Source organism: Pseudacidovorax sp. 1753, assembly GCF_040544975.1.
In the GTDB taxonomy this organism is placed as follows: domain Bacteria; phylum Pseudomonadota; class Gammaproteobacteria; order Burkholderiales; family Burkholderiaceae_C; genus Xenophilus.
This window is the reverse complement of the sequence record NZ_JBEPKY010000018.1, coordinates 55,083-110,636: the sequence shown is the minus strand read 5'-3', so window position 1 is coordinate 110,636 and position 55,554 is coordinate 55,083. Positions and strand designations below refer to the sequence as shown.

Sequence of the window (55,554 nt, the reverse complement as noted above, 5' to 3'; positions counted from 1 at the left end):
GGCACGGCGCGCGCCCAGGTCCTCGAAGGTCCAGATGCCGGCCTCATGCGGCACTTCCCGGTTGAGGGCACGGCCGGTGACATGGCACCAGAAGGTCTCCCCGGCGCGCATGCCGTGCAGGCCGTCCACGCGCCGCATCATGCGGTTGTCGGCATAGCGGCCGCTGGCGTTGAGCGCCGGCAGCATGCGGCGGCCGATGCGTTCGTACTCGGCCACGCTGGGATACAGCAGCCGGAAGGACTGGCCGACGAGGGCTTCGCGCGTGGCACCGAACATCTCGCACAGCCGCGCGTTGCAGTCCACCATCATGCGCTGGCGAGACAGCACCATGCCCACCGGGGCATGCTCGAAGGCCAGCCGGTAGTCGATGGCCGGGGCGGCCAGGGCAGGGGCCTCGGGTGCGTCCATTACGAAATCCTACGTATGTCCGTACGTAGTATCGTTGCGGGGTTTTCCCTCCTGCATCCCCTCATTTCTTCTTCAAAGCGAGGACCCATGGCGAACAAGATCTATGCCTCCGCCAAGGAGGCGCTGGCCGGCGTCGTTGCCGACGGCCAGACGCTGGCAGTCGGTGGCTTCGGCCTGTGCGGCATTCCCGAGGCGCTGATCGATGCGCTCAAGGAAAGCGGCGTCAAGGACCTGACCTGCATCTCCAACAACGCCGGCGTCGACGGCTTCGGCCTGGGCAAGCTGCTGGAGACGCGGCAGGTCAAGAAGATGGTCGCCAGCTACGTCGGCGAGAACAAGGAGTTCGAGCGCCAGTACCTGGCCGGCGAGCTGGAGCTGGAATTCACGCCCCAGGGCACGCTGGCCGAGAAGCTGCGTGCGGGCGGCGCCGGCATCCCCGCCTTCTTCACCAAGACCGGTGTCGGCACGCTGGTGGCCGAGGGCAAGGAGCTGCGCGAGTTCGATGGCGAGACCTACGTCATGGAGCGCTCGCTGGTGCCCGACGTGGCGCTGGTCAAGGCCGACGTGGCCGACAAGTCCGGCAACCTGCGTTTCCGACTGACGGCCCGCAACTTCAACCCGGCCGCCGCGATGGCCGGCAAGGTCTGCATCGTCGAGGTCGAGAAGATCGTCGAGGTGGGCGAACTGGCACCGGACGACATCCACCTGCCCGGCATCTACGTGCACCGCATCGTGCTCAATGCCACGCCCGAGAAGCGCATCGAGAAGCGCACCGTCAGCGCCGCCGCGCCCGTCGATGCCGCCGCCGCCAAGGTCGAGGCCCAGGCCGTGATCGCGCAGGCGGCCGCCGGCACGGAAGTGCCCGCCACCGTCAAGAACAACGCCAGCAAGTAAAAGAGGAGTTCCCCATGCCCTGGACCCAAGACCAGATGGCCGCTCGCGCGGCCAAGGAGCTGGAAGACGGCTTCTACGTCAATCTCGGCATCGGCATCCCGACGCTGGTGGCCAACTTCGTCGGCGACAAGGAAGTCTGGCTGCAGAGCGAGAACGGCATGCTCGGCATCGGGCCCTTCCCAACGGAAGACCAGGTGGACGCCGACCTCATCAACGCCGGCAAGCAGACCGTGACCACGCTGCCGGGCTCGTCCATCTTCGGCAGCCACGAGAGCTTCGCCATGATCCGCGGCGGCAAGATCAACCTGTCGATCCTGGGCGCCATGCAGGTCAGCGAGAAGGGCGATCTGGCCAACTGGATGATCCCCGGCAAGATGGTCAAGGGCATGGGCGGCGCCATGGACCTGGTGGCCGGTGTCAAGCGCGTGATCGTGTTGATGGAGCACGTGGCCCGCAAGAAGGACGGCACGGAAGATCTGAAGATCCTGCCGCAATGCACACTCCCGCTGACGGGCGTGGGGGTGGTGGACCGTATCATTACCGACCTGGCTGTGCTCGACGTCACTCCCGAAGGGTTGAAGGTGGTCGAGCTGGCCGATGGCGTCAGCTTCGACGCCGTGCAAGCCAAGACGGGAGTCAAGCTCCTGCAGTGAAAGTCAATCGATGAGTGAATGGACCGGCGCCGGTGTGCAGGCGCCCAAGGTGGCCCTGTACTGGGACTTCGAAAACCTGCACGCGGTCCTGACCGACCAGCAGAACGGCCAGGACTACTACCGCGAACACCGGCTCACGGTCCAGATGCCCGTGGCGGAAGTCGATGCCATCGTCGACTACGCCGCCTCGCTGGGCGATGTCATCATCAACCGCGCGTACGCCAACTGGCAGTTCTTCTCGCGCTACCGCGATGCCTTGAACGGCGCCGGCATCGACCTGATCCAGCTCTTCCCGCGCGGCGCCAACATGAAGAACAGCGCCGACATCCGCATGGCGCTGGACGCTTTGTCCGACCTGCACACGCACCCCCACATCACGCACGTCGTGGTGGTCTCGTGCGACAGCGACTTCATCAGCCTGGCCCAGAAGGTCAAGCAGGCCGGCCGTTTCATCGGCGGCGTGGGGGTCGAGGGCAACAGCAACCGCTACTGGGTGGCGAGCTGCAACGAGTTCAAGTTTTATGGCGCGCTGCTCAAGCTGCGTCAGGCCAGCGAGGCGGTGGCGGCCTCGGTACTGGCCATGGAAGGGCAGGGCGAGGGCGGCGAGCCGGGCGAGCCCGCCGATAGCGGCCCCACGGTGCTGACCGTGGAGCTCGCGCGGGAGGCGCTGGTCAAGGCCGTGACCCAGATCATCGCCCGCCAGGGCGAGAACCGCGTGCACTGTGGCGCGCTCAAGTCCTTGATGAAGCGCATGATGCCGGCCTTCGACGAAGGCATGCTGGGCTGCCGCAGCTTCAAGGCCTTTCTGCAACGCTTTCCGGACATCGTCGAGTTCCTGGACGACGAGGGGGGCGGGCACATCGCCCTGACGCCGCAGGCGCTGGCGCACGAGTCGGCGGCCGAGGCCGACCGCGACGTCGACGCCTGAGCGAGTCCTTCCCGGGTTTTCCTGCGCCGTTCCCGGCCTGCTTTCGCAGTTGCCGAGGCCCTCGACCGGCCCGGGTGCTGATAGCATCCGGCGCTGTCTCACGCGTCCGCCGCCATGACGTCTTCCGACGATTTCCAAACCATGTTCGATCTTGCGCCAGTCTCGCTCTGGCTCGAGGACTACAGCGGACTCAAGCAGCTTTTCGATCAGTGGCGCAGCGAGGGCGTGATCGACCTCGTCGAATATCTCCAGGCCGACCCGTCGCGCCGGGCGGCCTGCATGGCCAGCATCCGCGTGCTGCAGGTCAACCAGAAGACGTTGAGCCTGTTCGCTGCCGCCAGCCAGGATGAACTGGTCTCGCGCCTGCCGGAAATCTTCCGGGACGACATGTCCGACCGGGTGATCCACGAACTCGCGCAGTTCTGGGACGGACGCACCGAGATCGAGAACCAGACGGTCAACTATGCCCTCGACGGTCGGCGGCTGGACGTCACGGTACGCATCCGCATCCTGCCTGGCCATGAGGACGACTGGTCGCGTGCCCTGATCTCGCTGGACGACATCACCGCACGCGTGCGGGCCGAGAAGCTGCGCGAGGCCAGCGAACGCTACGCACGCGGCCTGTTCGAGCGCTCGCCCGTGTCGCTGTGGGTGGAGGATTTCAGCGGCGTCAAGCGCCTGCTCGACGGGGTGCGGGCGCAGGGCATCCGCGACTTCGGTACCTTCCTCAAGGTGCACCCCGAGTTCGTCGGCCGCTGCGTGCAGGAGATCCGCGTGCTCGACGTCAACGAGGAGACGCTACGCATGCTGGGCGCGCCCGACAAGGCCACGCTGCTGCGCAACCTGCCCAAGGTGTTCCGCGGAGAGATGCACGACTCCTTCGCCGAGCAGCTGCGCGACCTCTGGGACGGCAAGACGCTGCAGCAGCGCGAGGTGGTCAACTACACGCTGGGCGGCGAGCCGGTCTACATCTACATGCAGTTCTCCATCCTGCCCGACCGGCAGGACAACTGGGACCTGGTGCTGCTCTCGCTGGTCGACATCACCGCGCGCCGCCGCGCCGAGGCCTACCTTGAATACCTGGGCACGCACGATGTGCTCACGCAACTGCGCAACCGCACCTTCTACACCGAGGAACTGTTGCGCCTGACGCGCAAGGGCCCCTGGCCCGTGTCCATCCTTGCGCTCGACATGAACGGCCTCAAGCAGGTCAACGACCAGGTCGGCCATGCCGCCGGCGACGCCCTGCTGCGCCGCGCGGGCGAGGTGCTGGCCAAGCTGGTGGACGCGCCCGCGTGCGTGGCCCGGGTGGGCGGCGACGAATTCATCGTGCTGATGCCCGACACCGACGAGCGCGGCGTGCGCAGCGTGCGCGAGCACCTGACCACCCTGGTGGACCTCAACAACCAGTTCTACGGCGGCCCCTCCGGTCACCTGCTGAGCTTCGCCATGGGCGCCGCCACCTGCCAGGCGGGCGAGTCGCTCGAGAACGCGCTGCAGGCCGCCGACCGCGCCATGTACGAGGACAAGGCCCGCCATTACGAATCGGAGGGCCCGGCGCAGCGCCGGCCCCTCTGAGGCGCCTGCCGGACGCCGTCGCCGCCCTCTGCGCTGAACACCGGCCCTTCTTCCCCCACACCATGCCCCACCGTCTTCCCCGGCCGGCGGTCTGCCACTTTCGCACCGTGGCGGGGGAGCTTCGCTGGGCGGATGCCGCGGCCCAGGCGCTGACCTGCGGCGCGGCCGAACCCGGCATCAAGGCCAAGACCCTGCTGGCCGCCGGCGAGCGCGGCTTCGAGGAGGCCGAGGTGCCTGCCAAGGGGCCCGGCCCGGCCTGCTGGGTGGGCCTTCGCACGCCCAAGGGCCGCGTGCAGGTCGAATTGCGCGGCGAACGCGCGGAGGACGGCAGCGTACTGTGGACAGCCAGCCGCGGCCCGGGCACCGAGGTGCTGCACCGCCTGGATCCGCTGACCCGCCTGCCGGGCCGCCTGCCATCGCTGCCCGAGCTGTCGGCCGAGCGCAGCGTGCCGCTGGCCCGACTGGCCGTCATCTACCTCGACCTGGACCGCTTCCGGGAGATCAATGGGCGCTTCGGCCCCTCTGGCGGCGACGCCGTCCTGCTGGAGGTCGTGCACAGGCTGGAACTGGGGTTGCCCGAAGACGCGGCGCTGGCCCGGGTGGGCGGCGACGAGTTCGCGGCCGTGCTGCCCAACGCGGGCTGGCCGGAATGCCAGGGCATCCTCGAGTACTGCCTCGGCCGGCTGGGCGACGACTTCCAGGTCCACGGCCAGCCGCTGACCGTGGGGGCCAGCGTCGGCGTGGCGCTGCGCGAGCAGGAAGGCCCGTCCATCGAGGTGCTGCTGCGCCAGGCCCGCCAGGCCGCCTTCGGTGCCAAGCGGGCCGGGGGCGGGCAGGTCAACTTCTTCGACGCGCAGGAGCATGCGCACGAGCAGCGTCTGGCCCAGCAGCGCCAGCGCATCGCCGAGGGGCTGGACGCGGGCGAGTTCTTCCTCGTCTTCCAGCCCAAGGTCGACATGCAGCGCGGCACCATCGTGGGCATGGAGGCGCTCAGCCGCTGGAACCACGCGCAGCGCGGCGTGCTGATGCCGGCCGAGTTCGTGCCCACCATCGAGGATCACGAACTGTCGGAGCAGCTGGGCGAATGGGCCATCGGCGCCGCCATCGAGGCGGTGCGGCAGTGGGCCGCGCAGGGTCGCCGGCTGTCGGTCAGCGTCAACATCAGCGCCGGGCTGCTGATGCGGGCGGATGTGGTGCGGCGGCTGTCCGCGCTGCTGGAGCGCTTTCCCGAGCGACATGCCGGCGCCCTGGTGCTGGAGATCCTGGAGACCAGCGCCATCCGCGACATCGACCTGGCCGCCAGCTTCATCGAGTCCTGCCGCCAGCTGGGCGTGGACGTGGTGATGGATGACTTCGGCACCGGCTATTCCTCGCTGACCTACCTGCGGCGGCTGCCGGTCAGCGGTCTCAAGCTGGACCAGTCCTTCGTGCGCAACGTGCTCACCGACCCGCAGGACCGCGCCATCCTGCAGGGCGTGATCTCGCTGGCCCGCGCCCTCGGTCTGGAGGTCACCGCCGAGGGTGTGGAAACCCGCGAGCACGGCGAGGCGCTGCTGGCCCTGGGCTGCCACCTGGCGCAGGGCTTCGGCATTGCTCGGCCCATGCCGGCAGCGGAGGTCTTCGGCTGGATCGACGCCTACGAAAGACAGCCGCTGTGGAAGCCGCCGTCGGACAATGCGCCCGCCATGAACAAAGCGCTCCCGCCGTGACGACCGTCCGCCGCCTGATGCCTCGCCTGGGCAGGAAGACGCCGGCCCGTGGGCAGGCCGCCATGCCGGCCTTCGACGACGTGGCATGGCGCCTGCGCGCCAGCGTGGTTGCCGTGGTAGCCCTGCTGGCCGTGGCGGCCAGCGTGGCCATCTGGCTGGCCGTCTCGCACCTGGCGCAGCGCATCGCGCGCGTGAGCGACGAAGACCATCAGCGCGCCAGCACGCGTGCCACGGCCGAGGCCATGTCCAGCCTGCAGCACCAGCGCGAAGCCGCGCTGGCCGGCACGGCGCGCATGCTCCAGCCCGCGGCCAGCGACGAGGAGCGCGCACAGCGCTTCACCGTGCTCGCGTCGAGCCTGGGCACCGTCTTCTCCGCCTCCTTCCTGATCGATGCGCTCGGCCAGCCGCTGGCACGTGCCGATGAGCATGGCGTCCAGGTCATGCCGGCCATCGGCCCCATGGACGACCGGTCCTACTTCCAGGAGGTGATGCGCACCCACAAGCCTGTGCTGTCGCAGCCCATCGCCGGGCGCAACACGGGCCGCGTGTCCATCGTGATGGCGCTGCCGGTGATGGATGGGCAGCGCGTGGTCGCGGTGGTGGCGGGTGTGCTGCGCCTGGACAGCGGCGACGTCGGCCGCATGGCCGTGGGACGGCTGCCCGGGGCCGTGCGCGTGGTCACGGACGACCAGGGCCAGATCCTGAGCCACGACGGTGGCCTGGCCCTGCAGCGCCTGCCGCTGTCGCGGGAGGCGCGCTTCGCGGAGGCCTTCGAGGCCTGGCGGGCGCAGGGCAGCCCGCGCCTTACCGAAGGCTTCGTCACCGTGGCCGGTGGACAGGTGGTGGCGGCCGTGCCCGTGTCGGAGACGCCGTGGCTCATCTGGCAGGCCCGGCCGGTCTCGGGCCTGCAGGGGGCGCTTGACGACGAACTCGAGCACACGCTGCAATGGACCCTCGGCGCCGTACTGCTGGCCGGCCTGTTGAGTTGCGCGTGGATCGTCTGGCGCCTGCGGCCGCTGGGCCGCCTGGTGCGGCGCGTGCAGCGGCTCACCGCGCCCATGGCCGATGCGCAGCCGGGCATGGGGTGGCCGGGCGGTGCGGGCGAACTGGGCCAGTTGTCCACCCTGCTTCGGCTGTGGGCCACCGAACAGGCCGGGCTGGCCCATGCCCACGCCGAGATCCAGACACGCCTGCGCGCCGTGCTCGCCGCCGCGCCCGTGGGCGTGGCCTTCGTGCGCGAGGGCGTGGTCGAACTGGCCAGCGCCGAATGCTGCCGGTTGTTCGGCAATGACGCGCCGCAGATGCTGGGACGCGCCGCCCACGAGCTGTTCGAGGAAGCCGATGGCTTCCAGCGCTTCCTGCAGGCCGCGCGCGGCGCCGCCGCGCTGGGCGTGCCCTATGGCGGCGACTGGCGCCTGCGGCGCAGCGACGGCCTGGGCTTCTGGGCCAACCTGCGCAGCCGGCCGGTGGACTGGGACGACCTCTCGCTGGGCGAGATCTGGACGGTGGCCGACGTCACCGAGCAGAAGCTGGTGCGCCAGCGCCTGGAGTGGCAGAGCCGGCACGACCCGCTCACCGGTGCGGCCAACCGCATGTTCTTCGACCAGCGCATTGCGCGCGTGATGGGCAACCGGGAGCTGTTCAGCCCCGCGGTGCTGATCTTCATCGACCTCGACCACTTCAAGCCCATCAACGACACGGCCGGCCACCTGGCCGGCGACGAGGTGCTCAAGCAGGTGGTGCAGGCCATTGCGGCGCAGTCGCGTTCGGGCGACCTGGTGGTGCGGCTGGGCGGCGACGAGTTCGCGCTGCTGCTGGAGCAGTGCAGCGGCATGGCGGCTCTGGCGGTGGCCCAGCGCATCCGCGCGGCCGTCCAGGAGATCGTCGTGCCGTGGGAAGAGCAGGAGTTGCGCGTGGGCGCCAGCATCGGCGTGGCCGAGCTGACGCCCGACATCCGCACGGCCCAGGACTGGGTGGCCGCCGCCGACGCCGCCTGCTATGCCGCCAAGACCAGTGGCCGCAACCAGGTGCAGATGTCGCCGCCCCGCGTGGTGCTGCGCTGATCAGGCCGCGGGTGGCAGAAGCCGGGTCTGCTCCCGTTCTGCCACGGTCTTGAGCAGGTTCCACACGGCCAGGATGCGCGGCTGCTGCTTGCCTTCAGCGGGCATCGACATCCAGAAGGTGCGCGTGAAACGCGCCAGCGCCGGCAGCACGGGCGCCAGCCGCGCGTCGCCTTCGGCGACGAAGGCCGGCAGCACGGCAATGCCGGCGCCGGCGGCGGCCGCCTCGTGCTGGGCCAGCACGCTGGTGCTGCGCAGCGAAAAGCCATCGGGCCGGTGCAGCTCGCCCAGGAAGCGCAGCTCCTTGGAGAAGAGCAGGTCGTCCACGTAGCTGACGAAGGCGTGGCCGCGCAGGTCCTCGCGGCGCGAGATGGGTGCATGGCGCGCCAGGTAGTCGTGCGAGGCGTACAGGCGCAGGCTGTAGTCCGTGAGCCGCGTGGCCACCACCGAGCCCCGCGCCGGGCGCTCCAGCGCGATCACGATGTCGGCCTCGCGCCGCGACAGCTGCAGCAGGCGCGGCAAGGCGAGCAGGTCGATGGTCAGGCGCGGATGGCCTGCGGCGAATGCGGCCAGCGCGGGTGCCAGCACCCGCGTGCCGAAGCCTTCCGTGGCGCCCACGCGCACGGTGCCCGACAGGCCTTCCTGCGGTGCCAGGGCCGGGCTGGTGCGCTCGACCGCGTGAAAGGCGGCCTCCATGGCCTCGGCCTGGGGCTGCAGTTGCCGGCCGGCCTCGGTGAGGCGATGTCCGCCGGCCTCGCGCGTGAAGAGGGCGGCGCCCAGGGCTTTTTCCAGCGCCTGGATGCGGCGCGCGACGGTGGTGTGGTCCACCGCCAGCCGGCGCGCCGCGGCCATCAGCGTGCCGGCGCGGGCGAGTTCGAGGAAGTAGCGCAGGTTGTCCCAGTCCATGGTCTGCAATTTTGCAAAGGCGACGCGAATTTTTGTCTATTGCTGGGGCAAAAGTGCAAAGCTATCCTGCGGCGGATCACATCGGCGGCACAAGCGCCGCCCCATCTGGAGACAAGCCATGACTGCCACCCCCACGCCCGCATCGCGGGTGCCCACCGTCAAACTGCTGATCGGCGGCGAGTTCGTCGAATCCCGCAGCACCGCTTGGCGCGACGTGGTCAACCCTGCCACCCAGGAGGTGCTGGCCCGCGTGCCCTTCGCCACGCCCGACGAGGTGGACGCCGCCGTCGCCGCGGCGCAGAAGGCCTTCAAGACCTGGCGCAAGACGGCCATCGGCCAGCGGGCGCGCATCTTCCTGAAGCTGCAGCAGTTGATCCGCGAGCACATGGGCGAGCTGGCCGCCATCCTCACGGCCGAGCAGGGCAAGACGCTGCCGGACGCCGAAGGCGATGTGTTCCGCGGCCTGGAGGTGGTGGAGCATGCGGCCGGCATCGGCAACCTGCAGCTGGGCGAACTGGCCAACAACGTGGCGGGGGGCGTGGACACGTACACGCTGCTGCAGCCGTTGGGCGTGTGCGCCGGCATCACGCCCTTCAACTTCCCGGCCATGATCCCGTTGTGGATGTTCCCGATGGCCATCGCCACGGGCAACACCTTCGTGCTCAAGCCGAGCGAGCAGGACCCGATGGTGACGATGCGCCTGGTCGAGCTGGCGCTGGAGGCGGGCGTGCCGCCCGGCGTGCTGAACGTGGTGCACGGCGGCGAGCAGGTGGTCAACGCCATCTGCGACCACCGCGACATCAAGGCGATCAGCTTCGTGGGCTCGACCAAGGTGGGCACGCATGTCTACAACCGCGCCACGCTGGCCGGCAAGCGGGTGCAATGCATGATGGGCGCGAAGAACCACGCCATCGTGATGCCTGACGCCAACAAGGAGCAGACGCTCAATGCGCTGGCCGGCGCGGCCTTCGGTGCCGCGGGCCAGCGCTGCATGGCGGTGTCGGTGGCGGTGCTGGTGGGCGAGGCGCAAAGCTGGATTCCCGAGCTGGTGGAGAAGGCCAAGACGCTGAAGGTGAGCGCCGGCACGGAGAAGGGCACGGACGTGGGGCCGCTGGTGTCGTGCGCGGCGCGCGACCGGGTGGTGGGGCTGATCGAGCGCGGTGTGGCCGATGGCGCCACGCTGGAGCTGGATGGCCGCAACCCGCAGGTGGCCGGCTACGAGAAGGGCAACTTCGTCGGGCCGACGGTCTTCTCGGGCGTGAAGCCGGGCATGTCGATCTACGACCAGGAGGTGTTCGGGCCGGTGCTGTGCCTGGCCGAAGCGTCGTCGCTGGACGAGGCGATCGAGTTCATCAACGCCAATCCGAACGGCAACGGCACGGCGATCTTCACGCAGTCGGGCGCGGCGGCGCGCAAGTTCCAGGAGGACATCGACGTGGGACAGGTGGGCATCAACGTGCCGATCCCGGTGCCGGTGCCGCTGTTCTCGTTCACGGGATCGCGGGCCTCGAAGCTGGGGGACCTGGGGCCTTACGGCAAGCAGGTGGTGTTGTTCTACACGCAGACCAAGACGGTGACGGCGCGGTGGTTCGACGACTCGACGGTGTCGCAGGGGGTCAATACGACGATTTCGTTGAAGTGAACTTGGTGCTGGGGCCCGGTGCTCGTTGTAAGTCCGACTGTGTGAGTACCGTTGCCATGTCTCCGGTCGTGGTGCGCTCGGTGTTCGAGGCGGGCGCGCCGGCCCGGGCGGCGGTGGGTAACGCGGCGTGCTTCAGTGAGGCGGTCGGCACTGCGTGCCGACTCCCCTGCGATGCTCGCGCACCCGGCCCGCGGCATAACTCGCTGCGCTGCCTGCGGCAGCTCCGCTCAAACAAACGCCGCGAGTCAGATCACGAAGCAGGCCTGTCCTTCGGCAGGCCTGCGGCCGGATGCACTGCGCTTCTCGGCGCCTCACAGGCGCACACCGCGTTACCCACCGCCGCCCGGGCCGGAACCGAAGCTGCGCGCGAATCCCGGTGTCGACACGTCTGTGTCGGTGTGACCGTTCTGGGCATGGCGGGCGTCGCGGCGGCCCCAGGCGATGGCGTCGGCGCGTCACGTCCGTCTCGCGCCATGCCGAAGGTGTTCTGGACATCCAAGGTCGGGCGACGGCGTAGGCTGCAATCCGTGGCGGGCAGGGATTGCGGCCTCGGTGGCACATGCGGCCAACCGGCAGGTGATGTCGGGCGCGGACGCCCGTGCCGGCACGATGATGCGCAGCGTCCCTGCGCGCGAGGACCGGCCCGCCGTGGGCGATGTGTGAGGCGGCGAGAAGCGCAGCGAACCCGGCCGCAGGCCTGCCGAAGGACAGGCCTGCTTCGTGATCTGACTCGCGGCAGTTGTTTGAGCGGAGCGCGCGAGCGCGCAGCGAGTTCTGCCGCGGGCCGGGTTCGGGAGCATCGCAGCGGAGTCGGCACGCAGTGCCGACCGCCTCACTCCGAGCCCGCGGCGGGCCGGTTCTCGCGCGCCGCCCCCACCGTACAAATTGCGCCGACCGAGAACGCACAGCCAGTCAATTGCGCACCTGAGCAGACCAAGCCGAGACAACGCGGCACAAACAAGCCGTCCAAGCGCCAAGAGAGACAAGAAGCACCATGGACTTTGAACTGACCGAAGAACAACGCGCCTTCGCCGACACTGCCCGCGACTTCGCCGCCAGCGAGTTCGCGCCCCATGCCGCGCAGTGGGACCGCGAAGCGATCTTCCCGCGCGAGGCCATTGCCAAGGCCGGCGAACTGGGCTTCTGCGGCCTCTATGCGCCCGAGCGCATCGGCGGGCTGGGCCTGCCGCGGCTGGATGCGGCGCTGGTGTTCGAAGAGATGGCTGCGGTCGACCCCTCGACCACGGCCTTCATCACCATCCACAACATGGCGACCTGGATGCTCGGCACCTGGGGCACCGACGCCGTTTGCGCGCACTGGGGCGAAGACCTGACCGCCGGCCGCAAGCTGGCCTCGTATTGCCTGACCGAACCGGGCGCTGGGTCGGACGCCGGCTCGCTCAAGACCCGTGCCGAGCGCGACGGCGACCACTACGTCATCCACGGCGGCAAGGCCTTCATCTCCGGCGCGGGCTCGACCGACGTGCTGGTGCTCATGGCCCGCACCGGCGGCGCCGGGCCGTCGGGCATCTCTGCCTTCGCCGTGCCGGCCGACGCGCCCGGCATCCGCTACGGCAAGAAGGAACACAAGATGGGCTGGAACAGCCAGCCCACCCGCACCATCGACTTCGACGGCGTGCGCATCCCGGCGGACCACCTGCTGGGCCAGGAGGGCGAGGGCTTCCGCATCGCCATGAAGGGGCTGGACGGCGGCCGCATCAACATCGCGACCTGCTCGGTGGGCGCCGCGCAGGGCGCATTGAATGCGGCGCGGCGCTACCTGCACGAGCGCCAGCAGTTCGGCAAGCCGCTGGCCAGCTTCCAGGCCCTGCAGTTCAAGCTGGCCGACATGGCCACAGAGCTGGTCGCCGCCCGGCAGATGGTGCGCCTGGCCGCCAGCAAGCTCGACGCCGGCCATGCCGATGCCAGCACCTATTGCGCGATGGCCAAGCGCTTTGCGACCGACGCCGGCTTCACCGTCTGCAACGAGGCCCTGCAACTGCACGGCGGCTATGGCTACCTGGGCGACTTTCCGCTGGAGCGCCTGCTGCGCGATGCGCGCGTGCACCAGATCCTGGAAGGCACCAACGAGATCATGCGGCTCATCGTCGCGCGCAAGCTGCTCGATGGCGATGCGGATCTGCGCTGACGTCCAGTCACGCCTCGCCGAGCCGCCAAACGAATCTCACTGCAGTCCCGTCCTTGATATCGCCGCGCGCCCTGCGTCGCTAAGCTCCCCGCCCATGACCGAACCTGTCGTCCTCTTCGATTCCCTGCCCACCGCCAATGGCAGACGCTTCGGCGTCGCCACGCTCAATGCGCCGGCGTCCCTCAACTCGCTGTCCGTCGACATGGTGCGGCTGCTCACGCCCCAACTGCGCGAATGGGCGGCCGACGACCAGGTCGTCGGCGTGCTGCTGCAGGCCGCGGGCGAAAAAGCGTTCTGCGCCGGCGGCGACCTGCGCCAGCTCTACCAGACGCTGCTGGATTGCGGCGAGCGCCGCAACGAATACGCCGAGCGCTTCTTCGCCGAGGAATACGAGCTCGACCACCTGATCCACACCTTCCCCAAGCCCTTCCTGTGCTGGGGCCACGGCATCGTCATGGGCGGCGGCGTCGGCCTGATGGTGGGTGCCTCGCACCGCGTGGTGACCGAAGGCAGCCGCATCGCCATGCCCGAGATCAACATCGGTCTGTACCCCGACGTGGGTGGCAGCTGGTTCCTGCGCCGCGCGCCGGGGCGCACGGGCCTCTTCCTGGCGTTGACGGCCGCGCAGATCAACGCCGCCGATGCCATCTTTGCAGGCCTGGCCGACGTGCTGGTGCCGCAGGCCCGCAAACCCCAGGTGCTGGAGGCCATCGGCGCCACGGCCTGGCAAGGGCAGGGCGAGGCCGACCGCGCGCTGCTCTCCCGCATCCTCGCCACCGCGGCCGAGGATGCGCCGCGCCTGCCGTCGAAGCTGCGCGAGCACTACGACACCATCGAGTCGCTGATGGCCGGCGACGACCTGCTGGACATCGCCAAGCGGCTGCGTGCCGTGAAGGCCGACGACGCCTGGCTGCAGAACGCTGCCGCCGCCTTCACCAAGGGCGCGCCCAGTTCCATCGCGCTGTCGTGGGAACTCTGGCGCCGTGTGCCCCGCATGTCGCTGGCGGAGGTGTTCCGGCTGGAATATTGGGCCTCGCTGGGCTTCTGCGCGCACAAGGACTTCGCCGAAGGCATCCGCGCCGTGCTGGTCGACAAGGACCGCAACCCCAAGTGGCAGCCGGCCACGCTGGAAGAAATCACCCCTGAGTTCGTGCAGGACCACCTGCGCGAGCGCGGCGACATGGCGCCGGAGCTGGTGCCGCTGCGCTGAGCGGCGGCGGGCGGCTCCTCCGCAGCCGTCGCGCTTGCTCCCAAGGCACCAGCACCGACCACCGCACCCGCAGGCCGGCCTTCTCGTCCGCTGACATCACCCAAGACATCCAAGGAGACACACATGAAGATCGCATTCATCGGCCTCGGCAACATGGGCGGCCCCATGGCCCTGAATCTGCACAAGGCCGGCCATGTCGTCAGCGCCTTCGACCTGTCGGCCGCCGCGTGCGATGCGCTGCGGGCCCAGGGCGTGGCCATCGCCGCGTCGGCCGCCGCCGCAGTGAGCGGGGCCGAGGTGGTGGTCAGCATGCTGCCGGCCAGCGCCCATGTGGCATCGCTCTACCTTGGCGAGGGCGGCCTGCTGGCGCAGATCGCGCCCGGCACGCTGGTCATCGATTCGAGCACCATCGCCGCCGCCACCTCGCGCCAGGTGGCCGAGGCCGGCGCCGCACGCGGCATCGCCGTCATCGACGCGCCGGTGTCCGGCGGCACGGGCGGGGCCATCGCCGGCACGCTGACCTTCATGGTGGGCGGCAGCGAGGCCGACCTGGCCCGGGCCCGGCCGGTGCTGGAAAAGATGGGCGCCAACATCTTCCACGCGGGCGGCCCCGGCGCCGGCCAGACGGCCAAGATCTGCAACAACATGCTCCTGGGCATCCTGATGATCGGCACCTCCGAGGCCATTGCCCTGGGCGTGGCCAACGGGCTGGATCCGAAGGTGCTCTCCGAGATCATGCGCCGCAGCTCCGGCGGCAACTGGGCGCTGGAGAAGTACAACCCGCTGCCCGGCGTGATGGAGACCGCCCCGGCCTCCAAGGGCTACGCCGGTGGCTTCGGCACCGACCTGATGCTCAAGGACCTGGGCCTGGCGCAGGAGAACGCCATGGCCGTCAAAGCCAGCACGCCGCTGGGCGGGCTGGCGCGCAGCCTCTATGCGGCGCACAGCCTGGCGGGGCATGGTGCGCTGGACTTCTCCAGCGTGATACGGATGGTGCAGAAGGGCTGACGCCCGGGTCGGCGCCACAGGCGGCGCGAGGCTGCCGAAGCCCATCCTGCAGCGGCCGCATCCGCGCATCGGTTCGAAGGCATTCCCGCCCGGCACGCCCGGCATTTCCCTGCGGCTCGCGTTGCGTGGCGGGAGCCGCTGCGCAGACTGCTCGCTCCCACGCCTCTTTGTGTCGCTGCCCTTTGCAGGCGCGGCGCGCACTGTTTTGCGCAGTTTCCGCACCGCTCGGTTCGAATCCTCGGCGTAGCGCCGCCCGGCGCTCCATCGCTGCTGCATGCGTGCGCCGCATCAAAGCGCTTGCGCGCGCAACCTCATCCCATCTATTATTAGGTTAGTACCTTATGAAAAAGACCAGATCAAATTTCGCGAGTGAACCGCTGTACCGGCAGGTCAGCGTGACGCTGCTCGAGCAGATCAAGTCTGGCGTGCGCTCCGTCGGCACCGTTTTGCCCAAGGAAATCGATCTTGCACAGGAGCTTGGGGTGAGCCGCGTCACGCTTCGGCAGGCGCTCGACATCCTCGAAAAGGGTGGGGTGGTCCAGCGTGTACGTAAGGTAGGAACCAAAGTCATCGCCGCTGCGATGGCCGATGCCTACGTGCAGCAGATGGACGGCCTCGAACACGCCCTGAGGCTGGCTGGCCAGACTGCCATGCGTATCCATGGCCATGCCACGGTCAAGGGAGAGCCCGACACCGGCCTCGTCGGCGTGCCGAGCAGCACCGGCTACTGGCTCGCGATCGACGGTGTCCGCCACATGCAGGGAGCCAGCACGCCGTGCACCTGGACCCGTGTCTATGTCGACAACAAATACGCGGGCATCACGCCCTTCCTGGCCGAGGAGGTCGACGGCGTCTACACGCTCGTCGAGAAGGTATACGGGCTTGCGGTGCACAGCATCCGGCACTGCGTCTCGGCCTGTGCGCTGAATGCAGACGCCGCCGCTGCGCTGGGCCTGTCCGAAGGCGCGCCTGGGCTCCAGGTGCAGGCATGGCTCTATGCACCGGGGGATGTGCTGATCGAGTACGTGCGCTCCATCCACAACCCGGCACTCATTTCCATCGAACTCAAAAGCCATCGGGCACCCGCCTGAGGCGCTCATCCATCCAAAGGAACACGACGTGCAACTCATCCAGATCCCCGCCGGCGACGGCTTTTCATTGCCTGCCCTCCACGTGCCCACCGCCTCCGGCACCGGGCGTCCCCTGGTGCTGATCCAGGAGATCTTCGGCATCAACGATGCCATGGAGCAGGCCGCACAGGCCTGGGCCCTGGAGGGCTTCGAGGTGCTGTGCCCGGATCTGTTCGCCAGGCAGCAGCCGGGCGTGCGGCTGGATCCGCGCGTGCCCGCGCAGTTCCAGCAGGGCATTGCGCTCATGCAGGGCATGGACTTCGAACGCGCCGTCCACGACCTGGATGCCGCGCGCCAATGGTTCCAGGCCCAGGGCCGCGGCGACAAGGTCGGCGCGCTTGGCTACTGCCTGGGCGGACGGTTGGCCGTGATGATGGCGCTGTCCACGCCGATCGCTGCGGCCGTGAGCTACTACGGCGTCGGTCTGGAGGATCTGCTGCCGGCCCAGCGCGTCGATGCGGCCCCTTGCCTGCTTCACATCGCGGAGCTCGACGGGTTCGTGCCGCCCGCAGCACGCGAGACCATCCTGGCGCGGGCAGCGCTGCAGGACCGGATGCCGGCCCACGTCTACACGGGTTGCGACCACGCCTTCGCCCGCCCGGGCGGCGAGCATTTCGACGCCGAGGCCGCTGCACTCGCGCGCACGCGGACGCTGGCCTTCCTGGCAGCCTGAAGCGGATGTCGGACATGGCCGGGTCTTCCGGATCCCTCGAACGTCGCGTCGTCGTCGTGACCGGCGCCGCGCAGGGCATTGGCCTGGCCGTAGCGCATCGCTTTGCGCGCGAGGGTGCGGCCATCGCCATGGTGGACGTGGATGGCGCTCGGCTGCGCGAGGCGGCGGCGCAGGTCCAGGCGACCGGTGTGCCGGTGCTGGAATGCGTGAGCGACGTCGCCCAGGCCGAGGCCCTGCAGGAGGCAGCCGAGGCGACCCGCGCGCGCCTGGGGCCCTGCGACGTGCTGGTCAGCAACGCTGGCATCCTGCTACGCAGCGCGTTGGACGAGCCCGGCAGCCTTGCCAACTGGCGCCGCACGTTGGCCGTCAACCTCGACGGATGCTTCCACGCCGCCTGGGCCTTCGCGCCCCAACTGCGGCAGACGCGTGGCTGCATCGTCAATGTGGCGTCGATCCACGCATTCGTGGCCGTGCGCAATTCGGCGGCCTACACCGCGTCCAAGGGCGGCGTGAAGCAGCTGACCCAGGCCCTGGCGCTCGAACTCGGCGGCGACGGCGTCCGGGTGAATGCCGTGGCGCCGGGCATCACGGAAACCGACATGACGGAAGGCACCCGCCGCGATCCCAAGGCGCTCTCCGCCTTCCTGGAGCGCGTGCCGCTCCATCGCACGGTCCTGCCGGCCGATGTGGCCCATGCCGTTCATTTCCTCGCCTCGGACCAGGCTGCCTGCATCACGGGTGTGACGCTGCCGGTCGATGGCGGGTACTGCGCCATCTGAACGCGCGGCTGTCCGATTTCCGTCAACCCTGAACCTGGAGTTTCCATGCTCACTCGCCGCCGACTCGTCGCCACCGGATCCGCCGCCCTGGTGCTGCCGCCCCTGGCCATCACTTCAGCACGGGCGCAGCCCGCACCCCTGAAGTCCACCCGGATCGTCGTGGGTTACGCCCCCGGTGGCACCACCGACCTGGTGGCACGCCGGGTGGCCGAGAAATTGGGCGGCAGCTTTGCCGAGACCGCCATCGTGGACAACCGGTCGGGCGCCGGCGGACAGATCGCCTGCATGGCGGTCAAAGGCGCGGCGCCCGATGGCCAGACGCTGCTGTGCACGCCGTACTCGTGCATGGTGATCTTCCCCTTCGTCTACAAGAAGCTGGGCTACGACCCGGTGGCCGACTTCGTGCCCGTGGGCATCGCCGCCACCACCACACAGGCCATGGCCGTCGGCCCGATGGTTCCGGCGTCGGTCAAGACGCTGCCGGACTACGTGGCCTGGGTCCGGGCCAATCCGCAGTTCGCCAGCTACGGCTCGCCGGCCGCGGGCTCGACCTCGCACTTCCTGGGCGCGCTGCTGGGGCTCGAATCCAAGCTGCCGCTGGTCCAGGTTCCTTACCGGGGCGCCGTGCCCGGTATTGCCGATGTGGTGGCAGGCCAGATCCCGGTGATGTTCACCACGACGGGCGATCTGCTGCCGCATTACAAGGCCGGCAAGTTGCGCCTGCTGGGCACTTCGGGGCCGCGGCGGACGGTCTTCACGCCCGAGGTGCCGACCTTTGCGGAGCAGGGCTTCCCGATGCTCAGCAGCGAGGAATGGTTCGGCTTCTATGCACCGGCGGGAACGCCGGCCAGTGTGGTGAAGAACGCCAACGAGGCCCTGCGCCTTGCCATGGCGAACCGTGCCGTCGTCGACTCGCTGGCGGGCGTGGGTCTCGTGGCCTCCGTGTCGTCGCCGGAGGAGATGGCCGAATCGCAGCGGGCGCAGACCGAGCGCTGGGGTCCGCTGGTGCGCAAGATCGGCTTCACCGCGGAGTCGTGAGCCGCTGCCGTCGGCCGGGGGAGGACGCTGAGTCGCGGGCGGTCCAAGGCGCCGACTTCCGCCGCAACAGAGGCTACCGTGGCAAACCGTCGGCGCCCTCGATGCCGGCCCAGCCCGCATCCGGATACCGCGCGCCGGCGGCCGACCCGGGCGAGAAAAGCCGGTCCAGCGCCGCCATCTGCGCGCTGTCGAGCGCCACGCCTGCGGCGCCGACGTTCTGCGTCAGATGCGTCTGCCGCCGCGCTCCCGGGATCGGCAGCACGTGGGGGCCGCGGTGCAGCGCCCAGGCCAGGGCCAGTTGTGTGGCGGGCAGATCCCATTGCGCCGCCAGCGCCTTCAGGGCCTTCACCTGCCGCCGGTTGGCCTCGGCCGCTTCGCCGTTGAAGCGGGGCAGGGCCCGGCGGAAGTCGCCTTCCTCCAGTTCCGACGCTGCCGGCAGGGCGCCCGTCAGCATGCCGCGGCCCAGCGGGCTGTAGGCGACGAGAGCGACGCCCAACTGCTGGGTGAGCGGCAGCAGCTCGGTCTCCAGCCCGCGTTCCCAGAGGGAAAACTCGCTCTGCAGCGCAGCCACCGGATGGACCGCATGGGCGCGGCGCAGGCTCTCCGGTCCAATCTCCGAGAAGCCGATGGCCCGCACCTTGCCCTCGGCCACCAGTTGCGCCATCGCGCCGGCCACGTCCTCGATGGGCACCGCGGTGTCGCGCCGGTGGCAGTAGTAGAGGTCGATGCGGTCCGTGCCCAGCCGCCGCAGCGAGGCCTCGCAGGCCGCACGGATGTAGGCCGGCGTGTTGTCGATGCGCCGCTCGTAACGGCCCGGCTCGCGCACGATGCCGAACTTGGTGGCCACGGTCAGCCGCTGGCGGTCGGCGGCGGCGAGGCCGGCGAGCAAGCGGCCCACCAGTTGCTCGTTGTGGCCGAAGCCGTAGGTGTCGGCGGTGTCGAAATGCTGGACGCCGAGGTCGACTGCGGCGCGCAGCGTGGCGAGCGATTCGGCGTCGTCGGTGGCGCCGTAGAACTCGCTCATGCCCATGCAGCCGAGGCCGACGGGGAAGACCGGGCGGCCGGCGAGCGGGCGCGGTGCGGCAGAAACGGGATCGGAAGGGGCGGGGCGGATGCTCATGAAAGCCTGATGGAAGAAAGACGGCGGGCCCCCTGGCTGGCGGGCCAGGCACCGGCCCGGATGGAACTGACGCCAGCGCGGCGCGTACACCAGTACGCTGGACAGGTCTGCATCGTCGTCCGCAGGCGCCAGCGTGGCAATCCAGCGCAGGCTGCATGGCCCATGCAGCGCCGCTTCACAATCCGGCCCCATGACGCCGTCGCCACCCGACCTTCGCCAGCTGCGCGCCTTCGCCGCGGTGGCCGAACTGCAGAGCTATCGCCGCGCCGCCGCCCGCCTGGGCGTCACGCCCTCGGCGGTGAGCCAGTCGGTGCGGGCGCTGGAAGAAGCGCTGGGACAGCCGCTGGTGCAGCGCACCACGCGCAGCGTCGCGCCCAGTGCCGTCGGCCTGCAACTGCTGGCACGTCTGCGACCCCATCTCGACGGGCTGGAGGCCGCCTGGCAGTCCGCGCACGAGGCCGCGGGCGAGCCCGCCGGGCTGCTGCGCCTGAACATGCCCCGCAGCGCCGCACAACTGATCATGGCGCCGGTCATGTCCGCCTTCCTCGCCGCTCACCCGCGCATCGCGCTGGAGTTGCAGACGCAGGATGGCTTCCTGGACATCGTGGGCGCCGGCTGCGACGCCGGCATCCGTTTCGAGGAGGCGGTGCCGCGCGACATGGTGGCCCTGCCGATGGGCGGTCCGTAGCGCTTCGTGGTGGTCGGCACGCTGGCGCTGGCGGCCGCGGACGGCGCGCCTGAGGACCCCTGGGCGCTGCTGGCCCGGCCCTGCATCCGCCAGCGCTTTCCGCACGGCGAGCTCTATCACTGGGAGTTCGCCCGCGGCACCGAGCGCGTGGCGCTGGACGTGCCGGGTCGGCTGACGGTCGACGACCAGCCGCTCGCGCTGCAGGCCGCGCTCGACGGCGCCGGCTGGGCCTATGTCTACGAGGCGATGGCCGCGCCGCACGTGCGCAGCGGCCGGCTGGTGGCCGTGCTGGACGACTGGTGCCCGCCGGGCACCGGCTTCCAGCTCTACTACCCGGGCCGGCGCCAGACCTCGCCGGCCCTGCGGGCCTTCATCGACTGGTGGCGCGCGGAGGGCGAGCGGCTGCTCCGCACGGACCGGGCGGGGCCGGCCTGAGCAGCCGCGTCCGGCTCGGTCGCGTCGAAGAAGAGGCCTCCGGCGACCATCTGCGGCCCATCAGTCGAAGGAGACGCCGAAGCCCACCCGGGCGATGGCCTTGCTGCCGCCCGTGCCCCAGCCGACGCCGGCATGCAGCGTCGTGCGGCCGTCGTCCGAGCGACGCAGGAGGTTCATGCCCACCCCCGCCTGGCCGTTGTAGCTCGCCACCGACCCGGTCAGGTGATAGCGCCGCTGGTCCATCGGCGTGACGACGGCCATCGCCGCAGCCGCCGCGATGCCGCCCGACAGGGCGGAGCCCTGGCGGCTGAGCTGATCCTGCAGCCGGTCGACCCGGCTCTGCAGGACCCCGGTGGACGCATTCAAGGCCTCCACGGCACGGTTGGTGGCGTAGAGCTGGCTGCCATTGACGGCGTCCGTGCTGGCGGGGCTCAACTGGCCTGCCGCCACGTTCTGGACCTGGCGCTCGCTGCCGTTGCTCCCGACCGAGACCGCCCCGGCCGGGCTGCCGCCCGCGAAGGCGTAGTCGCTGCCGGCGATCCGCGTGCCCGGCGTGGCCACGGTCGGGCGGGTCCGGCTGCCGGCGCCCAGGGCCACACTGTTGGGGGTGTCGGCCGTGGCGGATTCGCCGAGGGCCACCGACCCGGCACCGGAGGCCGACGCGTTGTGCCCGACGGCGACGGCGCCCGCGCCGGCTGCGCTGGTGTTCTGGCCGACGGCCAGCGCCTGGCCCCCGGCGGCGCTGGCGTCGGGCCCCACCGCCATGCTGCCCGTGCCGGTGGCGCCCGATGTGGCGGCCGAGGCATTGCCGGCAGTGCCGGCGTTGACGTTGAGGTACGACGTGTCGTTCACATTCACCCATCGGCCGCTGGTCCACACCATGAGCCCGGGTGCCAGGCCATTGCCCGAGGTGGTGTTGTAGACCACCATGCCATCGACGGGCTGGCTGCCCGCCAGGCCCCAGGTGCTGCTGTCGGTCAGGGGAATACGGGTGAACAGAAGACCGCGGCTGTTGCTGTCCATTTCGAGCAATGCGCCGGGATTGGCCGGCGCCACGCCGCTGTCGCTGATCACGATCTGTGCGCCGGCGGCCCCGCAAATCAATGCGCCCCCCAGAAGAATTGCCAGCGGTTTGCGCGCTGCGCCGACCGCCAATAAGACGTCTATTTTCTTTTTGTCAAAAAGCCTAAAAGCACATGGCTTCATGAGTGCACTCCCGGAAAGCCGGGAATGGTAGTGCGCCGCATTGCTCACTCGGAGTGGGCTTTCCATGCCAAGGAAGCTTACGTGAACAATTCTTTAAGCTTCACTGTTGCATTGACAGTTGGTTATCAGTCGTTTGGGCTTGCCGTCTTTTTTGAGCGTCAGTCGATCCATGGATATTCAGGGCCCGGCGGCGGAATAGGGACGCTGAATCGGCGACCGGTTCAAAGCTGCAAGACCACCTTCTGCCCGCAGGCCCGCGAGCAGCAGCTCATCATCTTGCGGTTCTCCTCGCGCTCGGCGCGGGTCAGCACGCGGTCGCGGTGGTCGATGTCCCCCTCGATGACCGTCACCTCGCAGGAGCCGCACAGGCCTTCCTCGCAATCGCTCTGCACGTCGATGTTGGCAGCGCGCAGGGCCTGAAGCAGCGTCTGGTCGGCCCGCACGGCGATGGTCAGGCCCGAATCCTTCAGTTCGGCGTCGAAGCCATGCTCCTGGCTCGGGTCCAGCGTGCCGAGCGTGGAGGCGAAATGCTCCACGCGCAGGCTGTCCTCGGGCCAGTGGGCGGTGTGGGCAGCCAGCGCATCGAGCAGGCGCGTGGGGCCGCAGGCATAGACCTGCGTGCCGGGCATCGGCACGCGCAGCAGTTCGGCCAGGTCCAGCCGCCGGCCTTCGTCGCCCGCGTGCAGGTGCAGCCGCTCGCCGTGCAGTGCCTGCAACTCGTCCACCATCGCCATCGTGGCGCGCCGACGGCCGCAGTAGTGGAGGTCGTAGGGAATGCCCAGCGCCTGCGCCCGCCGCGCCATGGCGCTGATCGGCGTGATGCCGATGCCGCCAGCAATCAGCACCAGGCGCTTCGCCCCTTCGTCGAGCCGGAAGTGGTTGCGCGGGCCGCGGATGCGCAGGCGGGCGCCTTCGTGGGCATGGGCATGCATCCAAGCCGAGCCGCCCCGGCTCTCTGCCTCCAGTAGCACGGCGATCTCGAAGGCACGGGCATCGTCCGGGTCACCGCACAGCGAATACTGGCGCGACAGCCCGGTGTCGCCGCACTCCACGTCGATGTGCGCGCCGGGCGACCAGCGGGGCAGGGTGCCCCCATCGGCGGCCACCAGGCGCAGGCGGACGATGCCTTCGGCCGCCGGCTCGGCACGCTCGACGACCACGGGCCGCGTCAGCGCATGGCCCGTGGGCTCGCCGATGCGCACCGGCGCGCGCTCGCCATCGCGGGCGGCCGGATCGCGGCGCTCCGGGTTGGCCATCGGGTCCCATTCCACCCACAGGTGCTCGGGGCCGCGGAAAGAGGTGTTGGGCACGTAGCTGAACTGCTGCTCGGCCAGGCGCATGTGGGGCAGACGGCGGGTGAATTCCTCCAGGAAGACCTGCATCTCCATGCGCGCGAGGTTCTTGCCCATGCACTGATGCGAGCCGTAGCCGAAGGTCAGGTGGTCGCTGGCGTTGTCGCGGCGGATGTCGAACAGGTCGGCATCGGCGAAGTGGCGCTCGTCATGGTTGGCCGACGAGGTGACGATCAGCAGCTTGCTGCCCGCCGGAATGGCGATGCCGCCGACGGTCACGTCCTTGGTCGCAAGCCGGCGCCAGGCGGCGACCGAGCCGTTGTGGCGCAGGCATTCCTCGACGGCATTGGGGATCAGGCCCGGGTCTTCGCAGATCTCGCGCCAGGCGGTGGGGTGCTGCAGCAGCAGCTTCATCGCGTTGGCGGTGGCGTTGGCCGTGGTCTCGTGGGCGGCGACGATGCCGGCCATCATCATGGAATGCAGGTAGGAGTCGGTCACGACCTCCGGCAGTTGCTTCTGCATGCGGATGCCGTACTGCATCCAGCCCGGTGCGTCGGGGTCGGCGCGCATCTTGTCGAGCACCTGGCCCGCGTACTGCCAGAAGTTGCCCACGGCATGGGCCACGGCCACCTGTTCCTCCGGCTTCGGCCGGCCCCAGGTGTTGACCGTGTGGGCGATGGAGTACTGGCGCAGCGTGTCCATGTCCTCCTCGGGCACGCCCAGGAAGTGCAGGGCGACGGTGAGCGGCACTTCCCAGAGCATCTGGTCCACCAGGTCGGCGCGGCCGTCGTCGATGAAGCGGTCCACATACTCGCGCGCCAGCTGGCGCACCAGCGGCTCATGGTGCTTGAGGTGCTCGGGCGTGAAGGGCTCCATCAGCGCACGGCGGCGCGGCATGTGGGCCGGCTCGTCCTCGTTGACCAGCGTGCGGTTGAGGGCGAAGCCGTAGCTGGCCAGCACCGCGTTGGCCTCGGGCCCGGTGGGCGTGATCTTCTCCAGCGCGATGGAGGGGCTGAAGGTGAGGTTGTCCCGGAAGATCGCCTTGATGTCCTCGTAGCGCGTCACCACCCAGTAGCCCAGCAGCGGGCTGTAGAAGACGGGCTCCTGCTCCCGGGCCCAGCGGACGTACTCGGGCGGGTCCTGCTGGTAGCCGTCGCTGAAGGGATCGAAGGCGGCGGCGCCATGGCTGACCGGGCAGCCATTGGGCGCGGCCGGTGCGGGCGCGGCGACATGGGCGAAGGGGCAGCCGCCGGCAGGAGCGGAAGCAGGGGCGTCGGCGGTCGAGGCAGTCATTCGGCAACTCCGGAAAGCGAAACGCCCGCGCTATCCCGGAAGACAGCGCGGGCGCCGGTGAAGAATCAATCGAGCGTGATGTTCAGGTCACGGATCAGCTTGTGCCAGCGCGCGTTCTCGCCCTTGAGCAGTTCGGCGAACTGCGCGGGCGTGTTGCCGACCGGCTCGACACCGAAATCGATCAGCTTCTTGTGCACATCGGGCGCGTTGATGGCGGCCACCACCTGCTTGTTGAGGGCGTTCACCGTCTCGGCTGGCGTGGCGGCCGGCACGACCAGGCCCACCAGCGCGGCGGCCTCGACGTTCTTGAAGCCCAGCTCGGCGAAGGTCGGCACATCGGGCAGCTGCGGCAGGCGCGTGGCATTGGCCACGGCCAGGGGCCGCACCTTGCCGCCCTTGATGAAGCCCGCACCGGCCGCCAGGTCGACCATCATGGCCGGCACCTGGCCGCCCGCCACGTCGGCCAGGGCCGGGGCGGCGCCGCGGTAGGGCGCATGGGTCATCTTGAGGCCGGCCTCGGTCTTGAGCAGCTCCATCGCCAGGTGGTGCGGGCTGCCCGCGCCGGCCGAGGCGTAGTTGATGCCCTGCGGATTGGCCTTGACCTGGGCGATGAATTCCTTGGCGTCCTTGGCCGTGACGCTGGGGCTGACCACCAGGATCATCGGGAAGCGGCCCATCAGCGTGACGGGCGCCAGGTCCTTGCCGGGGTTGTAGCTCAGGCTCTTGTAGAGCACCGGATTGAACACCAGCGTGCCGTTGTCGGCCGAAAGCAGGGTGTAGCCGTCGGGCTGCGAGCGCACCACGTCGGCGGCGGCGATGGCGGTGTTGCCACCCGGCTTGTTCTCGACCAGCACGGGCTGGCCCGTCTGCGTGGACAGCTGCTGGCCGATGGTGCGGGCCAGGAAGTCCGAGCCACCGCCGGCCGGATAGGGCACCAGCCAGCGCATCTGCTTGGACGGGTAGGCGGCCTGTTGTGCCTGGGCCGAGGCGACGGGCGCCAGCAACGGCAGCGCCATCAGGCAGGAAGCCAGAAGCTTCTTCATTGGAAAAGTCTCCAGATCTTGACGCCCGACAAGGCGTCTTCGGGTTTTTGATAGGCGTAATTTTGATACGCATTGCGTAATCTCACGGATCGGGTTAACCCGATTCCCTTGCGCACCATGCCCCGCCGACCTCCACCCTTGCCCGATTCCTCTGTTTCCGAAGCCGATGGCGCCACCGCCGGATCGGCCGAGCCTGGAGCCCCCGCGCGTGCCCGCGAACGCCGTCAGCGCGTGCAGTCCGCCGAAACCGGCATGGCCGTGCTCAAGGGCCTCGCGCGCCTGGGCGGGCGGGCCAGCCTGACGGCCCTGGCCGCCCACGTGGGCGAAAGCCCCGCCAAGGTCCACCGCTACCTGGCCAGCCTGGTCGAAGAGGAACTGGTGACGCAGGACAGCGGCTCGCAGCACTACTTCCTGGGGGCGGCGGCCATCCAGATCGGCGTGGCCGCCATGCGCCAGGCCGACCCGCTCCGGCTGGCCGAGCCCGCACTGGTGCACCTGCGCGAGTCGCTCGAAGTGACCTGCTTCCTGGCGGTGATGGGCAACAAAGGGCCGACCATCGTCCGCTTCGAGGAGCCCGGCCTGCCGATCACGGTGAACGTGCGCGTCGGCTCGGTGCTGCCGATGCTGTGGTCGGCCACGGGCCGCACCTTCCTGGGGTGGCTGGGCGACGAGGCGCGCGTGCGTGCGTTGGCCGAGGCGGAACTGGCGCAGGCCGATGGGCGGCATCGGGCCTCGCTCGCGGACGAACGGCCCATCGCGCAGCTGTGCGAGTCCGTGCGGGCCGCCGGCTGCGCCTGGGTGCGCGACACCAACCTGCCGGGCATCAGCGCCATCGCGGCGCCCCTGTTCGACCATGCCGGTCGGGTGCGGGCGGTGATCACGGCGCTGGGCGCCACGGGCGGGTTCGATCCCGACCCCGAGGGGCCGGTGGGCCTGGCCTTGCGCGAGGCCGCTTCTGCCGCCAGCCGGCATCTGGGCCATGGGGTCCATGGCGGCGGCGCCTGAGTGCCGCCCGGCATGCAGCCCTTGCGCCGCATGTCGATGTCACGCCTGTCCTTGGGTGACCCTTACGCGGACTTGGCGAAGAACACCACGTCCGGCAGGTTCTTGAAGTGGGCATCGCAGGTCAGCAACTCCGCGCCCACGCGCCGGGCTGTGGCGTACACGATCGCGTCGGCCGTGGCCAGCCGGTATTCGCGGTGCAGGTCCGCCGCAAGCAGGGCAATGGCGGTGTCCAGGGGGACGACCACGCATTTCTGGGTGTAGGCCATCACCTGGTTGGCCTCTTCCTCGCCGACTTCCCGCATCATCCATTTCGACAGTTCGAGCTGGACGATGGTGGGGACGATGCACTGCGCCTTCTGCGGAAATTGCTGGCCGACTCTCTTGCCCAATGCGCTGCCATCGAGCCATTCGATCCAGGCCGACGTATCGACCACGCGCTGCGCCGCCATCAGTAGCGGTCCTCGCGGTCACGGTAATCGTCTTTGCGCGCGCCCTTGGCAATGCCGGCCAATTGCTCCAACTCCGGCACGGGCATCACGAGCACGCCCTTGCCCTTGGGGATGAACACGAACTCCTGCCCGGGTTTCCACTGCTGTTCGTCCCGCACGGCCTTGGGAATGGAAATCTGGAACTTGCTGGACAACGTGGCGGTGGCGGCCATTTTCCTACTCTCCTGGTATCGATAATGAAAAGGTAAGAATATACTGCCCTGGCTCAATGGCGCCAGACCCGGCCGGCGGGGCCGCCCCATCGGCTCCGGTGACAGAGGGGATCGGCACAAACTGTCTGGATCGGACGCCGGGCGGCAGCGCGGCCGGCATGGCTGTCCAAGGCTCGGGCGGTGGCGCGACGGCGCCGCCGCCGCTGCGGCGATGCGGTCCGGAGCCCGCAGCGCCTACCTCATGCCGTGCTGGTCGTGCGGCTGCGCGCGCCGAGGTCGCGGCGAGGGTCGAATCCGGCCGTCGCCCTGGCGAGCTGCTCGTAGGCCGCGCGCGCCGCCGCGCTGTCGGCCGGCGCGACGGCGATCGAAAGCACCAGGTACAGGTCGCCACCCAGCCCGCGGCCCTTCAGCCGCAGCTTCATGCCCGCACGCGCCGCAGCCGGCACCTTCACCTGCCCGGTGCCGCCGCCCGGCAGCGGCACCTCCACCTCGGCACCCAGCGCGGCCTCGGCGGGCGTCACGGGCAGATCCATGACCAGGTCGCGCCTCTCGACGCGGTAGAGCGGGTGCGGCGCGATCCGCACCTCGAGGTACAGGTCACCGGCCGGCTCGCCGCCGATGCCCGGCATGCCCTGGCCCGCCAGGCGGATCTGCTGCCCGGGCCGCACACCGCGCGGCACGCGCACCTGCAGCGTCCGGGTCACCGGCCGGGGCCGCCCGCCGGCGTCGAGCTCCACCGCCTGCAACTGGATCTCGCGCTCGCCGCCGGCCAGGGCGAATTCCAGCGGGACCTCGATGGCGGCATGGCGGTCCTCGCCCGTTGCGGCGCGGGTGCGCCGCGCGGCACCGCCACCCGTGGGCCCGGCAGCGCCGGCGCCGAACAGGTCGGAAAAGAAGGCGCCGAGGTCCGGCGCCTCGGCACCGGCGCCCGGGCCGCCGCTGCGGAAGAAGCTGAAGCCGTCTTCCCAGCCCGGCGGCGGCGCAAAGCCGTCGCCGTGCCCCATGGTCGCGCCGCGGCGCAGGCGCTCGGCCATCGCGTCGTATTCGGCGCGCCTGGCGGGGTCGCCGAGCACCTCGTGGGCCTCGTTGATCTCGCGCATGCGCGTCTGCGCGTCGGCTTCCTTGCTGACGTCGGGGTGGTACTTGCGCGCAAGGCGGCGGTAGGCCTTGCGGATCTCGTCGGCGGTGGCGTCGGGCGCCACGCCCAGTGTGTCGTAGTGGTTCTTCGAAGCGTCCATGGCGTTGCGTGTCCCAGGTTGGTGGATGCGCAAGGCCCTGGCCGTGCCGGGCCTTGCGTCGCCGGACGCCCAAGGCGTGCCGCCCGGACGGCGCGGCGCTGTGGGGGCGCGCCACGTCGCGGGTCCTGCACGCGTTGCGCGCCAGGCGATGCTGACCCACAGGTGCAGTCCTGGCCCGATATTTGCAAGGGCGCGGCGACGCTCAGTCGAAGACGACCCGGTTGCGCCCCCGCGCCTTGGCGGCATACAGGCGTTCGTCGGCCGTCCTCAGCACCGCCTCCAGGTCGTCGTCCGGACCCCGCCACTGGGCAACGCCGAGCGACAGGGTGGCGGCCTGCCCCCCGGGCGCAGCCGACTCGGCCGCGCGGCGCCGCAGCGACTCGGCGATGGCCACCGCCTCGGGCAGGGCGGTGTGGGGCAGCAGCAGGGCGAACTCCTCCCCTCCGATGCGGCAGGCCAGGTCCTCGGGCCGCAGGCCTTCCGCCATGAGAGCCGCCAGCTGGCGCAGATGGGCGTCGCCCACGTTGTGGCCGAAGCGGTCGTTGACCTGTTTGAAGAAATCGATGTCGAGCAGCACCACGCAGAACGGGGTCTCGCCCTCGGCCAGCACGGCCAGGCTGAAATCGAACTGCCGGCGGTTGCCCAGGCCGGTCAGCGGATCGGTGGCCGCGTCCTTCTGCAGCCGGCGCAGGTTGCCGTCGAACACGCCCAGGCCGCGCAGCATGGCCTTCTTGAGCTGTGCCGCCTCGAAGTACCACGACGAGATCGAGCGCAGCCGCGCGTCGGACTCGCCGGGCTGGTGACTGGCAGCGGTGGCCGCCAGGGCGTGGAGCGGGCTGGCGATCTTCAAGGCAAAGGCCCAGACCAGCAGGAGCGCCACCGCGGCCAGCGGCAGTGTCCACTCCATCACCTGCCGCATCAGCGCACCGATGGGGGCGAGCGTAGCCGACAGGGGCCGTTGCACGACGATGCCCCAGCCCGTGGTGGGCACGATGGAATAGCCCGCCACCATCTCGATGCCCCGCGAGTTGACGAGCACCTCGCTGCCCGAGACGCCCTGGGCGATGCGGTCGGCCGCCACGTTCACGCCCATGAATGCGCCGACGCGCTGCGCCTCGGGGTGGTACAGGATGCGGCGCTGGCGGTCGACCACGTAGAGGTAGGAACCATCGTGGTAGTAGTGCGTGCCCAGCAGCTTGTTCAGCGCGCTCTCCTGCCGCAGGTAGATCGCGCCCAGGATCACGCCCTTGCGCGCGCCGTCGGTGGCCACGATGGGCTGCGAGACCAGCACGAGCATGTTGCCGCTGGGCGCGAGGTAGGGCGCGCTGACCCGCGGCCCCTCCGCCGCAAGGGCCTGGGTGGCCTGCGGCGTATGCAGCATCGAGCCACGCAGGTTGAGCTGTGAGGGCGAATCTGCCAGCACCCGGCCCGCGCTGTCGGCGATGGCGACCGAATTGAGGCTGTCCGTCTGCAGGTGCAGGCGCCGGGCTTCGGCATCCACGCGCTCGGCGTCATGCAACGCCGGGGCCACCTGGCTGGCGGCGTAGGCCATCTGCTGCAGCACGCCCTTGAAGTAGTCGTCGGTGCTGCTGGCAAGCTTGTTCGCATAGGCCAGGTTGGACTCGAGCGACTGCGCGATCAATTGCTGGCGCTGCACCTTGTAGCTGGCGTAGAAGGTGGCCAGCAGCGACACCACGGCGCTGGACGTGGTCAGCGCAATGATCAAGTGCCTCAGGTTGACCACCAGGGGCCAACGGCGGCGGACGGATTTCATGAAGGCTGGTATCAACCGCCTGTGGCGTCAGAAAAAGTCAACTCATCGTTAATGTAGGCGCAATGACCAGTGCGCCGCCCCACAACAGGCGCCGCTGCCGTGTGTCAGGCGACAGCGGCGATGCTGCCGTCAGCGGCCCGCAACGCGCGCACGCCCCAGCGGCCATCTGCGGCGCGCTCGAAACGCAGGGGCTGCGCGTTGCCCAGCACCGCCGCATCCACGGGCACGTTCAGCAGCGCCGCCAGCACGTACAGGGTGCCGCCGTGGGCCACGACGAGCACGGGCGCCGGCTCCTGCAGGGCGGCGTCCAGGGCGGCACGCTTGCGGTCGACGAACTGCGCCAGCGTCTCGCCGCCTTCGGGGGCGCATGCCCAGTCGATGTCCACCGACGAGGTGCCCACGAGGCAGCCGAAGTGACGCTCGCGCAGCACCTCGCGCGCCACCGGGGTGAGCTTGAGCGGCGCCGCCACGGTGTGGGCCGTATCGAAGGCCCGCCGCGCGTCGCTGCAGACGATGCTGCGGATGGGCTCGTTCGCCAGCACGGCGGCGGCCAGCGCGGCCTGCTGCAGGCCCAGATCCGACAGCGGCTCGTCGTAGGACTGGAAGATCCGCAGCGCATTGCGCGGCGTCTGGCCGTGGCGAAGGAAATAGAAGTGGTCGACGGCCGGGTCCAGGGGCACGGCCGAGGCCAGCTGGATCAATTGCGCCAGGCCCTTGGCATGCTGGGTGAGTTGGGGTGCGGGATGGGTCATGGAACAGATCGGAGGTAGCGGCGCGAGTGCAGACGCTCGGTCGGGCGCGTTCAGAACTTGGGGATGCGCAGCGTCTTGCTGATCATCAATGTGCCCGACAAGGCGTACAGCAATGTGAAGGCATGCAGCGTCCACGGCCCGATCTCCCAGCTGCCGCCCCACAGCGCCCCGCCCAGGCGGTCCTGCGCTGCGGCCCAGGCCAGCAGCCCCACCAGCACCACGCTGGTGGGAATGGGCGTGCCTTCGAAGTAGCGCACCTTGTCGCCGCCTTCGGACAGCGTTTCGGCCGTGACGTTGTAGCGGGCCAGTCGGCTCACGCCGCAGCACACGAAGTACAGCAGCACCGCCGCGTCCCAGCCGCCGCGCAGGCCGGCCGCGAAGCCCAGGGCAGCGGGCGCCACGCCGAAGGAGATCACGTCCGCCAACGAATCCAGCTCGCGCCCCAGCGCGGAATGGGTCTGCCGCCAGCGCGCGATGCGGCCGTCGAAGATGTCGAGCACGAACGCCGCCGGGGCTAGCACGGCGGCCGCATAGAAATGCCGCACATCGCCGCTGGCGACATAGGCCATGGCCAGCAGCACCAGGCCCATGCCGCAGGCGGCGTTGCCCAGGGTGAAGAAGTCGGCCAGATGGAAGCCGCGGATCATCGAGAAATGCCGACGACGCGCGGCAGCGTCGACGGGAGAGGCGTGGGTGGACATGGCGCGTTCACTCCTGGAAAGGGCTGAAAGACCGCATCACCCTAGCCGGCGACGGCGGCGGCCGATGTAGTCTGCCGTCCGGTTCCGGCCGCGGCGAGCCGCGCAAAGCGGCCCAGCAGGCTGGCGGCCTCCGGCGTGGGCCGGACCTGTGACGCCACCGCAGCGGGGTCGTCAAGATGGGGCGCCTGCGCCTGGACGTAGCCCTGCATCGCCTCGGCATCGAACTCCGGGTGGAACTGCACGCCCCAGGCACAGCGGCCGATGCGGAAGGCCTGGTGCGGCTCGTGCGCGTTGGACGCCAGCGGCACGGCGCCGGGCGGAAGCTGCAAGGCACTCTGGCGATGGATGACCTGGACGGGGAACTGCTCCGGCAGGCCGTTGAACAGGGCATCGTCCTGCGCAGCGGACGCCAGCCGCAGCGGCACGGTGCCGATCTCCAGCCCGCCCGGGTGGAAGTCCACCTCGCCGCCCATCGCATGCGCCAGCAGTTGGTGGCCGTAGCAGATGCCCAGCACGGGCACCTCGGCCTTCACGCAGCGCGCCAGCCAGGCGGCCGTGCGCTCGCTCCAAGGCGCGCGGTGCGAGACCATTTCATGAGAACCGGTGATGACGACGCCGCGCAGCGTGCCCGGCTCCGGCAGGAGGCCGCCATCACGCGGGTCGCAGACCTGGATCTCGCCCTCATCGACGCCGAGGCCACGGGCGATCCAGTCGTCGAAATCGCCCCGCTTGGCGCGCAGCGCGTCGAGCGTGCTGCCGGTCTTGACGATGAGCAGCGGCCGGGAATCGGCCGAGAGCGGGGAGGGGGAGGATGCAGGGGAGGAGAGGGCGGCACCAGCGGAAGTCATCCGCCGATCATGCCGCAGTGCGGCGGCATCCGGTGCCGGATGGCCCGGCGTCGCGCCGAGCCATGGGTGGGCCACTCAGCGCAGGCCGAAGAAGGAGAGCACGGCAGCGATGACGACGACCAGACCGACGATGTAGATGATGGTGTTCACGGAGGAGCTCCTCGAATTGCGATGGAATGCAGTGTGGGCCGGTCGGACGGCCGTCCGCCGTCGGACGGCCCAGGGGCCCGGTGTAGGAAGCCCGTCCGCGTTGTGAGGGAATTCGGCCCATCGGCCGGCCGCAATCGAGGCGTCAAAAGGGGGCAGCGCGGCTTTCGGCCGCGGGGCCCGCAGCCTGCACCAGGTGCGCCGCCACGCGCTCGACGGCCTCGTCGCGCGCGGACGAGACCACGGCCCGGCGTGCACCGGTCGGCCGCCACTCCGGATGCGCCCGCGCCACGCGCGTGGCCTGGACGGCGGCGCGCAGGGCATCGGACCGCTCGGGTGACACGGCGGCGGTTGCGGTGTCGACGGCCGCCGTGCCCACCGCGCCATGCCCGCGCGCCTCGAGCGCCCGCACCAGGGCCAACTGGCGCTCTGCCAGCACGTACAGCACGGTGTCCTCCACGGTCAGTGCCTGCTGTCCGCGCAGGCGTCCGGCCAGGCGGCGGCCCAGCGGGCCGAGCCCCTGGGCCAGCGCGCCGCCCAGGGTGCCGCCCAGCAGGGCGCCGGCCCCCAGCGACAGCCCGCCCACCGCCAGATCGGCCGCAGCGCCCAGCACCGCGCCCACCGCCGCGCCCTGGCCCAGGCGCAGCCCCGCCTGACGCAGCAGCTCGGGGTTGAACAGGTCCATCCCTTCGAGGCCTTCCAGCTGCGGCAGCGGCGGCTCCGCCGCGTCGCCGGACCGGAAGCCATACAGCCTGAGCAACGCCGCGGTGTTGCCGCGCACCTCGTCCTGCAAGGTGGCGCGCAGGGCCTCCACCTCGGAGGCGCGGCGCTGCGGATCGGCCAACTGCGCCGTCGGCACCACCCGCTGCAATGTCGCGCAGGACACCAGGGTGCCTGCAATCGCATGGCAGGCGCCGGCATGCCGGGCGGCGGCTTCGGCCAGGAGGTGCGTGGCCACGGCACGCAGCGCCTCGCGGCGTGCAGGCAGCAAGGTGCCCAGGTCGTGGTACAGGTCACGCTCGGCACCGGTGAAGGGCGCGGCGGCGTCGAATCGCACCACGGCATGCAGGCCGGCGTCGGACAGCATGGCGCGCCACTGCGGCTCCCGGCTGGCGCCATGGGCGATGAAGTTGAGGATCGGCAGCACGGGCCGGGCACAGGCGCCCAGCAGTTCGACCTCGTCGCGGTACTTGGGCAGCACCGGCTCACGCGTGTCGATCACCAGGAAGGCGGCATCGGCATCGAGCAGCAGGCGCAGCACCTTGGCCTCCTGCTCGAAGGCGGCCTGCGCCTCGGGGCCCTGCAGGAAGGCCCGGATGCGGGCGGGCCGGCTATCGCCGGGCAACTGCGACACGTGGGCCAGCAGAGTGACGGCGTCCTCCAGGCCCGGCGTGTCGTGGAAGCGCACGACCGGCGTGCCGTCGATGCGCAGGTCCACCTGCTCCACGTGGCGGGTGGTGCCGGGCCGGTCGGAGACCTCGCCGAAGTCGACCCGCCGCGTCAGGGTGCGCAGCAGCGAGGTCTTGCCGACATTGGTGTGGCCCACCACGGCGATGCGCAGCGTCGGCGCGTCAGGGCCAGCGCCTGCGGCGCGGTCCAGGGTGGTCGACGGGGGTGTGGACGGGGTCATCGGGGCGCCTCCGGCGTCGCCGCTCCGGGGGCCAAGTCCGCCAGGGCGGACTGCCAGCGCGGATGGCAGGCGACGAGTGCATCCAGGCCGGTGTCATGCAGCCACCGCGGCCAACGGGCGCGCTGCGCCTCGTCGGCCTGGTCGGCATCGACCAGCCACAGGTGCAGCGAAGCGGCCAGGGGCAGCAGCTCGCGCAGCAGGCGCTCGGTGCCGCGGTCGGGGCTCGCCGTGGCCTGGCAGGCCACCACCAGCCGCCGCGGTCGCCAGGCCGCCACCTGTTGCACGGCGGCGGCGCGGGCCGCGGCGCTGCCGTCGCAGGCCCATGCCCGGACGTCGTGCGGCAGGTCGGCCGGCGGCCACGGCTGCTCGGGTGGGAGTTCGAAGGCCAGCAGCACCGGGGCGCCCGGCGCATCGTGGGCGCGCCGGGGAAGGGCCGCGCCATGTCCGGCCACCGGCTCGGCGTCGACCACCCGGGCGGGTGCCAGGGCATCCAGCCGCGCCTGCAACTGCCGGTAGTAGGGCAGGGTGAAGTCGGGCTGCAACCGACGGCGCCGTGCCTGCCACAGGGCGGTGCACCACAGGGCGCACAGCAGCCGCGGCACCAGGCCATAGACGAGCACGCAGCCGACCAGCCACCAGGCCAGCACCGCCTGGCCCGCCGCATCGGGCGGGGCGGCGGGATCGCCCGCGGCACGAATCAGCGTGGCATCCGGCACCGGAAAACCCAGGAGGCCGGGCAGCCATGCCATTGCATCGATGGCCCGGGCAAAGCCGGCGGGATCGAGCAGCGTCGTCTCCCAGCCCAGCGTGTAGCGGCGGAAGGCCAGGGCGGACAGCAGCGCCGCGATGGCGACGCCGAAGCCGATGGCCCACAGCAGGTGGCTGGCCAGGCCCAGCAGCCAGGGCAGCAACCGCGCCCGCTCCAGCAACTGGACGCCGGCCTGCAGCAGCGCAGCGCCCTCGCGTCCGCGGCCCAGGGCCGTGCGCGCGGTGAGGGCCAGCCACAGCCGGCCAGCCAGGGCGCCGCCCCGGCCCTGGCCCGGCACCAGCAGCGCCACGAGCCAGGCCAGCAGCGACAGGCCGTGCAGGCCCAGCAGGCCCGCCAGCGAGGCGATGACGTTGATGCGGCGCTCCTGCGCATCCACCACCGCGCCCGCCAGCCCCAGGCCGGCCGCCACCATGAGGGCGGCGACGCCTAGCAGCACCAGGGGTGCCAGGTCGCGGGCGCGGGCCAGCCGGCCGGGCAGGCCCAGGCGCTCGGCCAGCAGGCGAGCCCGCTGCACCAGTGGCCAGGGCGCGGGTTCGGGCGCATGGGCAAGCTGGCGCAGCACCGACTGGTCTTCCAGCGGACCATCGGACTCGATGCGCCGGATCGCCTCGGTCGTCAGCGCATCGGCGAAGGACAGGGGGACAGGCGGGAGGCTCAAGAGGGAAAGCGCGGCAGCAGCCGGCAGCTCGGCGAGGGGCGGGACATGGGCCGCATTGTCCCCGGCGACGGGCGTCTGACGGTCGGCTGACCGTTCATTTGCCTGCCCCCCGGCCCGCTGATAGCCTCGCCCGCCATGCGAATCCTGCTGGTCGAAGACGATGCCGTGCTCAGTGGCGTGATGTGCCGCAGCCTGGGCGACACGGGCCACGCGGTGGCCCTGGCCGCCACGGTCGAGGAGGCCGATGCGCAGTGGTCCAACGGCGGCTTCGACGCCGTGCTGCTCGACCTGAACCTGCCCGAGAACACCCGCCCCGACAGCGGCCTGGGCAGTGGCCTGCTGGCCCTGCGCCGCGCCCGGGCCCGCGGCGACCGCACGCCCGTCATGGTGCTCACGGCCCGCAACCGCACCGACGAGCGCGTCATCGGCCTGGATTCCGGGGCCGATGACTACCTGGGCAAGCCCTTCGATCCTGGCGAGCTCGAAGCGCGGCTGCGCGCGCTGGTGCGCCGTGCCGAAGGCGCGAAGGATGTGGTGGCCGTGGGGCGCCTGCAACTGGACCGCCGTGCCCGGCGCTTTCGCATCGATGGCGAGCCGCTCGACCTGCCGGCGCGCGAATTCGGCCTGCTCTGGGCCCTGATGAGCCCACCCGGCCAGGTGTTGGCCAAGCGCGAACTGGCCCGCAAGCTGGCCGAGGAGGCGGACGGCCCGCTCAGCGACAACGCGCTGGAGGCCTTCGTCTCCCGCCTGCGCAAGCGGCTGGTGGACAGTGGCGTCGGCGTGCGCACCCTGCGCGGCATCGGCTACCGGCTGGAAGCCGACACCGCCTGAGCGGCACCGGCGCCTGTGGCGCATCCATGAAAAAAGCGGCCCCACGAGGCCGCTTTCGTCTTGATGGGGCCGAGGAAGCCCCGTCCGCCGATCAGCGCTTGCTGTCGTCCTTGATCTGCGGCAGCTCCGTGCCCTCGGGCTTGGCCAGCAGGCCGGCCTGCACGTAGGTGGCCAGCTTGGCGCGGGTGTCGACGATGTCGAGGTTGCGCATGGTCAGCTGGCCGATGCGGTCGGCGGGGGAGAAGGGCGCGTCTTCCACCTTCTCCATCGACAGGCGCTCGGGCGCGTAGGTCAGGTTGGGCGACTCGGTGTTCAGGATCGAATAGTCGTTGCCGCGGCGCAGCTCCAGCGTCACCTCCCCGGTGATGGCGCGGGCCACCCAGCGCTGGGCGGTCTCGCGCAGCATGATGGCCTGGGGGTCGAACCAGCGGCCCTGGTAGAGCAGGCGGCCCAGTTTGAGGCCGTTGACGCGGTACTGCTCGATGGTGTCCTCGTTATGGATGCCGGTCACCAGCCGCTCGTAGGCGATGTGCAGCAGCGCCATGCCGGGGGCCTCGTAGATGCCGCGGCTCTTGGCCTCGATGATGCGGTTCTCGATCTGGTCGCTCATGCCCAGGCCGTGGCGGCCGCCGATGCGGTTGGCCTCTTCCATCAGGGCGACCAGGTCGTCGTAGGTCTTGCCGTTGAGGGCGACCGGGCGGCCTTCCTCGAAGCGCACGCGCACCTCTTCGGCCTTGACCTCGACCTCCGGCTTCCAGAAGGCCACGCCCATGATCGGGTTGACGATGCGGATGCCGCTGGAGAGCAGTTCCAGGTCCTTGGCCTCATGCGTGGCGCCGAGCATGTTCGAGTCGGTGCTGTAGGCCTTCTCGACCGACATCTTGTAGTCGAAGCCGTTGGCGATGAGGAACTCGCTCATCTCCTTGCGGCCGCCCAGCTCGTCGATGAAGGTCTGGTCCAGCCAGGGCTTGTAGATCTTCAGGCCGGGGTTGGTCAGCAGGCCGTAGCGGTAGAAGCGCTCGATGTCGTTGCCCTTGAAGGTCGAGCCGTCGCCCCAGATGTTGACGTCGTCTTCCTTCATCGCGGCCACCAGCATGGTGCCGGTCACGGCGCGGCCCAGCGGCGTGGTGTTGAAGTAGGTGACGCCGCCGGTGGAGATGTGGAAGGCGTTGGCCTGCAGCGCCGCGATGCCCTCGGCCACCAGCTGCTGGCGGCAGTCCACCAGGCGGGCCTTCTCGGCGCCGTAGGCCAGGGCCTTGCGTGGAATCTCGTCGTAGTCGGGCTCGTCGGGCTGGCCCAGGTTGGCGGTGTACGCATAGGGCTGGGCGCCCTTCTTCTTCATCCACAGCAGGGCGGCGCTGGTGTCCAGGCCGCCGGAGAAGGCGATGCCGACCTTCTGGCCGGTGGGGAGGGATTGCAGGATGGTGCTCATGTGCGTCGGAAGGAAGCGTCGTCGTATCGGTTGCGGCGCGGGCCGCGAACCCGCGATTGGACCATAGGGCGGCGCCCGCGGCGTCAGCGCGGCAGCACGAGCCGGCAGCTGTCGCCGCCGGCCTCGCGCCACACGCGCACGGCCGACACGGGCAGCTGGCGCTCGCGCAGCGCGGTGGCAATGTAGGCGCAGAGGTTCTCCAGCGTGGGCGTGCCCAGGCCGGGGACTTCGTCGAGGAGATGGTGGTCCAGCGTCTGGCGCACCGTCTCGATCTCGGCACGCAGCACGGCCAGGTCGATCACCATGCCGGTGGCGGCCTCGCGCAGGCCCTGCACGCTCACCTCCGCGTGGTAGGTGTGGCCATGCACGCGCAGGCTGCTGGCGGTGTCGTGCACCCGCCGCAGCGTGTGGGCGGCGTCGAAGAAGAAGCGCTGCGACAGCTCGAATTCGAACTCCATGGCCGTGCTCACCGGATGCCGATCACTTTGTGCGTCTGCGTGCTTAGGCGCCATTGCGGGCGCTGCAGGCAGACGTCGATGCACGCGCGGGTGTGGGCGGCGCGCTGCGGATCGTCCAGCGGCTGCAGGTAGCGCCGGCCGAAGTCCAGCGCCTCCATATCGGCCAGGTCGATGCCGGCCTGCGGCCACACCAGCTTGAGTTCGTCCCCATGGCGCTGCACCAGCGGGTTGCCGGCCTTGGGGCTGACGCAGATCCAGTCGATGCCCTCAGGCGCGGGCAGGGTGCCGTTGGTTTCGATGGCGATGGCGAAGCCGCGCGCATGCAGGGCGGCGACGAGGGCGGCGTCCACCTGCAGCAGCGGCTCGCCGCCGGTCAGCACGACGAAGCGGTGGTCGTGGGCCGGCGCGGGCCAGCAGGCGGCGACCTGATCGGCCAGAAGCTCGGCTGTCGCGAACTTGCCGCCGAGCGTGCGGTCGGTGCCGACGAAGTCGGTGTCGCAGAAACGGCATTGGGCGCTGGCACGGTCGTCCTCGCGGCCGGACCACAGGTTGCAGCCCGCGAAGCGGCAGAAGACGGCCGGGCGCCCGGCCTGGGCGCCCTCGCCCTGGAGGGTGTAGAAGATTTCCTTGACGGCGTAGGCCATGGCGCGGCGCGGCGAAAAAACCCGCGATTGTCGCAGGCGAGCCGCGCTGGGCGGTCGGCCCCGGCCGGCCGCACCTCAGCGCGCCGCGGCTTCTGCCGTCGCTTCGGCCTCGTCGCCGAAGTCCTCGCCCAGGAAGCCGCCGCTCTGGTGCGCCCACAGGCGGGCATACAGCCCGCCGCGCGCCAGCAGCTCGCGGTGCGAGCCTTCTTCCACCACACGGCCGGCATCGAGCACGATCAGCCGGTCCATGGCCGCGATGGTCGACAGGCGGTGGGCGATGGCGATCACCGTCTTGCCTTCCATCAGCCGGTTCAGGCTCTGCTGGATGGCCGCCTCCACCTCGGAATCGAGGGCGCTGGTGGCCTCGTCCAGCAGCAGGATGGGCGCGTTCTTGAGCATCACCCGCGCGATGGCGATGCGCTGGCGCTGCCCGCCGCTGAGCTTGACGCCGCGCTCGCCCACATGCGCCGCCAGGCCGTGGCGGCCCTGTGGGTCGGTGAGCGTGTCGACGAAATTGGAGGCCTCGGCCCGCTCGGCGGCGGCGCGCACCTCGGCTTCGGTGGCGTCGGGCCGGCCGTAGGCGATGTTGTCGAACAGCGAGCGGTGCAGCAGGCTGGTGTCCTGCGTGACCATGCCGATGTGCGCACGCAGCGAATCCTGCGTCACGTGGGCGATGTCCTGACCGTCGATCAGCACGCGGCCGCCTTCCAGGTCATGGAAGCGCAGCAGCAGGTTCACCAGCGTGGACTTGCCCGCGCCGGAGCGGCCGACCAGGCCGATCTTCTCGCCCGGCCGCACGCTGAGGTTCAGCCCGTCGATCACCGTGCGGCCCTGCACGGCGGGCGCCGTGGCACCGGGCAGCAGGGGCGGGCGATAGCTGAACTTCACGTCCTCGAAGCGCACCTCGCCGCGCTCGACCACCAGGGGCCTCGCATCGGCCGCATCCACCACGGTGCGCTGCCGGCTCAGGGTGTTGATGCCGTCCTGCACGGTGCCGACGGCCTCGAACAGGCTGGTGGTCTCCCACATGATCCAGTGCGACATGCCCTGCAGCCGCAGGGCCATGGCGGTGGCGGCGGCCACCGCGCCCACGCCCACTTCACCACGGCTCCACATCCACAGGCCCACGCCGGCCATGCCGCCCACCAGCAGCATCGACAGGGCGTGGTTGACGATCTCGAAGGCGCTCACCAGCCGCATCTGCGTGTAGCCGGTCTTGACGAAGTCCTGCATGGCGGCGCGGGCGAACTGCGCCTCCCGCCGGGTGTGGGAGAAGAGCTTGACGGTCGCGATGTTGGTGTAGGCGTCGGTGATGCGCCCGACCATGGCCGAGCGCGCATCCGCCTGTGCCTTGCCGATGCGGCCCAGCCGCGGGACGAAGTACGCCATGGCCAGCAGGTACAGCACCAGCCAGACGACGAAGGGCCAGATCAGCCCGCCCGCGAACACCCCGGCCAGCACCACGATGGTGGCGACGTAGGTGGCCATGGTCACCAGCACGTCGGCCATCACGAACAGCGTGTCGCGCACGGCCAGCGCGGTCTGCATCACCTTGGTGGTGATGCGGCCGGCGAACTCGTCCTGGTAGAAGGACATGCTCTGGCCCAGCATCAGCCGGTGGAAGTTCCAGCGCAGCCGCATCGGCAGGTTGATGGCCAGCACCTGGTGCTTGACGATGGTCTGCAGCGCCACCACCAGCACGCTGGCTGCGAGGGCGACCGCCAGCCAGGTGAGCGCGCCGCCGCGCTCGGCCCATAGCTGCCCGGGCTGGATGCCCGACAGCCAGTCCACCAGCCGGCCGAGCATGCCGAAGAGCAGCGCCTCGAAGGCCGACATGATGGCCGTGAGGAAGGCCAGCGCCGCCACCTTGCCGCGCACGCCGTCGGTGGTGAACCAGAGGAAGGCGAAGAAGCCCTTGGGCGGCAGCGAAGGCTCGTTGGGCGGATAGGGCTGGAGCAGTTTTTCGAAGAAGCGGAAGAGCAAGCGCGGTGTCTCCTGAACGAGGCCCGGCACTGTACCGGCGGTGCAGCGACGGCACGACGAGCAGGGCTTTGCGGAAGAGGGCAGCGGTGCGTCGGCTGGCGATGACCGGCCGCGGCCAAAAAGAAGGGGCGCCCCTGCAGGGCGCCCCTTGTGTGCCGGCGATCGTCCGCGGGGAATGGCGTCAGGATCGGCAGGCCTGCTGGCTTCGCGGCGGGCATCCCCTTCGCAACGCACGGAAGACTGCGCCTGTGTCGCCGATCCCGTTTTCCCGCGGGGTGCTCGACCTGGCACGACTGCAAGTTGCGCCGGGCGCCGGGGCAGGCCTGTAGGACGTGTGCGCTTCAGCGGCGGCGCTGTCGGCGGTCCGCGTGTCGGCCATGGCGGCGGCGCGGAACCCGCATCGCCCGAGATCGTTCAGCCAGCCGGCCCGAGCGCGACGGCCAGGAAGTCGATGAAGCTGCGCAGCGCCGGCGCCATGTACTGCCGGCTCGCATACACGGCGAACAGCGTCGTGGCCGGCGTGCGCCATTCGGGCAGCAGCTCCACCAGCCGTCCCTCGGCCAGGTCCTCATCCACCAACCACACCGGCAGGTAGGCGACGCCCAGGCCGGCATGCACCGCATGGCGGGTGAGGTGGGTGTCGTCCGAGCGCATCACGGGCGTGAGCCGAAGCATGGCCTGACGCCCGTCCGCCGCACGCAGCACCCGGCCTTCGAGTTGCACGTAGCTGGGCACGATGGCGCCCAGGCCTGCCAGGTCCTCGGGCTTTGCAGGCGTGCCGCGGGCCGCCAGGTAGGCGGGTGCGGCCACGATGTGGAAGTCCACCGTGCACAAGGGCCGCGCGATCAGGGCGGCGGCCGGCTCCTGCGTGGCCCGCAGCGCCAGGTCGAAGCCGTCCGCGACCAGGTCCACCCGCCGGTTGGCCAGGTGCAGGTCCACCAGCACCTCGGGGCACTGCACGTGGTAGTCCGCCAGCAGCCGGGCCATGCGCGGGGTGGCGAACCACACCGGCGCGCTCACCTTCAGGCGACCACGCGGCGTGGCGTCGGCATCGGCCACCAACGCGGCCTCGGCGCTGTCGAGCAGGTCGAGGGCGCGGCTGCTCTGCTCGTACCAGCTGCGGCCCGCGTCGGTCAGGCTCAGGTGCCGGCTGGAGCGGTGCAGCAGCCGCGCGCCCAGGCTGCGTTCCAGCTGGGCGATGTGCCGGCTGGCCATGGGCGCGGAGAGGCCCATGGCCTCGGCCGCGCGGGCGAAGCTGCCCGATTCCACGACCTCCCGGAACAGGCGCAGGCTGGTGAGGCGGTCCATGTCTTGATTGCGTGGAATGAAACTGAACCTTGATTGTGCGGCCATCGATTGCGGCCCGCGAAAGATCTAAAGTCCATCCCAACACGATTCAGGAGCCCTTCGCCATGAGCACGATCAACAGCCCGCGCCTGCCCACTTACTTCATCTCCCACGGGGGCGGCCCCTGGCCCTGGATGAAGGCGGAGATGGGCGACACCTATGCCCGCCTGGAGGCTGCACTGGCCGACATGCCGCGGCAGATCGGCCGCAAGCCGCGCGCGATCCTGATGGTCTCCGCCCACTGGGAGCGCCCGCGCTTCACGGTGCAGGCCAATCCGCATCCGTCCATGGTCTACGACTACGGCGGCTTTCCGGCCCACACCTACCAGGTGCGCTACGACGCCCCCGGCGACCCGGCGCTGGCCCAGCGCGTACAGGCGCTGATCGAGGCGGCCGGCCTGCCGTCGGGCATCGATGCCGAACGCGGCTACGACCACGGCATGTTCTCGCCGATGAAGGCCATCTACCCGGACGCGGACGTGCCGGTGATCCAGCTCTCGCTGCGCCAGGGCCTGGACCCGGCCGAGCACCTGGCGCTGGGCCGCGCGCTGGCGCCGCTGCGCGACGAGGACGTGGTCATCGTCGGCAGCGGGCTGAGCTACCACAATCTGCGCGCCTTCGGCCCCCAGGCGCAGGCCCCGTCGCGCGCCTTCGACGACTGGCTGGGCCAGACGCTGGCCCAGGACCCGGCCGCCCGCGCCCAGGGCTTGATCGGCTGGGAAACGGCGCCCGCCGCCCGCATCGCGCATCCGCGCGAGGAACACCTGATCCCGCTGATGGTGGCCGTCGGCGCCGCCGAGCAGGAGGCGGCGCACCGCGTGTACTACGAGAACGGCTTCATGGGCGGCCTGACCGTCTCCAGCTACCGCTTCGGCGACGCCCCCGGCGCGCATTGAGCAAGAGCTCCTCTCCCCGACCCTCTCCCACGAGGGGAGAGGGAGCAACGCGCCGGCGCGACATCGGCACCGCCGCTATGCTCCCGCGCCGATGACCACCGACACCGACCTCCTGGCCTTCGCCGAGCGCCATCCGCGCCTGTTCGTGCTGACCGGCGCAGGCGTCAGCACCGAGTCCGGCATCCCGGACTACCGGGATGCGCAGGGCAACTGGAAGCGGCCGCCGCCGGTCACCTTCCAGGCCTTCATGGGCGAGGAGGCCACGCGCAAGCGCTATTGGGCGCGCAGCATGATCGGCTGGCGAACCATGGGTCATGCGCAGCCGGGGCCGGCGCACCATGCCCTGGCCGCGCTGGAGTCGCAGGGCCGTGTCGCCAAGCTGTTGACCCAGAACGTCGACGGCTTGCATCAGGCGGCCGGCAGCCGCAACGTCATCGACCTGCATGGCCGCATCGACACCGTGCGCTGCATGGCCTGCGAGCACCGCCTGCCGCGCGCCGACTTCCAGGCCGAGTTGCTGCGCCTCAACCCCGGCTGGGCCGCGCTGGACGCCCGGGCCGCGCCGGACGGCGATGCCGACCTGGAGCTGCGCGACTTCTCGGGCTTCGACATCCCGACCTGTCCCGTCTGCGGCGGGCTGCTCAAGCCCGACGTGGTGTTCTTCGGCGAAAGCGTGCCGCGCCCCCGCGTCGATGCGGCGTACTCGGCGCTGGAGGCGGCCGACGGCGTGCTGGTCGTCGGCTCCTCGCTGATGGTGTATTCGGGCTTTCGCTTCGTGCAGCGTGCGGCGGAGCACGCCTTGCCGGTGGCGGCGCTCAACCTCGGCCTGACGCGGGCGGACGGCCTGCTGTCGCTGAAGGTCGAGGCGCCAATCGGGCCAACGCTGGAGCGCCTGGCCGGGCTGCTGGTGCCGCCGGACGTTCGCGCGGCCTGAGGGCGCGGATTCGCGGGCGCTCCGTACAGGGCGTGCGCCCGGGCGACGTCCGTCCAGACCTGCAGCGACGCATGGTCGGCAACGACCGGCGCGCTTCCATGCGCCGGCGCAAGCTTCGCAACAGCCAAGGGTGCTAAAAGACGCCCCAACCGCGCGGCCACGCCAGCCGCCCGGGCAGGAGACAACACGCCATGCCCAACGCCATGTTTCGCCCCAAGCCGGCGGCCGGTGCCGGATTGCCGCTGGCCGCGCCCGACGCCATCCTGGCCTCGCACGCCCGCAGCGCCGACTTCGGCCTGCGCAGCCACGAACGCGCCGACCTGCCGCCGCTGGCCGCCGCCGATCTGGCCGAGGCCATGGGCCGCAACGCGCTGCTCTTCGACCACGCCCGGCCGGTGATGGAGACGCTCTACGCCCAGATCGCCGGCACCCAGAGCCTGGTGCTGCTCACCGACGCCGACGGCGTGATCCTGCATGCGCTGGGCGACGACGACTTCCTGGGCCGGGCCGACCGCGTGGCGCTCAAACCGGGCGCGGCCTGGTCCGAGCGCTGCCGCGGCACCAATGCCATCGGCACGGCGCTGGCCCTGCAGCAGGCGGTGCAGATCAACGGCAGCCAGCATTACCTGCAGGCGAACCACTTCCTCACCTGCTCCTGCGCGCCCATCCTCGATCCCCGCGGGCAGGTGCTGGGCGCGCTGGACGTCAGCGGCGACGAGCGCACCCGCAGCGCCCACACGCTGGCGCTGGTGCGCATGTCCTCGCAAATGGTCGAGAACCACCTGTTCGACCAGGTCTACGAAGACGCGCTGCGCCTGCGCTTCCATGCCCGGCCGGAGTTCCTGGGCACGCTCATGGAAGGCCTGGCCGCGTTCACGCCGGATGGCCGCTTCCTGGCGGCCAACCGCAGCGCGCAGTTCCAGCTGGGTCTGTCGACGGCGGCGCTGGAGGCCCACACCTTCGGCTCGCTCTTCGGCCAGCCCGTGTCCCAGGCGCTGGCGCAGGCCCGGCAGGGCCCGGCCGCGCTGATGCGCCTGCACCTGCCCGGGGGCGTGGTGGTGTCGGCGCGGGTGGAATGGCAGCCCCGGACCGCCAGCCTGGCCATGCCGCGCGAAACGGCCCCGGCCACGCCGGTGGCCGAGCGGGCCCGCGAATCCGGCGGCCCGCGCTTCTCGGGCCTGCGCTACCTGGACACGGGCGATGCCCAGCTGGCGCAGGTGCTGGCCCGCGTGGGCAAGGTGCTCGGGCAGGACGTGCCGGTGCTCATACTGGGCGAGACCGGCACCGGCAAGGAATGGCTGGCCCGCGCCATCCACCACGATTCGCCAAGGCGCAACGGGCCCTTCGTGGCCGTCAACTGCGCCGCCATCCCCGAGACGCTGATCGAGTCCGAGCTGTTCGGCTACGAAGAAGGCGCCTTCACCGGCGCGCGGCGCAAGGGCAATCCGGGCCGCATCCTCCAGGCGAACGGCGGAACGCTCTTCCTCGACGAGATCGGCGACATGCCGCTGGCGATGCAGGCCCGGCTGCTGCGCGTGCTGCAGGAGCGCAGCGTGGCGCCCCTGGGCAGCGGCCGGCAGGTGGCGGTGGACGTGGCCGTGGTCTGCGCCACCCACCGCAACCTGCGCACCATGATGGCCGAGGGGCGCTTTCGCGACGACCTCTACTGGCGGCTCAATGGCCTCGTCACCCGCCTGCCGCCGCTGCGCGAGCGCAGCGACCTGGCCGTGGTGGTGCAGCGGCTTCTGCAGACCCAGCAGTCCGAGGCCGGCCTGGCCGACGCGCCGCCGCTGGCGCCGCAGACCCTGGCGTTGCTGCGGCGCCATGCCTGGCCAGGCAACCTGCGCCAACTGGCGAGCGTGTTGCGCACGGCGTCGCTGATGGCACGCGGCGAGGCGCAGATCCTGCCGGAGCATCTGCCCGAGGACTTCATGGACGACCTGCAGGCCCATGCGGCCGATGCAGCGGGTGGTTCCGTTGCGTCGCCCCACCATCCCGCGCCGTCCACGGCCACGCTGGAGGCGCTCGAACGGGCGGCGCTGGAGCAGGCCATGGCCACCCACGGTGGCAACGTGTCGGCCGTGGCCCGGGCGCTGGGCCTGTCGCGCAACGCCGTCTACCGGCGGCTGCGGCGGCAGGGCTGAGCGATCACCGGCGCGCCGGGAAGGGCTCGCTTAGGCCGGCCTTAAGCCAGCCCGTCGGCCGGGAACGCGCTGTGGCGCGTTGGAGTCCCATCCACGCAAGGCCCATGCTGGGCCGAGTAAGGACGACCGAACCATGACACCCCAAGAACTGTCCATGCTCGAAGACCTGCTGCAGCGGCTGGCCGCAGTGCACGGCGTGCAGAAGGACCCCCAGGCCGATGCGCTGATCCGCGAACGCCTGGCCGGCCAGCCCGATGCGCTGTACCTGCTGACCCAGCGCACGCTGCTGCTGGAACATGCGCTGCAGGACGCCCAGCGCCAACTGGCGCAACGCGCCGCCGCGCCGGCCGACCCGGGCGGCGCCGCCTTCCTGCAGCGCGGTCTGGAGCCCGGCTTCGGGCGCGAGACGGCCGATCCGGATGCCTACAACCCGGGCCGGCCTGCCTACCGCGGCGCCCCGTCCGGTTATGCCCCCGGTGCGCCTGCCCCCGCGATGGCGCCGGCGGCTGCACCCGGATGGCGCGAACGCCTCTTCGGCGCCGCGCCCGCGCCAGCGCCGGCCCCAAGCAGCGGCCCGAGCTTCCTGGGCCAGGCCGCCAGCGCCGCGGCCGGGGTGGCGGGCGGCATGTTCCTGTTCAATGGCATCGAGCACCTGCTCGGTGGCCGCAGCGGCGCAGGCGGCGGTGGCTTCCTGGGCCTGGGCGGCGGCAATGTCGGTACGCCCGAGGTGGTCGAGAACGTCACCCAGAACTTCTACGAGGATGGCAGCGGCGGCGGTGGAGATACGCGGCAGCTGGCCGATGACGCCGGCGGCGACTGGTCGGGCTTCGACGGCGGTTCCTTCGACGACGACCAGATCGTCTGAGCGATGCTGTCGACCGCGCGTTGATCGCGGCGGCACTATCGGTGCCCAGGCCGCGGCGAAGCGGACGCGAGAAGCGCTCCAGGTTCAGGCCTGGGGTGCTTCTCGCATCGCGGCCATCAGCAGGCGGGCTGCGCCCTCGGGGTCGTCCGCGCCCACGAAGGCCCGCACCACCGCGATGCTGCCCACGCCGCTGGCCAGCGCCTGCGGCAGCCGCTCGGCGTCGATGCCGCCGATGGCGACCAGCGGATAGCCGCGCACCAGCCGCGCGTAGTCATGCAGGCGCGCCAGGCCCTGTGGTGCGGTCGCCATCTTCTTGAGCGTCGTCGGGAACACCGCGCCGAGAGCCAGGTAGCTGGGGCTGACGGCATCGGCCCGCACCATCTCGGCATAGCCGTGGGTGCTGACGCCCAGGCGCAGACCGGAGGCGCGCAGTTCCTGGACCTCGTCCGCCGTCAGCGCGTCCAGATCTTCCTGGCCCAGGTGCACGCCGTAGGCGCCGGCCGCGATGGCCTGCCGCCAGTGGTCGTTGATGAAGAGCAGGGCGTCGGTGCCCTGGATGGCGGCGATGGCGGCGTCGATCTCGCGGGCGACGGCCGCTGCGTCGTCGGACTTGAAGCGCAGCTGCACCGTCGGGATGCCGGCCCGCGCCGCGCGGCCGACCCATTCGGCGTCGGGCAGCACGGCGTACAGGCCCAGCGCCACAGGGCAGGGCGCGAAGGCATCGCCGCGGGACTGGGGCGGAAAGTCGCGCAGCCCGAAGTCGGCAGGATTGTCCGGCCAGGCATTGGCGTCGAAGCGGCCCTGGCGCTTGGTCATCGCCTGCCAGGCGCGGCCCAGGCATTCGGCATCCACCTCGATGAAGCCCAGCGCCGCGCAGGCCGCCTTGGCACCGCGGTAGACCGGGTCTTCGTCATGGAAGGGACCGGCTTGCACCGGCGGATGCCCGTCGAAGCGTTTGCGGTGGGCGGCCAGGATGGCGGTCTCGATCTGGTGGGCGTTCATGGATGGCTCCGTGTTCTTGTGGGCGGCGGCGCCCAGCAGTGCACCGCCGAGCAAGGCTCAGCCACCGTTCTGGGCGTGGTGCCAGAAGGGCGTGCCCAGGACGGGCGTGCTGGGCTGGGCCGCGTCCTGCGCGCTCATGGCGCCAGCCCGGAAGGCGGCACGCCCCGCGGCCACCGCGTCGGCAAAGGCGCCGGCCATGGCCACCGGGTCCTGCGCCAGGGCGACGGCGGTGTTCAGCAGCACGCCGTCGTAGCCCCACTCCAGCACCTGGCAGGCATGCGAGGGCAGGCCCAGGCCGGCGTCGACCAGCATGGGCACCGTCAGCCGCTCGCGCAGCACCTGCATGGCGTAGGGGTTGACCGGCCCGCGGCCGGTGCCGATGGGCGCGGCCCAGGGCATCACGGCCTGGCAGCCGACATCGACCAGGCGCTGGCACAGCACCAGGTCCTCGGTGCAGTAGGGCAGCACCTGGAAGCCGTCCTTGATCAGCCGATCCGCCGCGCCCACCAGTTGCAGCGTGTCGGGCTGCAGGGTGTAGTCGTCGCCGATCAGCTCCAGCTTGATCCAGGGCGTGTCGAACAGCTCGCGCGCCATGTGGGCGGTGGCGATGGCCTCCTGCACGCTGTGGCAGCCGGCGGTGTTGGGCAGCACCGGCACGTCCAGGCGGCGCAGCAGTTCCCAGAAGCCGTTGTCGGCCTTGGCACCGCCGGGCGCCGCGCTCTGGCGGCGCAGCGAGGCGGTGAGCATGGCCGGCCGGGCGCGCTGCACGGCGGCCTCGAGCACGTCGGGCGAGGGATAGCGGGCGGTGCCCAGCAACAGCCGGCTCTGGAAGCGCTGGCCGTAGAGCACCAGCGCGTCGGCGGGTTCGGAGATGGTCATGAGCGTGTCCTTTCGTCGATGGCCGCAGCGCCGTCGAGCCAGTCGCTCAGCGAAGCGGCATTCCTCCCTCTCCCCTCGCGGGAGAGGGTTAGGGAGAGGGGGCAGGGCGCAGGCGTGGTCAGCATCTCAACCCCCGGTGACGGGGCGGATCACCTCGACCTCGTCGCCCGGCTGCAGGGCGCGGCCGGCATAGGCCGAGCGGGGCACGAAGTCGCGGTTGACGGCGGCGGCGAAGGGCGGGGCGGGGTCGAGCAGGGCGATGGCGTCGGCCAGCGTGGCGCCGGAAGGCAGCTCGCGCGGCTCGCCGTTGAGCAGGATGTTCATCATCGGGCGGGAAGGTGTTCGATGCCGATCTGCAGGCGCTCGGCCAGGGGCGATTCGCGGTGCTGCAGGCTCTGCATCGCGGCGTCGAGCATGGCCGGCGCGATCATGAAGCCGTGGCGGTAGAGCCCGTTGATCTGCAGCACCCGCTCGCCCAGCCAGCGCAGCGCGGGCAGGTTGTCGGGCAGGGTGGGCCGGCACTGGGCGGCGATCTCGACGATGCGCGCCTCGGCAAAGCCGCTGTGCACGGTGTAGGCGGCCGACAGCAGCTCCAGCACCGAGCGCACGCTGGGCGGAGACATGTCGTCCGATTCGATCTCGGTCGCGCCGATCACGAACAGGTGGTCCTGCTTGGGCGCGATGTAGATGGGGTAGCGCGGATGCACCAGGCGCGTGGGCCGCTGCAGCGTGACCTCGGGCGCATGGATGCGGGCCACTTCGCCGCGCACACCGCGCACGGCCGGCCACTGGGCATGCGCGCCCAGGCCGCGGCAGTCGATGACGCGCTCGCGCAGGCCGGGGGACAGGTCCTGCGGGCTGCGGGTGCTATGCCAGTGCAGGCGCACCTGGGGATGCGCCTCCAGCGCCTGCTGCAGCGCGGCGAGCAGCTGGCGGTTGTCGAGCTGGCCTTCGCCCGGCAGGAGCAGGCCCTGCATGAAGCGGCCGGCCAGGGCGGGTTCGGCCTCGGCGAGGGCCGTCGCGTCCAGCGATTGCGGTGCTGTCAGCGAGGGTTGCTGCGCCTGGTTGTGGGCCAGCGTGCGACCCAGGCGGCCGGCATCGGCGGCATCCTGCCGGTGCCAGACGACCAGTGTGCCGGCCTGCTGGAAGAACACCGGCGCCGGCAGTCCGGCCAGCAGCTGCGGCCAGCGGCCAAGGGCGTATTCGCCCATGCGCACCACCGACAGCGGCGCCACGGCCGACTCGGCCAGCGGCGCCAGCATGGCCGCCGCCACGCGTGCGGCGGCGCCCTGGGCGTCGGGGCCCTGCGCCTCGTGCAGTTCCACCGCGCAACCGGCGCGGGCGAGGCTGAGTGCCATCAGCCGGCCCATCAGGCCGCCGCCCAGTACCCAGGCCTTGTCGAAGTCCATCGTGGTGTCCGTCATCGAACGGCCCCCTTCACTGCTGCACGCATAATTTCCGCCCCATGACCCTTCCCACCCAGCGCTATGCGCGCGTGCTCACCATCGCCGGCTCCGACAGCGGCGGTGGCGCCGGCATCCAGGCCGATCTCAAGACCTTCGCCGCACTGGGCTGCTACGGCATGAGCGCCATCACGGCCCTCACCGCCCAGAACACCCGCGGCGTGAGCGGCATCCATGCCGTGCCGCCCGCCTTCCTCAAGGCCCAGCTGCAGGCCGTGATCGAGGACATCGGCGTCGATGCCGTCAAGCTGGGCATGCTGCATGCGCCCGAGGTGGTCGAGGTCGTCGCCTGGGCCATCGACCATTACCGCCTGCCCAACGTGGTGCTCGATCCGGTGATGGTCGCCACCAGCGGCGACCGGCTGATCGCCGCCGAGACGGTGGAGCGGCTGGTGGCCGAACTCTTCCCGCGTGCGGTGCTGATCACGCCCAACCTGGACGAGGCGGCGCTGTTGGTGGGCCATGCGATTGCGGACGCCGATGCGCTGGATGGCGCCGCGGCCGAGCTGCTGGCGCAGGGCGCCCAGGGCGTTCTGCTCAAGGGCGGACACCTGCCGGGCGCCGAGGTCGTGGACCTGCTGGCCCTGGCTGGCGGCGAGCGGCACCGCTACGCCGCACCGCGGATCCAGAGCCGCAACCTGCATGGCACGGGCTGCACGCTGTCCTCGGCCATCGCCTGTGGCCTGGCACTGGGCAAGCCGCTGCCCGAGGCCGTGGCTCAGGCCCGCGACTACGTGCGCGGCGCCATGCAGGCCGGGGTGACCGTCAAGGTGGGCGAAGGCCACGGCCCGCTCAACCATGGGTTCGCACCGCAGCCGACGGTGCGCCTGCCGCTGTAGGCCGCGTCAGCCGGGCCAGCACGAAGGTCAGCAGCAGCGCCGGCAGGGCCGAGCCCCACTGCGGCGCCCAGGCCGCGCAGCCGTGGTAGACGGCGATGCCGGCGATCCACAATGCGGCGGCGCTCAGGTCCACGTTGCGGCCGGCCGGCAAGGGCACGCCGCCACCGCCGAGGCGACCCAGGATCACGCCGTACAGCGGCACGAACACCGAGCTGAGCATGAGCAGAAAGGGCTCCAGCGCATGCATGGGCAGCACCAGCGCCAGCGCCACGCAGACCAGCGCGATCAGCAGGCCCCAGCGGCGCACGCTCCAGCGCGGGCGCAGACTGTGCATGGACACCGAGCCTGAGTACACGTCGCCATAGGCGTTGTCCAGCTCATCGATGAGGATCAGGCCCAGCGCGACTAGGCCACCCTGGGCCAGCAGCAGTGCCATCACGAGCGTGGTACCGGGCGCCGCCGTGCTGGCCACCATCACGCCCAGCGCGTAGCACCAGAGGTTGGCCACCGCATAGCCGATCCAGGTGCCGGTGAAGGCGCCGCCCGGCTTGCCTGGCTGGGCGCGCTGGCCATGGCGCGCATAGTCGGCCACCAGCGGCAGCCAGGAGACGGGCATGGCGATCACCAGGTCCATGGCGCTGAACAGGCCCATGCTGCCGTCGCCCTGGCGCTGCCAGAAGGCCTCGAAGCCCTGAGCCTGCAGCTTGCCGGCGAACTGCCAGGTCAGCCAGATCAGCGACAGCACCACCAGCGGCAGGCCGAAGCGGCTGACGAAACGGCGCACAAGCGTCACCATCGAGCCCGACAGCAGCGCCAGCAGTACGGCGCCCCACAACAGCGTGGCAGCGAGCGCACCGCCCACGGAATCCAGCGACAGGCCGAAGGCCTGCTTGGCGATGGCCTGGGTGCCCTCGCGCATGATCACCAGCTCGAAGGTGGTCCAGCCGACCAGCTGCACGATGTTGAGCACCACGGGCAGCCGAGCGAACACGCTGCCGTAGGCCGAATGCATCAGGCCCGCGCTGGCCAGGCCGGTCTGGCAGCCCAGCCGCGCCGTCCACGCCAGCAGCCCGGCGCCGATCAGCGACCCGACCACGATGGCAACCACGGCATCGCGCGTGCCCACCGCCGGCACCAGGAAGGCGCCCACCTGCATCACCAGCAGGCCGACGCCCAGGCTGAACCACAGCGACAGGTGGTCGTGCCAGCGGAAGGCGCGGCGGGCGTCGGGCAGTGGGGTCAGCGCCTCGTTGGCGGGCGGGGTGGATGCGTCGTTCAAGGCCATGCGTCGTTGCTCCAGAGCGGTCGGGCACAAGAAGCACTGCCGACGGCACCGGCCCCTTCTGGCCCGGCGCAGGCCCATGCGGGCCACCGGAGCTGCTTCCCTGCGCGAGGATTACCTCAGGCCTGAAGCGCCTGAGGCGCTCCGCGGCTCCGGCTGGCCTTTGCACCTTGGACGATGCGTCGGGCCGGCCGAACAGGTTCAAAGGGTGTCTTCTCAGCCCGGCTTCCAGCGAAGCCCGGCACCCCTAGCGAAGAGCGGATTGTAAGAGTGGGAGGGCGGCGCGGCTTGCCACCCGTCAAGGCTGCGGCGCGGCGCGCAACAGTTCGCGAAGGCGGGTGCTGGTGGTGGTGTATTGCAGCGGCGGCACCTTGCCGTCGAACACCCGTTCGGCCACCGCCCAGGCGGCCAGGGTGGCCTCGTGGAAGGCGCTCACGATCAGCTTGCGCTTGCCCGGGTAGGTGTTGATGTCGCCGACGGCGTAGAGGCCGGCTTCGCGGGTCTGGAAGCGCTGGGTGTCGACGGGAATCTGCTTGCGTTCCAGTTCCAGCCCCCAGTCGGCGATGGGGCCGAGGCGGGGCGAGATGCCCTGGCAGACGACCAGCGCATCGAGCGTCAGGGCGCGGGATGTGCCTTCCGGCGTGTCGATGGTCAGCACGCTGCCGTCGAAGGCGCTGGGCTGACCGATGGCGATGTGGATGTCGGCCGCGTCGATGCGCTCGCGCAAGGCGGCGAGCAGCGCCTCATCGGCGCGGAAGACGTCGCGGCGGTGCAGCAGTGTCACCTCGCGTGCCACGCCAACGAGGCCCAGCGCCGCCTCCACGGCCGCTTCCTCACCGCCATGCACGACCACCGACTGGCCGGCGAAGCGTGACAGGTCCGACGGGTGGTAGAAGAGGCGGTGGCCCTCATGGGCTTCGGCGCCTTCGACGCCCAGCCTCTTGGGCACGAAGGCACCGACGCCCGCCGCGATCACGACGGCCTGCGCGCGGAAGACGGTGCCGGCCGAGGTGGTGGCCAGCCAATGGGAATCCGCATTGCCCGGTTGCTCGCGCTGTAGCGTCGCCACCTGCTCGCCGAGGTACATCGGCACGTCGAACGGCGCGATCTGCACCAGCAATGACTCGGCAAGCCCAGCCCCCGTAGTGACGGGCGTGCCGGGAATGTCGTAGATGGGTTTGTGGCCGTAGAGCTCGACACACTGGCCGCCCGCATGGGGCAGGGCGTCGACGATGCGGCAGGGAATTTCGAGCAGGCCCAGCTGGAAGGCCTGGAACAGGCCCGCCGGGCCGGCGCCGATGATGAGGGCGCCGGTGTCCAGGTGCGGGGAAGGGGCCTGGCCGGTCACGCGCTCAATCGGATCGGCTTACTTGACCAGTTCGGCCAGCTTGTTGGGCTTGTCTTTCCACTCGTCGGCATCGGGCAGCGCGGCCTTGCGCTTGGTGATGCTCTTCCAGCCGTCGGCGCGGGCCAACTCGGCATTGAGCTTGATGAAGGCGAGTTGCTCGGCCGGCAGGTCTTCCTCGGCGTAGATCGCATTGGCCGGGCATTCGGGAATGCACACGGCGCAGTCGATGCACTCGTCCGGGTCGATCACCAGCATGTTCGGCCCCTCGCGGAAGCAGTCCACGGGACACACGTCGACGCAATCGGTGTACTTACAGCGGATGCAGTTCTCGGAAACGACGTGGGTCATGGCTGGATGGCTGGTGAAGGAGTCGGGAAAAACCCGAGATTGTAAAGGGCGGCCCATGCCTTCGCGGACATGGGCAGCACTGGCAACGGCGCCAGAAAGGATTTGAAGGTGGTCGGCGCGCCCGGCACGACGGCCGGGCGTGGCCGTTCGCACCTTCTCAGCGCACCAGGACGGCGGCGCAGGTGCGGTGCGATGCCGTGTCGACCAGCACCAGCGAGCCCAGAGTGCGCGAGGCGGTGAAGGGCTGCACGGCCAGCGGTTGCTGCAGGGCCAGCACGACCTGGCCGATCGCATTGGCGTCGAGTTGGGTGGCGGCCTCGGCATCCAGCGTGGCGATGTTGAGCCGGTCCACGATGCGCTGCACCTTGGCCTTGACCCAGCGGTGCCCCTGCAGCGCCCAGTAGACGCGGCCGGGCACCAGCGGTTCGTCGTCCAGCCAGGCGACGGTGGCGGTGATCTCGCGGGTCGGCTCGAAGGCGCCAGGTTCCAGCAGCCAGTCGCCGCGCGAGACGTCGACCTCGCGGTCCAGCACGATGCCGGCGCTGTGGCCGGCGGCCACGCCGTGCTCCCGGCGCACATGGTCGAGCACGCGGGCCACGGTGGCGGTCTGGCCGCTGGGCAGCACGGTCACGCGCTGGCCGGGCACCACCTGGCCGCCGCCGACGCGGCCCCAGAAGATGCGGCGGCCCTGGCTGGTGTCGGCCGACGACGAGAACTTCTCCACCCACTGCACCGGGAAGGTGAAGGGCTGCTGCGTCTCGGCAGCCGTCACGGGCAGCGCTTCCAGCAGTTCGAGCAGGCTCGGCCCTTCATAGCCGGCCCAGCCGGCGGCGC

49 protein-coding genes and 1 pseudogene (2 of these 50 running past the window's edge) are annotated in these 55,554 nt (G+C 70.7%); 22 read left to right on the top strand and 28 right to left on the bottom strand.

Annotated features, from left to right (window positions below; translation table 11 throughout):
* Window positions 1-408, bottom strand: partial view of a PAS and helix-turn-helix domain-containing protein gene (locus ABIC63_RS21775; protein WP_294365826.1) — the 5' portion only. Its footprint begins 189 nt before the window's first position; 408 of the gene's 597 nt are visible here — the first part of the coding sequence; it begins with the start codon at window positions 406-408; the stop codon falls past the left edge of the window.
* 87 nt (window positions 409-495) lie between these two features.
* On the opposite strand from ABIC63_RS21775, the gene ABIC63_RS21770 reads away from it, so the two are divergent.
* From ABIC63_RS21770 to ABIC63_RS21745, 6 genes are all read left to right on the top strand, one after another.
* Window positions 496-1,302: a CoA transferase subunit A gene (locus tag ABIC63_RS21770; protein WP_234191958.1), complete on the top strand. Its 807-nt coding sequence runs from the start codon at window positions 496-498 to the stop codon at window positions 1,300-1,302.
* Window positions 1,303-1,316: 14 nt separating this feature from the next.
* Window positions 1,317-1,955, top strand: a complete 639-nt coding sequence (locus ABIC63_RS21765; RefSeq protein ID WP_017758629.1) for a 3-oxoacid CoA-transferase subunit B — start codon at window positions 1,317-1,319, stop codon at window positions 1,953-1,955.
* A 10-nt stretch (window positions 1,956-1,965) separates the two neighbouring features.
* The gene (locus ABIC63_RS21760; RefSeq protein ID WP_017758628.1) at window positions 1,966-2,883 is read left to right on the top strand and encodes an NYN domain-containing protein; all 918 of its coding nucleotides are present in this window, start codon (window positions 1,966-1,968) and stop codon (window positions 2,881-2,883) included.
* A 141-nt stretch (window positions 2,884-3,024) separates the two neighbouring features.
* Window positions 3,025-4,461 carry a sensor domain-containing diguanylate cyclase gene (locus ABIC63_RS21755; RefSeq protein WP_354321338.1) on the top strand — a complete coding sequence of 479 codons (1,437 nt, stop codon included), beginning with the start codon at window positions 3,025-3,027 and terminating at the stop codon, window positions 4,459-4,461.
* 62 nt (window positions 4,462-4,523) lie between these two features.
* The gene (locus tag ABIC63_RS21750; protein ID WP_294365819.1) at window positions 4,524-6,170 is read left to right on the top strand and encodes a putative bifunctional diguanylate cyclase/phosphodiesterase; all 1,647 of its coding nucleotides are present in this window, start codon (window positions 4,524-4,526) and stop codon (window positions 6,168-6,170) included.
* Window positions 6,167-8,233 carry a sensor domain-containing diguanylate cyclase gene (locus ABIC63_RS21745; protein ID WP_354321337.1) on the top strand — a complete coding sequence of 689 codons (2,067 nt, stop codon included), beginning with the start codon at window positions 6,167-6,169 and terminating at the stop codon, window positions 8,231-8,233. The genes ABIC63_RS21750 and ABIC63_RS21745 overlap by 4 nt, the downstream gene beginning before the upstream one ends.
* Here the strand turns inward: ABIC63_RS21745 and ABIC63_RS21740 are convergent, their stop codons facing one another.
* Complete coding sequence (locus ABIC63_RS21740; protein WP_294365815.1) at window positions 8,234-9,136, bottom strand: LysR family transcriptional regulator; 903 nt, start codon at window positions 9,134-9,136, stop codon at window positions 8,234-8,236.
* A gap of 118 nt (window positions 9,137-9,254) precedes the next feature.
* Between ABIC63_RS21740 and ABIC63_RS21735 the strand changes: the two genes are divergently transcribed.
* The 8 genes from ABIC63_RS21735 (at window position 9,255) to ABIC63_RS21700 (ending at window position 18,765) form a co-directional block, all read left to right on the top strand.
* A complete protein-coding gene (locus ABIC63_RS21735; protein WP_354321336.1) occupies window positions 9,255-10,778 on the top strand; it encodes a CoA-acylating methylmalonate-semialdehyde dehydrogenase in 1,524 nt (507 codons plus the stop codon).
* Between the two features lie 994 nt (window positions 10,779-11,772).
* A complete protein-coding gene (locus tag ABIC63_RS21730; RefSeq protein ID WP_354321335.1) occupies window positions 11,773-12,927 on the top strand; it encodes an acyl-CoA dehydrogenase family protein in 1,155 nt (384 codons plus the stop codon).
* A 94-nt stretch (window positions 12,928-13,021) separates the two neighbouring features.
* Window positions 13,022-14,137 carry an enoyl-CoA hydratase/isomerase family protein gene (locus ABIC63_RS21725; RefSeq protein ID WP_354321334.1) on the top strand — a complete coding sequence of 372 codons (1,116 nt, stop codon included), beginning with the start codon at window positions 13,022-13,024 and terminating at the stop codon, window positions 14,135-14,137.
* Between the two features lie 123 nt (window positions 14,138-14,260).
* Complete coding sequence (gene mmsB, locus ABIC63_RS21720; protein WP_354321333.1) at window positions 14,261-15,145, top strand: 3-hydroxyisobutyrate dehydrogenase; 885 nt, start codon at window positions 14,261-14,263, stop codon at window positions 15,143-15,145.
* A gap of 341 nt (window positions 15,146-15,486) precedes the next feature.
* Entirely contained in the window at window positions 15,487-16,236 is a 750-nt protein-coding gene (locus ABIC63_RS21715) for a GntR family transcriptional regulator (RefSeq protein ID WP_354321332.1), read from the top strand.
* Window positions 16,237-16,264: 28 nt separating this feature from the next.
* Window positions 16,265-16,948, top strand: a complete 684-nt coding sequence (locus ABIC63_RS21710) for a dienelactone hydrolase family protein (RefSeq protein ID WP_294365804.1) — start codon at window positions 16,265-16,267, stop codon at window positions 16,946-16,948.
* Between the two features lie 14 nt (window positions 16,949-16,962).
* Window positions 16,963-17,727: an SDR family NAD(P)-dependent oxidoreductase gene (locus ABIC63_RS21705; protein WP_354321331.1), complete on the top strand. Its 765-nt coding sequence runs from the start codon at window positions 16,963-16,965 to the stop codon at window positions 17,725-17,727.
* Window positions 17,728-17,772: 45 nt separating this feature from the next.
* The gene (locus tag ABIC63_RS21700) at window positions 17,773-18,765 is read left to right on the top strand and encodes a Bug family tripartite tricarboxylate transporter substrate binding protein (protein WP_294365799.1); all 993 of its coding nucleotides are present in this window, start codon (window positions 17,773-17,775) and stop codon (window positions 18,763-18,765) included.
* A gap of 73 nt (window positions 18,766-18,838) precedes the next feature.
* Here ABIC63_RS21700 and ABIC63_RS21695 read toward each other — a convergent pair whose 3' ends face one another.
* The gene (locus tag ABIC63_RS21695) at window positions 18,839-19,885 is read right to left on the bottom strand and encodes an aldo/keto reductase (protein ID WP_354321330.1); all 1,047 of its coding nucleotides are present in this window, start codon (window positions 19,883-19,885) and stop codon (window positions 18,839-18,841) included.
* 190 nt (window positions 19,886-20,075) lie between these two features.
* On the opposite strand from ABIC63_RS21695, the pseudogene ABIC63_RS21690 reads away from it, so the two are divergent.
* Window positions 20,076-21,008, top strand: a pseudogene (locus ABIC63_RS21690) (LysR family transcriptional regulator).
* Window positions 21,009-21,068: 60 nt separating this feature from the next.
* Here the strand turns inward: ABIC63_RS21690 and ABIC63_RS21685 are convergent.
* From ABIC63_RS21685 to ABIC63_RS21675, 3 genes are all read right to left on the bottom strand, one after another.
* A complete protein-coding gene (locus tag ABIC63_RS21685) occupies window positions 21,069-22,082 on the bottom strand; it encodes a phage tail-like protein (protein ID WP_354321329.1) in 1,014 nt (337 codons plus the stop codon).
* A 353-nt stretch (window positions 22,083-22,435) separates the two neighbouring features.
* Window positions 22,436-24,799, bottom strand: a complete 2,364-nt coding sequence (locus ABIC63_RS21680) for a cytochrome P450/oxidoreductase (protein WP_354321328.1) — start codon at window positions 24,797-24,799, stop codon at window positions 22,436-22,438.
* 65 nt (window positions 24,800-24,864) lie between these two features.
* Complete coding sequence (locus ABIC63_RS21675) at window positions 24,865-25,842, bottom strand: Bug family tripartite tricarboxylate transporter substrate binding protein (RefSeq protein WP_354321327.1); 978 nt, start codon at window positions 25,840-25,842, stop codon at window positions 24,865-24,867.
* Between the two features lie 117 nt (window positions 25,843-25,959).
* On the opposite strand from ABIC63_RS21675, the gene ABIC63_RS21670 reads away from it, so the two are divergent.
* Window positions 25,960-26,847 carry an IclR family transcriptional regulator gene (locus ABIC63_RS21670; protein WP_502935901.1) on the top strand — a complete coding sequence of 296 codons (888 nt, stop codon included), beginning with the start codon at window positions 25,960-25,962 and terminating at the stop codon, window positions 26,845-26,847.
* Between the two features lie 62 nt (window positions 26,848-26,909).
* On the opposite strand, the gene ABIC63_RS21665 is transcribed toward ABIC63_RS21670, so the two are convergent.
* The 9 genes from ABIC63_RS21665 to ABIC63_RS21625 form a co-directional block, all read right to left on the bottom strand.
* The gene (locus ABIC63_RS21665) at window positions 26,910-27,296 is read right to left on the bottom strand and encodes a type II toxin-antitoxin system VapC family toxin (RefSeq protein WP_295375535.1); all 387 of its coding nucleotides are present in this window, start codon (window positions 27,294-27,296) and stop codon (window positions 26,910-26,912) included.
* The gene (locus tag ABIC63_RS21660) at window positions 27,296-27,508 is read right to left on the bottom strand and encodes an AbrB/MazE/SpoVT family DNA-binding domain-containing protein (protein WP_354321326.1); all 213 of its coding nucleotides are present in this window, start codon (window positions 27,506-27,508) and stop codon (window positions 27,296-27,298) included. The genes ABIC63_RS21665 and ABIC63_RS21660 overlap by 1 nt, the downstream gene beginning before the upstream one ends.
* Window positions 27,509-27,747: 239 nt before the next feature.
* Window positions 27,748-28,746: a DnaJ C-terminal domain-containing protein gene (locus ABIC63_RS21655; protein ID WP_354321325.1), complete on the bottom strand. Its 999-nt coding sequence runs from the start codon at window positions 28,744-28,746 to the stop codon at window positions 27,748-27,750.
* Between the two features lie 202 nt (window positions 28,747-28,948).
* A complete protein-coding gene (locus tag ABIC63_RS21650; protein WP_294365781.1) occupies window positions 28,949-30,520 on the bottom strand; it encodes a GGDEF domain-containing protein in 1,572 nt (523 codons plus the stop codon).
* A gap of 104 nt (window positions 30,521-30,624) precedes the next feature.
* A complete protein-coding gene (locus tag ABIC63_RS21645) occupies window positions 30,625-31,272 on the bottom strand; it encodes a histidine phosphatase family protein (protein WP_294365779.1) in 648 nt (215 codons plus the stop codon).
* Window positions 31,273-31,322: 50 nt separating this feature from the next.
* Complete coding sequence (locus ABIC63_RS21640) at window positions 31,323-31,973, bottom strand: CDP-alcohol phosphatidyltransferase family protein (RefSeq protein WP_354321324.1); 651 nt, start codon at window positions 31,971-31,973, stop codon at window positions 31,323-31,325.
* 41 nt (window positions 31,974-32,014) lie between these two features.
* Window positions 32,015-32,821, bottom strand: a complete 807-nt coding sequence (locus ABIC63_RS21635) for a glutamine amidotransferase (RefSeq protein ID WP_354321323.1) — start codon at window positions 32,819-32,821, stop codon at window positions 32,015-32,017.
* Window positions 32,822-33,113: 292 nt separating this feature from the next.
* Window positions 33,114-34,598, bottom strand: a complete 1,485-nt coding sequence (locus ABIC63_RS21630; protein WP_354321322.1) for a GTPase/DUF3482 domain-containing protein — start codon at window positions 34,596-34,598, stop codon at window positions 33,114-33,116.
* Entirely contained in the window at window positions 34,595-36,025 is a 1,431-nt protein-coding gene (locus tag ABIC63_RS21625) for a DUF2868 domain-containing protein (protein ID WP_354321321.1), read from the bottom strand. Before ABIC63_RS21625 ends, ABIC63_RS21630 begins: the two co-directional genes overlap by 4 nt.
* A 135-nt stretch (window positions 36,026-36,160) precedes the next feature.
* Here ABIC63_RS21625 and ABIC63_RS21620 point away from each other — a divergent pair, with 135 nt between their 5' ends.
* On the top strand, window positions 36,161-36,856 hold the full coding sequence (locus ABIC63_RS21620; RefSeq protein ID WP_017760790.1) for a response regulator transcription factor: 696 nt from the start codon (window positions 36,161-36,163) through the stop codon (window positions 36,854-36,856).
* Between the two features lie 91 nt (window positions 36,857-36,947).
* Here the strand turns inward: ABIC63_RS21620 and argG are convergent, their stop codons facing one another.
* The 5 genes from argG to ABIC63_RS21595 all read right to left on the bottom strand — a co-directional run bounded on the left by argG (window position 36,948) and on the right by ABIC63_RS21595 (window position 42,681).
* The gene (gene argG, locus ABIC63_RS21615; RefSeq protein ID WP_294365763.1) at window positions 36,948-38,288 is read right to left on the bottom strand and encodes an argininosuccinate synthase; all 1,341 of its coding nucleotides are present in this window, start codon (window positions 38,286-38,288) and stop codon (window positions 36,948-36,950) included.
* Window positions 38,289-38,371: 83 nt separating this feature from the next.
* The gene (locus tag ABIC63_RS21610) at window positions 38,372-38,746 is read right to left on the bottom strand and encodes a 6-carboxytetrahydropterin synthase (protein WP_294365761.1); all 375 of its coding nucleotides are present in this window, start codon (window positions 38,744-38,746) and stop codon (window positions 38,372-38,374) included.
* A gap of 8 nt (window positions 38,747-38,754) precedes the next feature.
* Window positions 38,755-39,390, bottom strand: coding sequence for a 7-carboxy-7-deazaguanine synthase (gene queE / locus ABIC63_RS21605; protein ID WP_354321320.1), 636 nt, complete (start codon window positions 39,388-39,390; stop codon window positions 38,755-38,757).
* Between the two features lie 75 nt (window positions 39,391-39,465).
* Window positions 39,466-41,373: an ABC transporter ATP-binding protein gene (locus ABIC63_RS21600; protein WP_354321319.1), complete on the bottom strand. Its 1,908-nt coding sequence runs from the start codon at window positions 41,371-41,373 to the stop codon at window positions 39,466-39,468.
* 414 nt (window positions 41,374-41,787) lie between these two features.
* Window positions 41,788-42,681, bottom strand: coding sequence for a LysR family transcriptional regulator (locus tag ABIC63_RS21595; protein WP_354321318.1), 894 nt, complete (start codon window positions 42,679-42,681; stop codon window positions 41,788-41,790).
* Between the two features lie 104 nt (window positions 42,682-42,785).
* Here ABIC63_RS21595 and ABIC63_RS21590 point away from each other — a divergent pair, with 104 nt between their 5' ends.
* The 4 genes from ABIC63_RS21590 to ABIC63_RS21575 all read left to right on the top strand — a co-directional run bounded on the left by ABIC63_RS21590 (window position 42,786) and on the right by ABIC63_RS21575 (window position 47,559).
* Window positions 42,786-43,616, top strand: coding sequence for a DODA-type extradiol aromatic ring-opening family dioxygenase (locus ABIC63_RS21590; protein WP_354321317.1), 831 nt, complete (start codon window positions 42,786-42,788; stop codon window positions 43,614-43,616).
* 91 nt (window positions 43,617-43,707) lie between these two features.
* Window positions 43,708-44,550, top strand: a complete 843-nt coding sequence (locus tag ABIC63_RS21585) for an NAD-dependent protein deacetylase (RefSeq protein ID WP_294365755.1) — start codon at window positions 43,708-43,710, stop codon at window positions 44,548-44,550.
* A gap of 191 nt (window positions 44,551-44,741) precedes the next feature.
* Entirely contained in the window at window positions 44,742-46,694 is a 1,953-nt protein-coding gene (locus ABIC63_RS21580) for a sigma-54-dependent Fis family transcriptional regulator (protein WP_354321316.1), read from the top strand.
* Window positions 46,695-46,827: 133 nt separating this feature from the next.
* Window positions 46,828-47,559, top strand: coding sequence for a DUF2076 family protein (locus tag ABIC63_RS21575; RefSeq protein WP_354321315.1), 732 nt, complete (start codon window positions 46,828-46,830; stop codon window positions 47,557-47,559).
* 84 nt (window positions 47,560-47,643) lie between these two features.
* On the opposite strand, the gene ABIC63_RS21570 is transcribed toward ABIC63_RS21575, so the two are convergent.
* From ABIC63_RS21570 to ABIC63_RS21555, 4 genes are all read right to left on the bottom strand, one after another.
* Window positions 47,644-48,561: a thiamine phosphate synthase gene (locus tag ABIC63_RS21570; RefSeq protein ID WP_354321314.1), complete on the bottom strand. Its 918-nt coding sequence runs from the start codon at window positions 48,559-48,561 to the stop codon at window positions 47,644-47,646.
* Between the two features lie 57 nt (window positions 48,562-48,618).
* Window positions 48,619-49,440 carry a thiazole synthase gene (locus tag ABIC63_RS21565; RefSeq protein WP_354321313.1) on the bottom strand — a complete coding sequence of 274 codons (822 nt, stop codon included), beginning with the start codon at window positions 49,438-49,440 and terminating at the stop codon, window positions 48,619-48,621.
* Window positions 49,441-49,566: 126 nt separating this feature from the next.
* Window positions 49,567-49,767 carry a sulfur carrier protein ThiS gene (gene thiS, locus ABIC63_RS21560; protein WP_476347943.1) on the bottom strand — a complete coding sequence of 67 codons (201 nt, stop codon included), beginning with the start codon at window positions 49,765-49,767 and terminating at the stop codon, window positions 49,567-49,569.
* Complete coding sequence (locus ABIC63_RS21555; RefSeq protein ID WP_354321312.1) at window positions 49,764-50,864, bottom strand: FAD-dependent oxidoreductase; 1,101 nt, start codon at window positions 50,862-50,864, stop codon at window positions 49,764-49,766. The genes thiS and ABIC63_RS21555 overlap by 4 nt, the downstream gene beginning before the upstream one ends.
* Before the next feature lie 41 nt (window positions 50,865-50,905).
* Between ABIC63_RS21555 and thiD the strand changes: the two genes are divergently transcribed.
* Entirely contained in the window at window positions 50,906-51,742 is an 837-nt protein-coding gene (gene thiD, locus ABIC63_RS21550) for a bifunctional hydroxymethylpyrimidine kinase/phosphomethylpyrimidine kinase (protein ID WP_354321311.1), read from the top strand.
* Here the strand turns inward: thiD and ABIC63_RS21545 are convergent.
* From ABIC63_RS21545 to ABIC63_RS21530, 4 genes are all read right to left on the bottom strand, one after another.
* Window positions 51,696-53,027, bottom strand: a complete 1,332-nt coding sequence (locus ABIC63_RS21545) for a purine-cytosine permease family protein (RefSeq protein WP_354321310.1) — start codon at window positions 53,025-53,027, stop codon at window positions 51,696-51,698. The two genes, thiD and ABIC63_RS21545, sit on opposite strands and share 47 nt — an antisense overlap.
* A 295-nt stretch (window positions 53,028-53,322) precedes the next feature.
* The gene (locus ABIC63_RS21540) at window positions 53,323-54,372 is read right to left on the bottom strand and encodes an NAD(P)/FAD-dependent oxidoreductase (protein WP_294365738.1); all 1,050 of its coding nucleotides are present in this window, start codon (window positions 54,370-54,372) and stop codon (window positions 53,323-53,325) included.
* A gap of 18 nt (window positions 54,373-54,390) precedes the next feature.
* A complete protein-coding gene (gene fdxA, locus ABIC63_RS21535) occupies window positions 54,391-54,720 on the bottom strand; it encodes a ferredoxin FdxA (RefSeq protein ID WP_058640734.1) in 330 nt (109 codons plus the stop codon).
* Between the two features lie 157 nt (window positions 54,721-54,877).
* Window positions 54,878-55,554, bottom strand: the 3' portion of a protein-coding gene (locus ABIC63_RS21530) for a sulfate adenylyltransferase subunit 1 (protein WP_502935900.1). 646 nt of this gene lie beyond the right edge of the window; the window shows 677 of its 1,323 coding nt (coding positions 647-1,323); the start codon falls outside the window, past its right edge — the gene reads right to left on this strand; the stop codon is at window positions 54,878-54,880.

What these genes read in the sequence shown, in the direction of transcription:
- ABIC63_RS21770 (WP_234191958.1), top strand. Translation starts at nt 496, where the DNA reads ATGGCGAACAAGATCTATGCCTCCGCCAAGGAGGCGCTGGCCGGCGTC.
- ABIC63_RS21765 (WP_017758629.1), top strand. Translation starts at nt 1,317, where the DNA reads ATGCCCTGGACCCAAGACCAGATGGCCGCTCGCGCGGCCAAGGAGCTG.
- ABIC63_RS21760 (WP_017758628.1), top strand. Translation starts at nt 1,966, where the DNA reads ATGAGTGAATGGACCGGCGCCGGTGTGCAGGCGCCCAAGGTGGCCCTG.
- ABIC63_RS21755 (WP_354321338.1), top strand. Translation starts at nt 3,025, where the DNA reads ATGTTCGATCTTGCGCCAGTCTCGCTCTGGCTCGAGGACTACAGCGGA.
- ABIC63_RS21750 (WP_294365819.1), top strand. Translation starts at nt 4,524, where the DNA reads ATGCCCCACCGTCTTCCCCGGCCGGCGGTCTGCCACTTTCGCACCGTG.
- ABIC63_RS21740 (WP_294365815.1), bottom strand. Translation starts at nt 9,136, where the DNA reads ATGGACTGGGACAACCTGCGCTACTTCCTCGAACTCGCCCGCGCCGGC.
- ABIC63_RS21735 (WP_354321336.1), top strand. Translation starts at nt 9,255, where the DNA reads ATGACTGCCACCCCCACGCCCGCATCGCGGGTGCCCACCGTCAAACTG.
- ABIC63_RS21730 (WP_354321335.1), top strand. Translation starts at nt 11,773, where the DNA reads ATGGACTTTGAACTGACCGAAGAACAACGCGCCTTCGCCGACACTGCC.
- ABIC63_RS21725 (WP_354321334.1), top strand. Translation starts at nt 13,022, where the DNA reads ATGACCGAACCTGTCGTCCTCTTCGATTCCCTGCCCACCGCCAATGGC.
- mmsB (WP_354321333.1), top strand. Translation starts at nt 14,261, where the DNA reads ATGAAGATCGCATTCATCGGCCTCGGCAACATGGGCGGCCCCATGGCC.
- ABIC63_RS21715 (WP_354321332.1), top strand. Translation starts at nt 15,487, where the DNA reads ATGAAAAAGACCAGATCAAATTTCGCGAGTGAACCGCTGTACCGGCAG.
- ABIC63_RS21705 (WP_354321331.1), top strand. Translation starts at nt 16,963, where the DNA reads ATGGCCGGGTCTTCCGGATCCCTCGAACGTCGCGTCGTCGTCGTGACC.
- ABIC63_RS21700 (WP_294365799.1), top strand. Translation starts at nt 17,773, where the DNA reads ATGCTCACTCGCCGCCGACTCGTCGCCACCGGATCCGCCGCCCTGGTG.
- ABIC63_RS21695 (WP_354321330.1), bottom strand. Translation starts at nt 19,885, where the DNA reads ATGAGCATCCGCCCCGCCCCTTCCGATCCCGTTTCTGCCGCACCGCGC.
- ABIC63_RS21680 (WP_354321328.1), bottom strand. Translation starts at nt 24,799, where the DNA reads ATGACTGCCTCGACCGCCGACGCCCCTGCTTCCGCTCCTGCCGGCGGC.
- ABIC63_RS21675 (WP_354321327.1), bottom strand. Translation starts at nt 25,842, where the DNA reads ATGAAGAAGCTTCTGGCTTCCTGCCTGATGGCGCTGCCGTTGCTGGCG.
- ABIC63_RS21670 (WP_502935901.1), top strand. Translation starts at nt 25,960, where the DNA reads ATGCCCCGCCGACCTCCACCCTTGCCCGATTCCTCTGTTTCCGAAGCC.
- ABIC63_RS21665 (WP_295375535.1), bottom strand. Translation starts at nt 27,296, where the DNA reads ATGGCGGCGCAGCGCGTGGTCGATACGTCGGCCTGGATCGAATGGCTC.
- ABIC63_RS21660 (WP_354321326.1), bottom strand. Translation starts at nt 27,508, where the DNA reads ATGGCCGCCACCGCCACGTTGTCCAGCAAGTTCCAGATTTCCATTCCC.
- ABIC63_RS21655 (WP_354321325.1), bottom strand. Translation starts at nt 28,746, where the DNA reads ATGGACGCTTCGAAGAACCACTACGACACACTGGGCGTGGCGCCCGAC.
- ABIC63_RS21650 (WP_294365781.1), bottom strand. Translation starts at nt 30,520, where the DNA reads ATGAAATCCGTCCGCCGCCGTTGGCCCCTGGTGGTCAACCTGAGGCAC.
- ABIC63_RS21645 (WP_294365779.1), bottom strand. Translation starts at nt 31,272, where the DNA reads ATGACCCATCCCGCACCCCAACTCACCCAGCATGCCAAGGGCCTGGCG.
- ABIC63_RS21640 (WP_354321324.1), bottom strand. Translation starts at nt 31,973, where the DNA reads ATGTCCACCCACGCCTCTCCCGTCGACGCTGCCGCGCGTCGTCGGCAT.
- ABIC63_RS21635 (WP_354321323.1), bottom strand. Translation starts at nt 32,821, where the DNA reads ATGACTTCCGCTGGTGCCGCCCTCTCCTCCCCTGCATCCTCCCCCTCC.
- ABIC63_RS21630 (WP_354321322.1), bottom strand. Translation starts at nt 34,598, where the DNA reads ATGACCCCGTCCACACCCCCGTCGACCACCCTGGACCGCGCCGCAGGC.
- ABIC63_RS21620 (WP_017760790.1), top strand. Translation starts at nt 36,161, where the DNA reads ATGCGAATCCTGCTGGTCGAAGACGATGCCGTGCTCAGTGGCGTGATG.
- argG (WP_294365763.1), bottom strand. Translation starts at nt 38,288, where the DNA reads ATGAGCACCATCCTGCAATCCCTCCCCACCGGCCAGAAGGTCGGCATC.
- ABIC63_RS21610 (WP_294365761.1), bottom strand. Translation starts at nt 38,746, where the DNA reads ATGGAGTTCGAATTCGAGCTGTCGCAGCGCTTCTTCTTCGACGCCGCC.
- queE (WP_354321320.1), bottom strand. Translation starts at nt 39,390, where the DNA reads ATGGCCTACGCCGTCAAGGAAATCTTCTACACCCTCCAGGGCGAGGGC.
- ABIC63_RS21595 (WP_354321318.1), bottom strand. Translation starts at nt 42,681, where the DNA reads ATGGACCGCCTCACCAGCCTGCGCCTGTTCCGGGAGGTCGTGGAATCG.
- ABIC63_RS21590 (WP_354321317.1), top strand. Translation starts at nt 42,786, where the DNA reads ATGAGCACGATCAACAGCCCGCGCCTGCCCACTTACTTCATCTCCCAC.
- ABIC63_RS21585 (WP_294365755.1), top strand. Translation starts at nt 43,708, where the DNA reads ATGACCACCGACACCGACCTCCTGGCCTTCGCCGAGCGCCATCCGCGC.
- ABIC63_RS21580 (WP_354321316.1), top strand. Translation starts at nt 44,742, where the DNA reads ATGCCCAACGCCATGTTTCGCCCCAAGCCGGCGGCCGGTGCCGGATTG.
- ABIC63_RS21575 (WP_354321315.1), top strand. Translation starts at nt 46,828, where the DNA reads ATGACACCCCAAGAACTGTCCATGCTCGAAGACCTGCTGCAGCGGCTG.
- ABIC63_RS21570 (WP_354321314.1), bottom strand. Translation starts at nt 48,561, where the DNA reads ATGAACGCCCACCAGATCGAGACCGCCATCCTGGCCGCCCACCGCAAA.
- ABIC63_RS21565 (WP_354321313.1), bottom strand. Translation starts at nt 49,440, where the DNA reads ATGACCATCTCCGAACCCGCCGACGCGCTGGTGCTCTACGGCCAGCGC.
- thiS (WP_476347943.1), bottom strand. Translation starts at nt 49,767, where the DNA reads ATGATGAACATCCTGCTCAACGGCGAGCCGCGCGAGCTGCCTTCCGGC.
- ABIC63_RS21555 (WP_354321312.1), bottom strand. Translation starts at nt 50,864, where the DNA reads ATGACGGACACCACGATGGACTTCGACAAGGCCTGGGTACTGGGCGGC.
- thiD (WP_354321311.1), top strand. Translation starts at nt 50,906, where the DNA reads ATGACCCTTCCCACCCAGCGCTATGCGCGCGTGCTCACCATCGCCGGC.
- ABIC63_RS21545 (WP_354321310.1), bottom strand. Translation starts at nt 53,027, where the DNA reads ATGGCCTTGAACGACGCATCCACCCCGCCCGCCAACGAGGCGCTGACC.
- fdxA (WP_058640734.1), bottom strand. Translation starts at nt 54,720, where the DNA reads ATGACCCACGTCGTTTCCGAGAACTGCATCCGCTGTAAGTACACCGAT.